We start from the raw sequence: 44,349 nt of genomic DNA, 5'->3' as shown, positions 1-44,349 counted from the left end.
CCAACAAATATTATAGAACCAGATTTAAAAGCAGAGCAGATAAATGTTACCTAAAAAGAAAAACAGCCCGGCACTTACCAGACTGTTTCTAAGGCGATTAACCTTCCATAAGGATTGGCAGGATCATCGGTCTCCGTTTTGTTTTTTCATAAAGATATTGATTCAGGCTGTCTCGCATATCCTGTTTTATACCCGACCAGTCAAATGCTTCTCTGACAAGATTTTGCTCGACCGCTTCTTTTACTATTTTGACTGCTTCTTCAAGCAGCTTCTCTGATTCCCTGACATACACGAACCCTCTTGTAATGATTTCAGGGCCAGCTGAGATTTTTTTCTCACGCTTTTTCAAGGTGACCACAACCAATAAAATTCCATCCTGTGAGAGGAGCTTCCGGTCTCTTAAAACGATATTTCCAACATCCCCTACTCCAATACCATCAATCAAAACATTGCCGGAAGGGATTTTTCCGCCAGTTAAAATTTTGCCGTTTTTGATTTCAGCTACATCCCCTTTATCCGGGATGAAGATTTGTTCATTGGTTAAACCGCACTCCTTAGCAACGCCTGCGTGTGCCTTCAGCATACGGTATTCACCATGTACCGGAATAAAAAATTTCGGACTCATAAGGTTGATCATGAATTTAAGCTCTTCCTGGCTTCCATGGCTGGAGGTATTAAACGTACCCTTTCCTGAAATCACTTCAGCACCGGCTCTGAATAGCATGTCAACTGTTTTAAAAATAAAGACTTCCGTTCCCCTTAACGGAGATGCGGCAAGCAGGACTGTATCCCCCTTTTTAATATTTACCTGTCTGTGGGACTGCTTTGCCATTTTTTGAAGAGCTTCAATCGGTTCCCCCTGAGAACCAGTCGTAAGTACAGCGATTTCATTATCCCGGTATTTTCCGATTTCCGAAACGGGAATAATTACGTCTTCCCCAACCTGCAGATATCCCAATTGAAGGGCTATATCATAAATTTTTTGAAGGCTTTTTCCAACAACCGCCACTTTTCTGCCGGTTTCCAGCGCAGCATCAAAAATATGCTGGATACGGATTAGGTCGGAAGCAAATGAAGCAGCAAATACCCTTCCTTTGGCAGCATAAAAGGCAGCTGTCATTTCTCTGGCAACTTTAGCTTCTGAGTTTGTATATCCTGGCTTTTCTGCTTCAGTGCTGTCGGATAGAAGGCATAGTACCCCCTCTTCGCCCAGACGCGCCATTTTTCCTATTTCAGGCTTATAAAGCGAGGCTGCTGCCTGATCGAACTTAAAATCGCCCGTATATACGATAGCACCCTCTGAAGTATGGATGGCAACTCCCACACTGTCCGGAATACTGTGGCTAGTCCTAAAAAAGGTAACTTCAGCCGAATCGAACTCAAGCTTTGAATCTGAATTTATTTCAATAAATTGGGCTTTACCTTTGTATTCCTGTTCCTTCAATTTTGCCTTTGCAAGGGCAAGCGTCAGCTTTGTTCCATAAACAGGAACATTTACCTTAGCCAATATATAAGAAAGGGCTCCGATATGATCCTCATGCCCATGTGTTAAAAAGATTCCCTGTACCCTTTCTTTATTTTGGACTAGATAAGTAATATCCGGGATTACAATATCAATTCCGAGCATTTCATTTTCAGGGAACATTAATCCCGCGTCGACAACGTAAATGTCTTCGTCTACCTCTGCTAAATACATATTTTTACCCAGTTCTCCGACTCCTCCAAGTGCTGTTAACTTGATGCTTTCATTCTGTCTCTTTTTCAATGTACGTTTCCTCCCATGCATGTTCAGCCGATCAAGATCAGTTATCATCATTATACTTGATGTCCTAAAACCATGACAACCAAATTTATACAAAGGGTAAGCGCTGCCAGGCTTAGAAATACTCAGTATCCTTTGGATATGATTTCACCCCTGATAACGGCAGCTTTTTGGAAGGTGCAGTTTTTATTACTTCACAAAAGCGGTTTATGTACTGGATTCTGTTCTCTGATTGAGATTTATTAGGGTAATAGAGCACTTATAAAGATGATTCTTTTCCATGGATGAAGAATATGGGCTTCATAGAGAGTTTATGAAGACGATCTTTCCATGACCAAGCGAAATTCTGGCGGCATCGAGCCTTTATGAAGACGATCTTTCCATGGGTAAGCGAAATTTGGGCCGCATAGTGCCTTCATGAAGACAATCTTTCCATGACCAAGCAAAATTTGGGCGGCATCGAGGCTTTATACAGACGATCTTTCCATGGGCAAGTGTAATTTGGGCTTCATAGTGGCTTCATGAAGACGATCTTTCCATGGACAGGCGAAATTTGGGCTGCATAGTGCCTTCATGAAGACAATCTTTCCATGACCAAGCGAAATTTGGGCCGCATCGAGGCTTTATACAGACGATCTTTCCATGGGTAAGTGTAATTTGGGCTTCATAGTGGCTTCATAGTGGCTTCATAAAGACGATCTTTCCATGGTAAGCGAAATTTGGGCCGCATAGTGCCTTCATAAAGACGATATTACCTAGCGCAAAAGGGAATGTTCTTCATAGTCCTGCTTTATAGAAGCAGAAAAAGCCAATCAGCTTAATATCTGATTGGCTTAACTCTTAATTTAATTATTTGAATAATGCAGTTATTGCATTTCGCTCTTGCTCAGTTAAAGGAACCATCGGCAGGCGGACAGATCCGACATCAAGTCCTTTGATTTGAAGCGCTGTTTTTACAGGCACTGGGCTTGGAGCATTGAAAAGCCCTTCCATAATCGGAAGAATCTGCTGGTGTATTTTTGCAGCCTTTTCATTATCACCGTTAAGATAGGCATTGACCATTTCCTGCATTTCGTTTCCGATTACATGAGAAGCAACAGATACAATTCCTGTTCCTCCAATTGCCATACATGGAAGAGTAAGGCCATCATCACCGCTATAAAGCAAGAAATCGTCATCAGTATTGGCAATGATTTTTGCCATTGCATTCAGATCACCGCTCGCTTCCTTCACTGCAACGATGTTTGGAATTTTAGAGAGGCGGATAATCGTCTCAGGCAGAATATTTACGGAAGAACGCCCAGGAATGTTATATACCATTAATGGAAGCTTCGTATTTTCTGCGATTGCCTTGAAGTGCTGATACAGCCCTTCCTGATTTGGCTTATTGTAATATGGCGCAACGATCATGATCGCATCTACACCAATTTGTTCTGCTTTTTTTGTTAATTCGATTGATTCATAGGTATTGTTGCTGCCAGTACCGGCAATAACGGGTACACGTTTGTCAGCCACCTTTACTGCGTGCTGGAACAGTGCCAGCTTTTCCTCTTTAGACAATGTTGGCGACTCACCGGTTGTTCCGGCTACAACGATTGAATCTGTACCGTTTTCGATAAGATGATTGATAAGCTGTGTCGTTTTAGGGAAATCAATATGTCCCTTATGATCGAACGGCGTTACCATTGCTGTGGATACTCGACCAAATAAAACCATTTTTACACTCCTTGCGGCTGTTCAAAAAGTACGGGGAAAAGCACCGGCCAAATCAGCTTATCGTGATAGCTGATCCGATGTTTATCATTTGACGAGGCGGCCTCTAACGGGCTGCATCAGCTTTCTTTACTGTACTTTTCACCCATCTTTATGAACTTTTATATTTTTTCAACAGATTAAATATCTGTTCTCTCATATTCTGTCAGATCTTGTTCAAGATGAAAAGCATCATGCAAGGCATTTACAGCTTTTGTAAGATCTGCTTGCTTAACCAAAACCCAGATGGTTGTATGGCTGTCTGCAGATTGCAGAATGCGGATGCCCCGCTCGGATAGGGCCGTAACAATTCTGGAAGCCACGCCAGGAACCCCCTGCATACCTGCTCCCACGACAGATACTTTAGCGCACTCTCTTTCCACCAGCGGATCATGGCCCAGGCTTTTTAGGATGCTAATGGCTTTGTCGGTCATTTCTTCAGTTACCGTATAATTTACACCATTAGGATATATGTTGATAAAGTCTACACTGATCCCCTGGTTTGCCATTGCCTTAAATACCTCTGATTGAAGATCATATTGGTCCTTTTTAGCAAGAACCTTAATCTGGGTTACATTGGAAAGGTGTGCTATTCCGGTAACAGACCGTTCCTTAATATCTGTACCTCGTCTATTTTTATTAAGAGTTGTGACAAGAGTTCCGGGACTGTCCGAATAAGTTGACCGGATCCGGATTGGAATCTTTGCCTGCATTGCAATTTCTACTGCGCGGGGGTGAATAACCTTCGCGCCCTGGTATGCCATGTTACAGACCTCAGTGTAGGTCACGACTGACAGCGGCCGTGCATTTTCTGCAATTCGCGGGTCAGCTGTCATAATGCCTTCTACATCTGTAAAAATATCAATCCACTCTGCATTTAGTGCCGCACCGAGTGCAGCTGCGGAGGTATCGCTGCCTCCCCTGCCGATTGTGGTAACATCACCGTTCTTCGAAGACCCCTGGAAGCCTGCCACGACGATTACATCATGATCTTCTAATTCTTTTAGAAGCCTGTCACATTTCATATCAATAATTTTTGCGTTTGTATGATCATTATTTGTCCTAAACCCTGCCTGCGCACCCGTTAAGGCTGCAGCATTAATGCTGTGCTCTTTGAGCATGTTTGAAAAAACGACACTCGAAATCACTTCACCGCAGGATAAAAGAAGGTCTGTTTCCCGCTTGCTAATCTTGCTGCTTCCTTCTACAAGGGAAAGCAAGGTATCTGTTGCATATGGGTCACCTTTTCTCCCCATTGCTGAAACGACAACTACAACCTTATATCCATCAGCCAGCGCTTTCTGAATATGCTTAAGCGCATGTTCACGGCTATCTGCATCGCGTACTGATGTGCCTCCATATTTTTGAACGATAATATTCATTAAAACACCTCTAACTTCTCTTTACATGAAGAGAAACTCGTTAACTACTTGACTAAACCAAGCTTAATTAAACTTTCGGCAATTTGCACGGAGTTCCATGCTGCCCCTTTTAGAAGATTATCAGAAACAACCCACATATGGAAGCCTTTATCCTCATCCAAGTCTTTGCGGATACGGCCGACGAATACATCATTTTTCCCAACACAATCAGCAGGCATCGGGTAGATCTGGTTTGCCGGATCATCCTGCAGGACAACTCCTGGTGCATTTTCGAGAAGGCTCTTTACTTCGTTCGCCGTAATATCATTTGAATTCACTTCAAAATAAAGTGACTCCGAATGGCCTGTTGCCACCGGAAGGCGCACGCATGTAGCTGCCACTTGCAGTTCCGGCATATGCATAATTTTCTTTGTTTCGTTAATCATTTTCATCTCTTCAAAAGTGTATCCATTATCCTGAAACTTATCAATTTGCGGAATCGCATTGAAAGCAATTTGATAGTGCTTTTTATCGCCTTTGACCGGAAGAATTGCCGGTTCAAACTCTTCATGATTAATAATTGCCTTTGTCTGCTCGTTAAGCTCATCTACAGCTGCTGCTCCTGAACCTGATACAGCCTGGTAAGTAGATACAATTACTTTTTTCAAACCGTACTTTTCCTTAACAGGCTGAAGGGCAACAACCATTTGGATGGTAGAACAGTTTGGATTCGCAATAATGCCATTATGCTTGTTAAGATCCTCTTCGTTAACCTCAGGAACAACAAGCGGCACATTTGGATCCATACGGAAAGCACTTGTATTATCTACCACAATTGCACCGTGTTCAACCGCATGGGGGGCAAGCTCTTGTGAGACGCTGCCTCCAGCACTGAATAATGCGATATCCACACCTTTAAAGCTTTCAGGCTTTGCTTCCTGAACGGTAAACTCCTGGCCTTTAAAAGTAACCTTCGAACCTGCAGAACGTGCTGATGATAAAAGAGTTAATTGTGAGATAGGAAAATCTCTGTTTTCAAGTGTTTGAATCATTTGCTGGCCAACTGCGCCAGTTGCACCTACTACTGCTACATGAAATCCTTTTTTCTGTTCCAATTTCCTTTTCCCCTTCCAGTACCAATATATTTTTCTAGCAAAATTAGTTTTTTAGTGAAAAAGCAATATGCCCAGAATTCAATAGAACGGCGGCCAAATTAAATTGGCAGCCGCCTTCCTGCCTTTAACGTTAGAATGGCAGGTATCCATTTATATTATAAGCATATTGGCCATATCCCCAAGGTGTTAATAAAGCATTTTTAAACATAGCTTGGAGGTTGGATTATCTTAATAACTTTTATTCTAACATATTCGTTCACTAAAGGACTAAATTTTTTTTGCTAGAAAAAATAGGGGCTATTGATCGTCTTTATACCTTTCCACTACGACAGGGTGCAGCTGCTTGCCCTCCATCGCATGCAGAATTGTGTCTGACAATGCAGTCATTCTTGCTACCATCGAATTTGGCTTTTTCACTGGGTCATCCTGTCCGTAAGGGATAAAATAGATATTTTTGGTTGCCATTAGTCTCATTAAGTTTACACCATTCAAACCAAGCGCATCATTTGTCGAGATTCCCAAAACGACCGGCTTTCCATTTCTAAGTGTGGCTTTTGCCGCCATTAATACCGGTGAATCGGTCATGGCATTTGCAAATTTGCTCATGGAGTTTCCAGTCAATGGCGCAATTACCATACAATCAAGCGGAATCTTGGGTCCAAGCGGCTCTGCTTTTACGATTGAATCGATCACCTTATTGCCTGTTAAATCTTCAATTCTTTGTACCCAGTCTTCTCCTTTGCCGAACCTTGTTTCCGTACTTTTAACAGTAAAGGTAACAACAGGAAGCACCTCTGCACCTGCGTTAACCAGCTTTTCTATTTCCGGAAACACAGCATCATACGTACAATGAGATCCCGTTAATCCAAATCCGATTCTTTTCCCTTTTAAACTCATATTGTATTCCCCTTTCTCTTTTGCAAATCTTCCCTAATCAATTGAGAAAGAACGTTCGCCAATATTTGCCCTGCCGTCTTTGGAGCGACAATTCCAGGTAATCCTGGGGCAAGCAGAGCTTTCACTCCGCGCTTTTCCGCATAGCGGAAATCAGTACCTCCAGGCTTTGAAGCAAGGTCAATAATGAGGGTATGTGCCGGCATTTTCGAAATAACAGAAGCTGTTACAACTAAATGAGGTGCTGTATTGATGCAAATATCTGTATCCTTTACCGCATCCTCGATATCTTTTAAGTGAAATGGAGTAAGTCCCATTTCTGTAATCCGGGCAATATGCTCACTCTTTCTTGCCCCGACTTTCACTTTTGCTCCCAAAGCATGGAATGTTCTGGCTACACTCATCCCTACTCTTCCAAGCCCGATAACCGCAATATTGGAACCATGGATGGTAAAATCCGTATGCTGGATAGCCATCATAATCGTTCCTTCAACAGTTGGAATGGAGTTGTATATTGCCACGTCATCTCTCTCGAATAATTGCACGAGGCGGCGGTCTGCCTGCTTTGTAATACCAGTTAAATAAGAATTTGTTATGCCTGAATAAACTGTACAATGCGTAGGGGTTTGCGTGAGAATTTCTTCCTCAAAAACCACCTTTTCATTAGAGAAAATCGTTTCAATCTGGCCCTCCAGACCCGTGCCAGGCACTGGCAAAATAATGGCGTCTATATTGGAAAAGTCCACTTCATCTATTTTTTCTTTTACCGCACCAGAAAACGCATGATCCAGCTGCTCGAAACCAATTAATGAGAGCTTAGCATCAAGCTCTGTTAGTTTCCGGATGATTTCTAGCTGCCTTGCATCACCGCCGATAACTGCAATTTGGGTTCCTGTCAGCATGCAACACTCACCTTCTTTTTTCTTTCTTTCTTGAAGAAAGCATATATTTTTGAAGCCATTTATTCGCCTGGCTTCGGGGAAAAATGTACTCGCACCGGCAACGCCACTGTACAATAGCTGTGGCACGAGACAGCAATTGCATAAGCAGGTTTACCTTTGAATAAAATGTGGCGCATTTCATGGCCGGCAATTTCATTTAAATACCATATAGGAATTGTTATATTGAACTACTTCAACATCTTATGTACGCTAGACGCAATAGGTGAGTTTTCCACCTAAAAGAAAATGGCTTTATAAATGAAAAGATGACAGGTAGTAAATGAAAAATAAAAGGAGAAAGGAAAACGAGGAATTGCATCATACATGCGTTTTAGCAGCATATCCGATTAAGCTAAACCGTATGTAAGCATAAATAAAAGCTGTTTTCACAAAGTTTGTTGCTTACAAACAAGTTTTAATTACTGAATTGATTGGAGTGGAAGTCACTTGATCCTCGAAAATGCATTCGCATTTTCTTACAACGAGGTGCTTATTCGAGGAAGCTTATTCAATGTCCTNNTTATAGTCCAAAAACAACAAACTATAGGAAAAGAGCCTAAATAAAAAAGGACCTTCCCGGCCCTTCTTCTGAAGTATTTTATTCAATTTTTTCTTCATGTTCCGGTATATCGATAATAATCATGTCATTGCCGATTTTTCTGATATGCTGCCAGGAAACCCTGATTTCATCTCCCTGCCGTTTGAATCCGAACCATTTCAGAGAGGGGATAAGCAAAGCCTGAATTTGTCCGTTTTTTTCATTTATCTCAAGATCTGTCTGCCCAAGGACTCCCAACCGTTCTGCCCTTTTTACATCAACGATTTCTTTTCCGCTTAACTCACTTAATCTCATGATCAGCCCTCCTTTTCTTCCTCTATATATCTTTATCGCATATTCCCCGTTTTTAGAAGTCTTGGACAAAAGAAAACAGCCTGGCAGTGGCACAGGCTGTTTTTAAGTATATTTATATCGATTTTAAAGGTTTTTAGGAAGCTCTCCATCCGGGCTGATTAAAGCCACAGAGTATTTATCCGTAAATATGGTATTCGCCATATTGTTCACACCCTGCATGGATACGGCATCAATTTCCTCAACAATTTCATCCATAGAGCGGTGGCGCCCAAGCAGAAGCTCATTTTTGCCGTTTCTGCTCATTCTGCTATTTGTGCTTTCAAGGCTCAGCATTAAGCTTCCTTTAAGCTGTTCTTTGCTGTTGTTCAGCTCCTTGTCAGTAATGCCTTCCTTTTTAAGCGTAGCCAGCGTTTCCTGAATGGTGTCAAACAGGACGTCCAGCTGCTTTGCGCCCGTTCCGCCATAAAGTGTCACAATACCGCTATCCTGGAATGCAGAATGATAGGAAAAGACTGAGTAAGCTAATCCTCGTTGCTCCCTGACATCCTGGAACAGACGGCTGCTCATGCTTCCGCCCAGAATATTATTTAAGACAATAAGGTTGTAAATATCCTTATGACCAACCTGTAATCCTTCAAATCCAAGGCAAAGATGTGCTTGCTCGGTATCCTTTTTGCGGGCAATATGGTTTGAATGGAAATCAGGTTTCTGTTCTGCTCTTTCCCTGCTGCCGCCTTCGTAGGAACCGAAATATTTTTCTACTTCCTTAATAAAGGATTCAGTAATATTTCCGGCAATGGAGATAACGACATTTTCAGGTGTGTATGTTTCATGCATGTATTGTTTCAATGTATCGCCGTTAAACGTTGCAAGTGTTCCTTCAGATCCAAGGATTGGATAACCAAGGGAATGATTTTCGTAGATCGCTTTGCTTAAAAGATCATGGACGATATCATCCGGTGTGTCCTCATACATTTTGATTTCTTCGTAGACGACATTTTTTTCTTTATTCAGTTCTTCATCAACAAAAGTGGAGTTAAAGAACATATCCGAGAGTACTTCAAGGGCAAAATCCGAATGTGTATCCAGAACCTTTGCATAATAGCAGGTATACTCTTTTGATGTAAAGGCGTTAACCTGGCCCCCAATGCTATCAAAACTCTCAGCAATTTCCCGGGCAGATCTTGTTTTCGTTCCCTTGAAGAACATATGCTCAAGGAAATGGGAAATACCGTTATTTTCATTATCTTCGTTTCGTGAGCCTGTTCCGATCCAAACTCCTATCGCCACGGAACGCACGGTTGGAATATTTTCTAGTACGACTCTTACTCCGTTTTGGCAAGTATATTTCTTTATCAAATAAATTCCTCCTGTTCTGAAACCCTAGACATACGCTTCCATTAGTTTATATCATTATTGTTATTTTTTCCAAAACCCTGATTATTATTTTCCCGATTTTGGATTCTATTTTCACTTAATAGTTCAGAAACCGTCCCAATTTGGAGATTCTTCTGCTTTAGACCCATGATTAATTGATCCAGCGATTTTTCAGTCGAATCAGTCGGATGCATTAAAATTAATGCGCCATTATGAACCTTGCTTAAAACCCGATTAATTAGCTGCTCTGGCGATGGCTTTTTCCAATCTACTGTATCAACTGTCCACATAACCGTCCCGAGGTTCTCTTGTGCCGCAATTTTGACAATTTCGTCTCTATAGCTCCCGCTTGGCGGGGCAAACCATGTAATCTGCTTACGCGTATTTTCAGCCATGGTCGCTTCAATCACATCGTTCGTCTTCTGGATTTCTTCCCTTGCTTTTGCAGAAGATATCACTTTCATATCTGGATGAGTATATGAGTGATTGCCAACTTCATGGCCGGCATCCATGATCAGTCTGGCAAGCTCCGGATTATTCTTTACCCATCTTCCTTCGAGAAAAAAACTCGCAGATACATTATGTCTTTTCAATGTGGCAAGCATTCCAGATAAGTATTCGTTTCCCCATGCAACATTAATAATAAAACTCACCATTGGTTTATCAGGATGGCCTTTATATACAGGTGCCGGGGGGAGATCGCTTAACTTTACTTTAGGTTCTACCTGTTTAAAAACAAGCTTTTCTTCGTTAAACTTTTTCCCTGCCTTCATCTTTTTATAGGATGCCTTAACATCTACCTCTATTCCGTTGTAGCCTGGTATGGCTTTCCAGACGGGATCTATTTTTGCATCCTGGGCAGGTATGCTGTATTCGGCTGCTTTAGCCTCTATATCATCATAAAGAGAGTCCTGAGGCTTTGACACCGTCACTGCCCCCGAATTCTCTTTCAATCCTGCAACGTATTGATCTGTAAGCGGGTTATTGACAAACACGAATGCGATAACAAACATAATACCAATATGGATAAACTTTCTCATTCTGCATGCCTCCTTCATTTCATATTATGATTTGAAGGGACAAGGTAGAACGAATGGGTTTCGCAAAGATATGTATTAGATCAATCCTAAAGAATTTAAATATGTAAAAAGCCAGGGTTTCCCCTGGCTTTATTGGAATTTCAGCTGGAAGCAGCTTCTTCCGCTTTTCTCTATTACTGCTGAGCTTTTTCCTTTTGCTCACGCTGTTCACGCAATACCGCTTTGCGGGAAAGGTTTACGCGGCCCTGCTTATCAATTTCAGTTACTTTTACAAGAAGTTCGTCACCAATGGATAACACGTCTTCCACTTTTCCAACGCGCTCTTCAGCTAGTTCGGAAATGTGGACTAATCCGTCTTTTCCAGCGAAGATTTCAACAAATGCACCAAATTTTTCTATTCGTTTTACCTTGCCAAGGTACATTTGTCCAACTTCAACTTCACGTACGAGATCTTCGATGATTTTTTTCGCTTTTTGGTTCATCGCTTCGTCTACTGAAGAAATGAACACAGTTCCATCCTGCTCGATATCGATTTTAACGCCTGTTTCTTCGATGATCTTATTGATTTGCTTGCCGCTTGGTCCAATAACATCACGGATCTTATCAGGATTAATTGACATCATTAAGATCTTAGGAGCATATTCGGAAAGCTCTTTTCTCGGCTGTTCAATCGTGCTCAGCATGGAGTCAAGAATCTGCATTCGGCCTTTTTTCGCCTGTTGCAGTGCTTCCTCAAGGATTTCACGGGACAGGCCTTCAATTTTAATATCCATTTGAAGGGCAGTTACACCCTTGGAAGTACCTGCAACTTTGAAGTCCATGTCGCCAAGGTGGTCTTCCATACCCTGGATATCAGTTAAAATGGAGTAATGCTCTCCTGATTTAATAAGTCCCATTGCAATACCCGCTACTGGGGCTTTAATTGGAACACCTGCATCCATCATCGCCAAAGTACTTGCACAAATACTTGCCTGGGATGTTGAACCGTTTGATTCCAATACTTCCGAAACAAGTCGGATCGTATATGGGAAGTCTTTCTCAGATGGAATAATCGGTTCTAATGCACGCTCACCCAGAGCGCCATGTCCAATTTCACGGCGGCCCGGTCCTCTAATTGGACCTGTCTCACCCACACTGAAGTTAGGGAAATTATAGTGGTGCATAAATCTCTTTTCTTCTTCAATTCCCAAACCATCCAGAATCTGAACGTCTCCAAGTGCACCCAATGTACAAATGCTCAGGGCCTGTGTTTGTCCGCGCGTGAATAATCCCGAGCCATGAGTACGAGGAAGCAAGTCAACTTCAGAAGATAGCGGGCGGATTACATCCAGGCCTCGGCCATCAGGGCGTACTTTATCTTCAGTAATTAAACGGCGCACTTCTGCTTTTACAATTTTATCAAGAATTTGCTTGATTTGCTTAAGCTTGTCGTCATCCGCTTCTTCAGCTTCATATTTAGCTGTAATTTCTTCTTTTACAGCTTTTATGGCTGCTTCACGCGCATGTTTTTCCTGCACTTGGATGGCAGCAATCATATCCTTTTCACAGATGCCGCGCACTTCAGCCTCAAGGTCCTGATCAACCTGATATAAAACTACTTCCATTTTCTCTTTGCCAATCTCAGCTGCAATCTCTTCCTGGAATGCGATCAGACGTTTAATTTCTTCATGGCCAAACATGATGGCTTCAAGCATAATTTCTTCCGGCACTTCTTCCGCACCAGCTTCAACCATGTTGATCGCATCCTTTGTTCCGGCAACAACAAGACTGATGTCGCTCTTTTCTGCCTGGTCCACAGATGGATTGATGATGAATTCGCCATCAATACGGCCGACACTTACTCCGGCAATCGGTCCTCCGAAGGGTATATCAGAAACGCAAAGCGCCAATGACGACCCAAACATTGCAGCCATTTCGGATGAACAGTTTTGGTCTACACTCATGACCATGCTGACTACTTGTACGTCATTTCTGAATCCGTCAGCAAATAATGGTCTGATCGGCCTGTCAATTAAGCGGCTAGCCAAAATCGCTTTCTCGCTTGGACGGCCCTCTCTCTTAATAAAACCGCCTGGGATTTTACCTACCGCATATAAACGTTCCTCATAATTCACTGTCAGTGGAAAGAAATCCAGGTTTTTCGGTTCTTTTGATGCTGTAGCCGTACTAAGAACTACAGTATCTCCATAGCGCACTAAAGCAGCACCGTTAGCCTGCTTAGCCAGCTGGCCAATTTCAACGGTCAATTTGCGCCCAGCCCAGTCCAGGCTGTAGACATGTTTATCTTGTCCCATATTTTTACCCCTCTCTGCAATTCACTTGAAGACCGGCGTCTCATCTGCCTGGCCTATTCAATCATTATTTATCCTGCATTGGCTTCCGGTAATCCTGCAAAAGCACTTGAAGTCCTTCTGCTAATGTTACCCGCCTATGCTAAATAGCCAACTATAATCTGAACTGTACCTGCAGCAGATTTAGTTTTTTATATAGAAAAGCATTAGATGCTCTTAAATCATAAATAAAATATGCATATTATAGTATGCACAGTTTTCCCGTCCGCTAAAATAAGAATAGATTATGTATGTACAAAAAGAAAAGCGTATGACCCCCGCCTATCGGCGGTATGTCCCTTGAGCCGATGGCGCCTACTCCTAAAAGCAAACGCTATTAGCCTTGTGAAGAAAATATGTCAAAGCCTTGCTTGTGAAGCTGGGTAGTACTAGTAAAAAGCACATGATTTGGAACAAAATTCAACTTTTTAAGCTAATAAAAAAGCGGGAAAAAATCCCGCTTCTGTTGATTATCGACGTAAGCCAAGCTTATTGATTAACTCACGGTAACGCGCAACATCTTTGTTACGAAGGTAAGTCAATAGGTTACGACGCTTACCAACCATTTTCAAAAGACCGCGACGTGAATGGTGGTCTTTCTTATGAGTACGTAAATGGTCGTTCAAATTGTTGATTTCTTCAGTAAGGACAGCGATTTGAACTTCTGGAGATCCAGTGTCGCTTTCATGAGTTTTGAACTCATTGATTAGCTCATTTTTACGTTCTTTAGTGATTGCCATCCGGTTCACCTCCTAATTTTTCAATCCCCTGTTACTGAGCAAGCGTCGGTGACTCGACTTGCCAAGCAAAGGTTCATTTGGTACGTTACTAAGAATACAACTTTTTGTGACAAAAAGCAAGGCTAAACCCTGTTTTTCTCAAAATATTGCATTGCCTGCTGTTTATCTTTTCCGATTTGGCCGATCAATTCCTGAACACCCGAAAATTTTTGCTCGCTTCTCAGATGCTTATGCCATTCAACTGTAACTTTTCGGCCATAAATATCTTCCGAGAAATCAAATATATGGACTTCAACAGATGGCTTGTCCTCTTTTTCTTTATTGAAGGTGGGTTTATAGCCAACATTGCATACACCTTCATGCCATTTGCCGTCCGTTAATAGCCTTACGGAGTATACACCGACCGGCGGTAGGATATATTCATCTAAAAGGTCGATATTCGCGGTTGGAAAACCGATTGTCCGCCCTCTTTTATCGCCATGGACGACCACTCCGGAAGTCGCATAATGCCTCCCTAAAAGCTCCGGAAGTTCATCTGTTTTCCCTTCCCGGATGTATTTTCGTATAAGAGTGGAGCTTATTTTTTCATCTCCATTGGAAAGCTTTTCTATAACAGAATATTCGAATTGGCCTCTTGAATGAAACAAAAGTGTTTCCATTGTACCGCGGCCCATGCGGCCATATGAATAATCAAAGCCTGCAACCACATGTTTTGCATTAAGGGCGATCAAATAGTGATCCACGAATTCCTGCGGCAAAAGATTGGCAAATTCTCTTGTAAAACGGACGACAAATAAATAGTCGATGCCCAAATTTGCCATTATGCTGATTTTATCCTGGAGAGGCGTAATATATTCTACATGCTGAACACTTTTTCCCAATACCACTGAAGGATGGGGATCAAATGTCATAGCCGCACTTTTTAAACCTTTTTGTCCAGCAATTGCTTTAGCTTGGAGAATGACTTTTTGGTGACCGCGGTGCACTCCATCAAAATATCCAAGTGCTATTGCCATCTCAGGCATGTTATTCTTTTCTATATTATGGGGATGCTGAATATGAATTACTTCCATGCTTTAATTTCACCTTTTCTCTACAGAGCCTAGACCTTTAAGAACGCCCAAAAAGACCCTCTTTTTACACAAGGACTTTAAATATCATTTCTTAACACTTTTACAGGCTTCATCAAACCCGGTTTCCTAGGGTGATGTTCATATATAGCTAATACAAAGCCGTCAAGCGTTTCAATGGCTATTGGGCCTTTGGTGTCAAGCAAATGATCCGGGATAGTTAATACTGCCCCATTTTTCACTTTCTCTGCTACTTTACCACTTATTTGAAATTTCGGCAAATGAGAAAGCGCGGCTTCCATAGGCCGGAGAACCTCGGTAAAATTTCCTTTTTCCACCCGATCTTCAATCTCTTCAAAAGTTAGGCAATCTTCCAGTGTAAGAGCTGCAGACTTTATTCTCACAAGCTCTGACATATGTGCCGGGTAACCAAGTTCCCTTCCGATCATGACAGCGAGTGTCCGGATATATGTCCCTTTGCTGCAGGCCACACGGAACCGGAAGGTGATGTTCTTACCTGTAAAATTAGCTCTGTCATCCAAAAGCTCAATCGAATAAATATGGACTTGCCTTGAGGGCCTTTCTACTTCAATTCCCTGTCTTGCATATTCATATAGCCTTTTGCCATTTATTTTAACAGCTGAAAACATTGGCGGCGTCTGTGTAATTTCCCCAGTTAGGTTTCTCAATACAGCCAGTATTTGTTCTCGGGTAATTGGTGCATTTACATCTTTCTGCTCCACCACTTCACCTGATGCATCTTCCGTTGTAGTGGAAAAGCCAATCGTTACTTCACCTTCATAAGACTTCCCTGCATCTGTTATGTACTCTGCCACCTTCGTTGCCCTGCCAAGACAAATGGGAAGAACGCCAGTTACATCCGGATCGAGTGTTCCGGTATGACCGATTTTTTTCATCCTTAAAATCTTGCGCAGCCTGAAGACACAATCATGGGATGTCATTCCTTTTGGTTTATACAGCGGTAAAATCCCTTCCATTATGTATCACCTCATTTTAGAAAAAAATGGATAGACTAATGTCTATCCATTAAAGATTATTCTTCGTCTTTGGCGGAATCTTCGTCTTTGGAACGGCCTTCATCCTGTATCTGATGAAGCAATGACTCAATACGGTTACCGTAGTCAATGGATTCATCAAATTCAAATAGGATTTCCGGTGTTTTTCGAAGCCGAATTCTCTGGCCGATTTCTGATCGGATAAAGCCTTTTGCTTTAGCCAGTCCGCGAAGTGTATTTTCTCTCTGCTCCTCATCACCCAAAACAGAGATAAATACTGTTGCCTGCTGGAGGTCACCGGTAACTTGAACATCAGTTACCGTTACAAATCCAACCCGCGGATCCTTTATTTTCCGGCCGATAATTTCGCCCAGTTCTTTCTTCATTTGTTCTCCAACTCGATTTGCTCTAAGGCTCATTTCTATTTCACCTCTTCTTAAAGCCACTCTAAATCAGTAATGGTCCGTTCAATTTCAGGGAACGAATCAATCATTTTCAGCGCATTTTGCAGCTCATGTTCCGTAGAAACCTGGTTGGACGAAACAGCCACAATGGCAATTTTCGTTCTTTGCCATAGATCCTGGTAATCCACCTCGGATACAGAGACATTGTATCTTTGTTTTAAGCGGGTAAGTATCCGCTGCAAAACAGCTCGTTTTTCTTTTAATGAATGTGTGTCATAAATCATACATTCACAGGCTGCAAGGCCAATTACCATTAACGTTCCACTTCCTGCATAATATATGCTTCGATAACGTCGCCTTCTTTTAAGTCATTGTAGTTTTTAATGGTAATACCGCACTCATATCCCTGTGCAACTTCTTTAGCGTCATCTTTGAATCGCTTAAGTGCATCTACTTCCCCTTCGAAAATAACTACACCATCGCGAATTAGACGGACACCGCTGTCACGCGTAATCTTTCCATCTGTGACATACGAACCGGCAATTGTACCGATTTTGGAAACTTTGAAAGTCTGGCGGACTTCAGCTTGCCCAATGATTTTCTCTTCGAACTCAGGGTCAAGCATACCCTGCATCGCCAGTTCAATCTCCTCAATAACTTTGTAAATAATGCGGTGCAAGCGGATATCGACGTCTTCTGCTTCTGCTGCACGTTTCGCATTATTGTCAGGACGGACGTTAAATCCAATTACAATGGCATTGAAGGCTGCAGCCAATGTGATATCGGACTCATTAATGGCACCCACACCAGTGTGAAGGATACGTACATTTACACCTTCAACATCGATTTTATTTAGGGCAGCTGTTAAAGCTTCAGCAGAACCTTGAACATCGGCTTTTACGACGATGTTTAAGTCTTTCATTTCCCCTTGTTTCATGTGTTCAAACAAGTTATCAAGACTTACGCGGGTTTTTTCGTTGCGCTGTGCCTGTAATGCTTGTGACGCACGAGCTTCACCAACCTGGCGGGCTGTCTTTTCATCATCAAGGACAACAAATCGGTCACCTGCCTGCGGTACATCATTTAGCCCTGTGATTTCTACAGGTGTAGAAGGTCCGGCAGTTTTAACCCGGCGGCCAAGATCATTCACCATTGCACGAACACGGCCAAATGTGTTTCCGACAACAATCGGGTCCCCAACCTTCAATGTACCGTTCTGTACAAGGAGTGTAGCTACTGAACCGCGGCCTTTGTCAAGCTGTGCTTCGATAACAGTTCCAACTGCATTGCGGTCTGGGTTAGCTTTGTACTCCTCTACTTCACCTACAAGCAAGATCATTTCAAGAAGCTCATCAATTCCCTCGCCCTTAATAGCTGAAATCGGAACAAAGATAGTGTCTCCGCCCCATGCTTCAGGTACAAGTCCGTGCTCAGTCAATTCCTGCATAACGCGGTCTGGATTTGCTCCTTCTTTATCCATTTTGTTTACTGCGACGATAATTGGCACTTCAGCTGCTTTGGCATGGTTGATCGCTTCAACTGTCTGAGGCATTACACCGTCATCCGCAGCAACAACAAGAATCGTAATATCAGTGATTTTTGCACCGCGGGCACGCATTGTTGTAAATGCAGCATGTCCTGGTGTATCTAGGAATGTAATCTTTTTGCCATTTTCTTCAACCTGGTAAGCACCAATATGCTGGGTGATACCTCCGGCTTCACCCGCAGTTACCTTTGTATTGCGAATGGAGTCAAGCAAAGTTGTTTTACCATGGTCAACGTGGCCCATAATTGTAACAACAGATGGACGTTCAATTAACTCCGCATCCTCATCTTCTGTGAAGTATACTTCAAGATCAGTTGTATCAACTAATACTTCTTCTTCTACTTCAACCCCATATTCACCAGCAATCAATTCGATAGCATCTTTGTCAAGTTCCTGGTTAATGGTTGCCATAACGCCAAGCATGAATAGCTTTTTAATAATTTCCGAAGGTTCGCGGTGCAGCTTCTTTGCCAGTTCCGCTACAGTCAGTGATTCGCTGAAAGTAATTTTTGAAGGAAGCTCCTTCACTTTCTTAGGAGCAGGGGCTGCCTGAGTCTGCTGTTGTTTGCCTTTGTTATTTTTGTTCTTATTGTTGTTTCTGTTATTATTTCTGTTGTTATTATTGTTTCTATTATTGTTGTTATTGCCTCGGTTGTTGCCGGAGAAGTTTTTATTGGACTGGCTGCCCTGTCCCTGGCTTTTTCCTTCACCTGATTTAGTTTGAGGCTTTCCTTTTTGGCCCGATGTATTTTTATCATCAGTCTTATTTGAAGCCGGTTTTGGACTCCCTTGCTGTTTTTGCTGGTTTTGAGGCTGCTGGCCATCTTTTTTGCTGAAGATGCCGTCAAGCTTTTGTACAGCAGCCGGCTCAATTGTTGTCATATGGTTTGAAACCTCAATATTCATGTCTTTTAATTTAGTAATAACATCCTTGCTTGAAATGTTATGTTTTTTTGCATATTCATAAACGCGCATTTTACTCATACTTACACCCCCGCTAGTATTAATCGAGCAACGTTAACAGCTTTTTTGCAAATCCGGCATCTAATACTGCCACAACAACGCGGGCTTCTTTCCCTATAGCTTGGCCGAGCATATCCCGGTTTTCAATCAGCTTATATGGAACCCCGTATGATTTACATTTATCTGTAACCTTTTTTGCCGTATTTGCGGATGCATCTGCAGACAGCAAAACAAGCTTTGCTTTGCCGTTTTTGATATCTTTAACAGCAAGCTCTTCTCCCGAAGAAATTTTCCGTGCCCGATTGGCTAAGCCAAGCAATGACATCCATTTAGTTGAGTTCATTTGGATTGCCGTTTCTCCTTCTCTATTAACTCCAAGAGTTCTTCATAAATAGATTCATCTATGGAAACTTCTAATTGATTGGCTAAGATATTCTTCTTTTTGGCTAGTAACACTGCTTCCTTTTCTTTTGAAAGATAAGCGCCGCGCCCTGATTTTTTCCCGGTAGGGTCTACAGAAACTTCTCCTTCTTTGGAGCGAACGATGCGAACGAGTTCTTTTTTCGGTCTCATTTCACCGGTAGCGACACATTTTCGCAAAGGAACTTTTTTACGGCTGTTCACGATCATTCACCTCTTTCCCTATTCTTTATCCTCTAAAAGGTCTTCCTGAAAAGCGAAGTCTGCATTACGATCATACTCTTCGTTTTCATAGTCATCATTGTCAAAATTCAACAATGTTTCTTCACGCGGATAAATCCCCGATTCGCGAGCCTCTGTTTCTGATTTGATGTCAATCTTCCAGCCTGTAAGTTTAGCTGCCAGCCTTGCATTTTGGCCCCGCTTGCCGATCGCCAATGAAAGCTGGTAATCAGGTACGACAACAGTTGTCGCTTTGTCATCTTCATTCACAATAACATCAAGCACTTTTGAAGGGCTTAACGCATTGGCAACAAATACGACAGGATCTGAGGACCATTTAACAATATCAATTTTTTCGCCCTTTAGCTCGTTTACTACCGCCTGGACACGCGTTCCTTTAGGCCCTACACAAGAACCTACCGGATCCACTTCTTCATTGTCAGAATGAACAGAGATCTTGGAACGGTCACCAGCTTCACGGGCAACAGACTTGATTTCTACCGTTCCATCATAGATTTCAGGAACTTCAATTTCAAATAATCTTTTTAGCAATCCAGGATGTGTTCTGCTTACAAAGATTTGCGGTCCCTTTGTTGTTTTTTCTACTTTTGTGATAAAGACTTTAATGCGGTCATGGGGCTTGTAGTGCTCATTTGGCATTTGTTCATTAGCAGGAAGGATCGCTTCAATCTTGCCAAGACTCACATAGATGAACTTAGGATCTGTACGCTGGACAATTCCCGTCATGATATCTTCTTCACGGTCAATAAATTCAGAATAAATGATGCCTCTTTCCGCTTCACGGACACGCTGTGTAACGACCTGCTTGGCAGTCTGGGCAGCAATGCGCCCAAAATCCTTAGGTGTTACCTCCATTTCTACAACATCTTCCACCTGGTAGTTAGGATTGATTTTTTGAGCGTCTTCCACAGAGATTTCAAGACGTGGATCAAACACTTCGTCTACTACTTCTTTGCGGGCAAATACTCTCATTGTTCCATTTCCAAGGTTTAAATCGATACGCACATTTTGCGCCTGGTTAAAGTTTCTGCGGTAGGCTGACACCAATGCCGCTTCAATTGCTTCGATAATCACATCGCGAGAAATGCCTTTTTCTTTCTCAAGCAATGTCAGAGCATCCAAAAGTTCACTGCTCATGAGATTTATATCCCCCTTTATTTCTCTTTTAAAAATGGTCGGAAAAAGCGAAGTCCCAAGGTGCCGTATAGCTAATCAGCTTAATTAACGGCTCTGTTAAGCTTGGCTGTGATTTCCGCTCCAATCAACCTGGTGCCAAAATCATCAAAGCTCTTTAACACCGCTTATTAATAAGCAAGCCCGCAATAGGCCGTCTTAAAAGACAACGGCTAAACGGGCATTGGCTACCTTCTCATAAGGAATTTCCACACTTTTCTTTCGGGTTTTAATTTTAACTTCAACGGTTACGGTCTCACCGTCAAATTGTGTTAAAACACCTTCGAACGTCTTTTCTCCATCAATCGGTTCGTATGTTTTAATGAAAACATTTTTGCCGATTGCTTTCACAAAATCCTGTTCTTTCTTTAGAGGGCGTTCAGCTCCCGGCGATGAAACTTCCAAGAAATAGTTGTAAGGAATCGGATCTGCAGCATCCAGCTTTTCACTTAGCCTTTCGCTTACTACTCCACATTCCTCAATATCAACACCAGTTTCTTTATCAATAAATACGCGAAGGAACCAGTCTTTCCCTTCTTTTACATATTCAATGTCGACTAATTCTAAATGAAGCTCATCCACTATAGGGGTGACTAATTCTTCTACCGTTTCAGTCACTTTGCTCATTCATTTCCCTCCTTTAACTTGGATTCTTAGCTCTTGTTTTTTCAAAATTTTAATTAGATATTCAGGAAAAAACCGTACACAACACGAAAGAGTGGGTTGCCCCACTCTTCCTTTTGCGAGAGTTATTCTTAGTATTTCCAATAAAACTATACCATAACCAAATTTTTTATGCAAATGGAATAGCTGTCAGCACAAGGGTTTAGACCATGCCAATCCCATTTTCTGCTGTTCTTTAAACTAGAAAAGAGACAGCTGGTTTTGATCAGGAAGTGATTCCAGGCAACCGTGATTATCTAAATACTCAATAATGGTCTTAGATACTTTACCGCGCTGCTGCAAATCTTCTTTGGAAAGGAACTCTCCTTCCTCTCTTGCTTTAACAATATTGAAGGCCGCATTCGTTCCCAGGCCTGGAATTGAGTTAAAAGGCGGGATTAAGGAGTTTCCATCGATAATAAACTCATTGGCGCTTGACCTGTATAAGTCTACCTTCTGGAAGTTAAATCCTCTTTCATTCATTTCCAGGGCCAGTTCCATTACTGTTAAAAGGTTCTTTTCTTTTGTTGAGGCATCAAGCCCCTTTGCATTGATTTCATCAATGAGAGCCCGGATTGCCTGTGAACCCTTAACCATGGCATCTACATCAAAATCTTCTGCGCGGACAGTGAAGTATGCAGCGTAGTACATAAGGGGATGGTGGACCTTAAAATATGCGATCCTTACCGCCATCAATACATAGGCTGCGGCATGGGCTTTAGGGAACATGTATTTTATCTTTTTACAGGAATCAATATACCATTCCGGCACTTCATTCTTTCTCATTTCTGCTTCCATTTCATCGCTCAGGCCTTTACCCTTACGAACTGATTCCATTATTTTAAAAGCAAATGCAGGCTCGAGTCCCTGATAGATTAAATAAACCATTATATCATCACGACAGCCGATAACTTCACTCAGATTACAGATGTTGTTATGAATCAATTCCTGGGCATTGCCAAGCCATACATCAGTACCATGAGACAGGCCAGAAATCTGAACAAGTTCTGAGAAAGTGTTCGGTTTTGTATCTTCAAGCATTTGGCGGACAAACCGTGTACCAAACTCTGGTATTCCTAAGGTTCCCGTTTTGCACATAATTTGCTCTTCCGTAACCCCGAGGGATTCTGGCCCGCTAAAAATCTTCATCACTTCAGGATCGTCAGTAGGAATTGTTTTTGGATCAATGCCGCTAAGATCCTGCAGCATCCTGATGACCGTCGGATCATCGTGTCCAAGTATATCCAGTTTCAGAAGATTATCGTGAATGGAGTGGAAGTCAAAGTGAGTTGTTTTCCATTCGGATGTCCGATCATCTGCAGGGAACTGGATTGGCGAGAAATCGTAGATATCCATGTAATCTGGAACAACGATAATACCGCCTGGATGCTGTCCCGTAGTCCGTTTTACTCCGGTACAGCCTGAAGCCAGCCTATCAATTTCCGCTCCCCTTATTTGCAGGTTGTTATCCTGCTGATAAGCTTTTACATATCCGTAAGCTGTCTTATCTGCAACAGTTCCTATTGTTCCTGCACGATAGACATAATCTTCCCCGAACAGCACTTTTGTATAGTTATGGGCTCTCGGCTGATACTCGCCCGAGAAGTTCAAGTCAATATCAGGAACTTTGTCCCCTTTAAACCCAAGGAAGGTTTCAAATGGGATATCATGTCCATCTTTTTTATATGTTGCACCGCAATTCGGACAATCCTTATCAGGCAAGTCAAAGCCTGATCCTACTGAACCGTCGTTGAAAAACTCGGATGTTTTGCATTCCGGGCAGACGTAATGCGGAGGCAGGGGGTTCACTTCAGTAATTTCCGTCATGGTTGCGACAAACGATGATCCGACAGATCCACGAGAACCAACGAGATATCCATCATCCAGTGATTTTTTTACAAGCTTGTGTGAAATCAGATAAATAACGGCAAAGCCATGGCCGATAATACTCTTCAGCTCTTTTTCCAGGCGGGCTTCCACAATTTCCGGAAGCTGATCTCCATAAATTTTTCTGGCCATTCCATAACTCATGCTGCGCATTTCTTCATCTGCGCCTTCGATTTTAGGTGTATACAGATCATCCTTGATCGGTTTTATCTCATCAATCATATCGGCAATTTTATTGGTATTTTCTACTACTATTTCCTTCGCTTTTTCTTTTCCGAGGAAAGAGAAGGCGTCGAGCATTTCATTTGTTGACCTGAAGTGAACATCAGGCAACTTATGGCGGTTCAGCGGATTAGCTCCTCCCTGGGAATTAACGAGAATCTTTCGGTAGATTTTATCATTAGGGTTAAGATAATGTACATTTCCTGTAGCCACTACCGGAAGTCCCAGCTTGTCCCCAAGCTTCACAATATTGCCGATGATCTCCTCCAGCGCTTTTTCATCTCTTACCAGTTCAAGCTCCAGAAGATGGGCATATACTTCTTTCGGATGGACTTCAAGATAATCATAGAATTGTGCCGTATCTTCCACTTCATCTGGCGATTTCTGCATCATGCCTTCAAAAACTTCACCTTTGTCACAGGCGGATCCAACCAGAATTCCTTCACGATGCTTTTGCAGTACAGATCTTGGTATACGGGGAACTCTGTAAAAGTACTCCATATGAGCAATCGATACAAGCTTGAAAAGATTTTTCAGGCCTGTTTCTGTTTGAGCAAGCAAAGTGCAATGGTATGGTCTTGCCCGCTGATAAGCATTTCCCTGGCCCATATTATCATTAAATTGATCATGGAATTTGATCCCTTTTTCATCTGCATGCTTCAGCATTTTTAGAAGCAGATAACCTGTAGCTTCGGCATCGTAGATAGCGCGGTGGTGCTGGGTAAGTTCAACGTCAAACTTTTTCGCCAGTGTATTCAGACGATGATTTTTCATGTCCGGATATAAAAAACGGGCAAGCTCCAGCGTATCAATAACAGGATTAGGCGCCTTCCCTATGCCAATCTTTTTATAGCCGACATTCAGGAATCCCATATCGAATGAGGCGTTATGGGCTACCAAAACTGCATCCCCTGCCCACTCATGGAATTTTTGCAGAACCTCTTCAACTTCCGGTGCATTTTCAACCAGATCATCTGTTATTCCTGTCAAATTAATGGTTGTGGCGGACAGCGGATGATGAGGATTTGCAAAAGACTCAAACCGGTCAATGATTTCACCATCATGTATCTTTACAGCCGCAAGCTCGATAATGGTATCGTAAACGGCTGATAAACCTGTTGTTTCAACGTCAAAAACCACATAGGTATCTTCAGTTAGTTTGCGATGTGCGTCATTATAAGCAATCGGCACACCATCATCAACAAGGTTCGCTTCGATTCCATATAGAATTTTGATGTCATTCTTTTTCCCTGCACCGTATGCTTCAGGGAATGATTGGGCTACTGCGTGGTCTGTAATGGCTACTGCTTTATGCCCCCATTTTTTTGCTTGAGAAACCAATGCGCTCACGGATGACACGGCATCCATCTGGCTCATTGGGGTATGAAGGTGCAGTTCCACCCTTTTTTCATCTGCAGGAGCAGTATCCTGCCTTTGAATTGGCTTAATTTCATTGATATCATTGCCAATCATGACCAGGTCACGGACAAAGGTATCATTCTGTATGCTGCCGCGCACCTTAACCCACATGCCTTTTTGAACATGCTGGAAAAGGGCTGCATCCTCTTTGTCACGTGAGAACATCTTTACGAGAATAGAACTGGTGTAGTCAGTAACTTTAAAAGTTAATAGTGTTCTGCCGCTCCGGAGCTCTCTTGTTTCGGCGGCAAAAATGTATCCTTCAATCGCTACGCGCCGCTCTTCGTCTACTATATCGATCAATTTGCGGTAATCCGCATCATCTTTAATCGTAAGACCGATCGTTAGAGGGCCCTTAGGAGCTGAATGATCAGCTGATTCTGCTTCAGCTTCTTTCTTTTGCATTTCAATTGCTGCCTGTAGTCCCCGCTCCTGGTCCTCTTTCCGTTTTGCCTCCATGAACTTTTCATATTCTTCATTAGAGCCATCTGCTGAAACCTCTGTATCAATAACCAATGCCGGAAACCCAAATAGCTGAAGTACATCTGAAATAGTGCCAGCATATTTCTTTTTAATTGAAAGTCCTTCCAACTCATTTCGCACCTTGATGATAATCTTATTGCCCTGTACAGAAGGAACTTGTTCATTCAAGAGCTTGATTAGCGGTGGTGCCATGCCATCCATCTCCTGAATGCAGCTGTGCCAGTATTCAAGGACAAGCTTTTCAGTAAAATCCTGATTTTTCACAGAAATGCTATAAGAGATTTCTGCAATATGGGAAAATGACTTTTCCAGCTGATCTGTAAAACGGCTATAGACACTGCAAGGCAAAATGCAAGGAAAGACAAAATAAAAATGCCATTTCCGCGACTGCCTTTCCACTACGACCCTTTCAATCTGGGCATCATGAAAGTGTTGGACAAAGGCATCTTCGGTAAGCTGCATCTGCTGGAGCAAGAGCTGGAATCTAGACGGTTCGCTCATCTTTCTCTCTCCCATCCATTTAATAATCTAGTTCTCTATTTTTAATTGTTATATCAGTTAAGTTTTAATGTCACATACGCTATTACCATAGCAAAAATGACAGACGAACATAATTATAACATATAGACTCTGCTAAAAAACTTCATTTATTTTCTAGTGATTGAAAAAACGGATTCCGTTTTGGAACCCGTTTATCAGGATTAGCAATTGAATGCTATTGTATAAAGGGCAGCTGGCTTAAGCCCTGATTACATAAGCAGTCCAGTTTATAATGCTGACATTATTTCAGCAATTTTTTCTGCAAGCTGATCTTTATGGATTTCCTGCATGTCGCCTGTTTTCCTCACCTTTACTTCAACAATGCCTTCTGAAGCCTTTTTGCCAACAGTAATACGGATTGGCAAACCGATAAGATCAGAATCTGCAAATTTGACCCCTGGACGTTCCTGGCGATCATCCATCAAAACCTCATAGCGATTTTGCTTTAGCGTAGAATATAATTCCCCTGCTAGGGCAGCCTGAGCTTCATCCTTCATATTAATAGGAATCAGGTGAAGATCATATGGTGCAAGCGCATTCGGCCAAACGAATCCATTTTCATCATTGAATTGTTCAGCAACCGCAGCCATTGTCCGCGATACGCCTATACCATAGCATCCCATAATCATCGGCTGGCTTCTGCCGTTTTCATCTAAGTAAGCCGCTTCCATCGCTTCACTGTATCGTGTACCCAGCTTAAAAATATGGCCAACTTCAATACCCTTGGCAAATTGGATTGTTCCTTGTCCATCTGGAGAAGGATCCCCCTCTTGTATGAACCGAAGGTCTGCATACTGGCTGACTTTGAAGTCACGTTCTGGATTAACATTTATGTTATGGGCACCCTCTTCATTGGCGCCGCAAACTCCATTGACAATTGCTTCTACTGCTTGATCGGCAACGACATCAATATCTTTTACACCGATTGGCCCTAATGACCCTACCGCACATCCTAGCACTTGCTTTGTTTCTTCAGCACCTGCAAGATCTACCGCGGAAGCATCAAGCAGATTTTTAAGCTTGATGTCATTTACTTCATGGTCTCCGCGCACAAGAACAAGAACATATTTTTCATCCACTTTAAAAAGAAGTGACTTAATGCATTGCTCTTTTGAAACGTTTAAAAAAGACGATACCTCGTCAATCGTTTTCTGGTTTTCTGTTGCGACCTTCTCAAGTTCTTTAGCTCTCTCATCACTCTTCTTATATTCAGCAATGACTGGTGCCATTTCAATATTGGCAGCATAATCCGATGTATCAGAATACGCAATCGTGTCTTCCCCTACATCTGATAGGACCATAAATTCATGTGTGTCTTTACCGCCCATTGCACCTGAGTCGGCAATAACCGCTCTGAAATTCAATCCGCAGCGTCTAAATACATTGGAGTAAGCTGTAAATAGCTTGTCATACATTTCATCAAGGCTTTCCGCTGAAGAATGGAAGGAGTATGCATCCTTCATGATAAATTCACGGCCGCGAAGAAGTCCGAATCGAGGGCGTTTTTCATCACGGAATTTGGTCTGAATCTGGTAAAGCGCCAATGGCAATTTCTTATATGACTTTACCGCATCACGAACAAGGCTAGTTATCACTTCTTCGTGAGTAGCACCCAGTGCGAATTCACGCTCATGGCGGTCCCTCATCCTCATAAGTTCAGGTCCGTATGTGTACCAGCGCCCCGATTCCTGCCATAATTCAGCCTGCTGAAGAGCTGGCATTAGAAGCTCAGAAGCTCCCGCATTATCCATTTCTTCCCTGATAATCGCTTCAACCTTTTGCAGGACTTTCTTAGCCAATGGCATATAGCTGTATATTCCGCTTGCATTTTGGCGGATAAAGCCCGCTCTAAGCAATAATTGATGGCTGCGTATTTCTGCATCTGCTGGTACTTCTTTAAGAGTAGGAATAAGCGTCATGCTCTGTTTCATTTAATAGCACCTCTATTTTTATTATCAAATATGTAAACCAGCTCAGCTGGCATCAAACGTAATCTATTTTGAATAAAAGAAGGGCAATCCCTGCCCAACCGTAAAACGGCATTGGATGCTTCCCGGTTGGCCGAAGACTTTACCCTTCTTTTTCATGCAACTTTAGTGAAATTTACAGGAAAAATCTTTGGATATCATTCCAAGTGACCACAAGCATTAACAGCATCAAAAGGGCAAAGCCAATAAAGTGAACCATTCCCTCTTTATGACGGTCAATCGGTTTACCTCTTACAGCTTCAACAGCAAAGAACATCAATCTTCCGCCGTCAAGCGCAGGGATTGGAAGCAAGTTCATAATCCCAAGGTTGATGCTCAGAATACCCGCCCATTTCATCAGGTAATAGATACCTGATTTAGCTACTGTATCTGTAGAAACATAGATGCCTACAGGACCTGATAAAGCATCAATTGAGAACTGTCCTGTTACCAGTTTTCCAAGCATGATAAAGATTTCTTTTGTCCAGAAATACGTTTCTTTTGCTCCGTAGGTAATGGCCTTTAACGGGGATTTTTCCATAGGGCTGTAAACACCGATAATCCCAATTTTTTCTCCTTCAACATCCTGAACCTTTGGTGTAACCGGAATGGTTAGCTCTTCGCCATTTCTGCCGACCGAGAATTCAAGCTCTTCATTCGGATTTTGACGGATAATTTCAACAACATCAGACCAGCTTGAAATTTCAGCTCCATCAACGCTGTGGACAATATCCCCTTCCTTCAGGCCAGCCTCATAGGCTGCCCCATCAGGAGTCAGTTTGCCAAGTGCAGGCTCATTTGTTGGTATTCCTTGCAATAATGCAATTAACACAAATACGAAAAATGCAAGCACAAAGTTCATCATAGGGCCGGCGAATATCGCCATCGTTCTTTGCCCCAATGTCTTTGAAGCAAATTGGCGGTCATATGGAGCAATCAGTGTCTCTGCCCCATCTTCAATTAAGACGGCGGAAGGTTTGATCTTAAACACTTTGAGTATTTCTTCCTCTTCGCCCTCCATATACCCTTTAATCACAAGGTCATGCTCAATATCAGCTTGTTCAACCTCAATGATTCTTGCTTCTGGATACTTATCTTTATTATTCAAGATAATCTTACTTACTTCTTCGTTAACATCCAGGATTAAACCTATGCGGTATCCGGGCTTGATTTCTACCATTTCGGGGTCTTCTCCGGCCATGCGAACAAATCCTCCGATTGGAAGAAGGCGTATGGTATATACTGTTTCATCTTTCTTAAACGAAAACACTTTCGGTCCAAAGCCTATAGCAAATTCCCGGCAAAGGATTCCTGCTCTTTTAGCAAAAATTAAATGTCCTAGTTCATGGAAAAAGACCAACGCCCCAAATATAACGATAAAGGCTATTACTGTACTCAAGTTTTAACCACCTTTGTTTAGAGGTTGTTCAAATCTCGCTGAAAACGATCCATGGCAGCCATTTCAGCCGCTCATTCCGCTTCAAAATTTACCTGAAGCAGCTTCAGCGTTTGAACTCAAGCTTATAGAAGCGAGTTTACATATTTTCTCGTTTCCAAATCTGTCTCCTGAATCTGGGCAAGACTTGGATTGGAGATATTCTCATGGTTGCTCAATGCTCTTTCGATGAAGTCTTCTATTTGCAAGAATGTTATCTTTCCATCTAAGAAGGCAGCAACAGCAGCTTCATTTGCTGCATTAAGTACGGATGGCATGGTACCGCCGGCTTTGCCAGCTTCATAAGCAAACTGCAGACAGCGGAAACGCCCGAAATCCATTTCTGCAAAATGGAGTTTTCCAATTTCAGCAAGGTTCAGCCTATTAGCTGAAGGAAGAGGCAGCCTATCAGGATAGGTTAGTGCATATTGTATGGGGACTCTCATATCCGGGGTACCCAGCTGTGCAATAACGCTGCTGTCATGGAACTCTACCATAGAATGAATAATGCTTTCCTTGTGGAGCAAAACATCTATTTTGCTGTAATCCATGGAAAAGAGCCAATGGGCCTCAATTACTTCAAGCCCTTTATTCATCATTGTGGCAGAATCAATGGTAATTTTCGCTCCCATTGACCAATTTGGATGATTAAGCGCTTCTTCAACCGTAACATTTTCTAGTTCCTTGCGGGTACGGTCTCTGAAACTTCCGCCAGAAGCTGTCAAAATGAGCCTTTCAATATTCTTCTCCTTCTCTCCCTGCAAGGATTGGAATATAGCAGAGTGTTCGCTGTCTACTGGAAGAAGCTGAACACCATTCCGTTTTGCTGCTTCCATGACAAGGTGACCGGCTGTTACAAGTGTTTCTTTGTTTGCAATCGCAATTGTTTTCTTTTCCTCAATTGCCTGCAAAGTCGGATCAAGTCCCACACTTCCCAATACTGCATTAACCAGAATATCTGATTTCGGGTAAACTGCCACCTCTATCAAACCATTATGTCCATATGTAAATGTTATGCCAGGGAACTCAGCTTTAAGAGTATCTGCGAATTTTTTTTCTGAAACTGAAACAAGCTCCGGCTTAAAAGCCTGGATAATCTTCCTGGCCAAATCTATATTTCTGCCGGCAGACATCGCCGCAAGCTTAAAATCTTCAGGGTGCTCCCTTATTATATCAAGGGTTTGTATTCCAATTGAACCTGTTGCACCCATTAAACTAATATATTTCATAGTCTCCTCCTGTGAAAACAAGCAAATCTTATCTCCATCTTTCAATTGCTGAAAGATGCTTTCATTTTAATTTAGCTGTTTTCGCAAACTTTGTTGCTTTTTAAACAAGTAGTGAGGCTAGGTTGATTTCCGCTCCAGGATGCTCAGCGAACCGCGGGGCGGGCGGTGAGCATCCTCGGCGCTCAGCGCCTGTGGGGTCTCACCTGTCCCACTCCTCCCGCTGGAGTCTTCCACCTTACGCTCCAATCAACCAACCTTATTTGTCAGCTTTTCACATAATGTATTTAAAACAACAACCATTTAGAAAACAGCCTTTATTTATTACAGCAAGTGAAAAAAATGGAGTAATGGCAATACAAACAATAAGCTGTCAAAGCGGTCCAGGATGCCGCCGTGTCCAGGCAGGATATTTCCAGAGTCTTTTACATCATAATGCCGCTTTAATGCAGATTCAACCAGGTCGCCTATCTGCCCAAATACAGATAGGATTGCAGTAATAATTAAAAGCCCGAGCAGGGACTCTTCTATATTTGAGAAAATAATAAACAATACGGCAACTGCAAGCGCACAAATGACGCCTCCCAGCGAACCTTCCACTGTTTTATTGGGGCTAATTTCAGGCCATAGCTTGCGCTTGCCCATAGCCTTGCCGATAAAATAGGCACCTGAATCTGTTGCCCAAATAAGGAAAAGAGCAAAAAAGATATAAGTCAAGCCTTCGTCTGCAAAGCGGGTTTCCATAAAATAATAAAATCCTATCCCTACATACAAAGTAGACATGATCGAAAATGCTACATCATCAAACGTAAACTTATTTTTCGTTGCAACAGTATAAGTTAAAAATAGCAGCACCCCAAAAAGGGCTACCTCAATTTTAGTATAATTTAAATCATCGAGGATCGGCTGGAATTCTCTTGGCAAAAGAAAAACCCATAATAATAATAAAGAAATAATTCCCGGAATAGAGAACAAACTTAATTTCCTCATACTTAATAATTCATACAGCGCAATTGACGCCAGCAAATATGCCAGTATGATCATCGGCATGCCGCCATAAATAATAACCGGGATCAAAACCGCCCCAAAAATGATCGCTGTGATTACTCGTTGCTTCATTAAATTTTCAACACCTTTATTGTACTCCCCCAAAACGCCGCTGGCGGTTTTGGAATACCTCAATTGCTTCCAGCATTTGCTCTTCATCAAAATCCGGCCACAAAACATCTGTAAACCAAAATTCAGTGTATGCGAGCTGCCAGAGCATAAAGTTACTAAGCCTGATTTCACCGCTTGTTCGAATTAACAAATCGGGATCTTTAAGCCCGCTTGTCATAAGATACGATGAAAACTTCTCTTCATTTAAGTCATTTTCATCCATTATACCACTTTTGGTATCTTTTAAGACATGCTTGACAGCTTCAAGTATTTCCGCTCTACTGCCATAATTAAGCGCAAAATTTAATACCAGCCCAGTATTGTTTTTTGTCTCTTCCATCGCTTTAGTGACTGCATTGCGGGTATGGGCAGGCAAGTGATCCATATAGCCAATCATTCTCACCTGCACATTTTCCTCGACCAGCTCCGGAAGGAAAGTCCCCAAAAATTCCTCAGGCAATTTCATAAGAAAGTCAACTTCCATTTTGGGCCTCTTCCAATTTTCCGTTGAGAAGGCATATAACGTTAAGGTCTTTACACCGATTTCATTGGCAAACTTTGTAATTTTCCGTACAACCTTCATGCCTTCATGATGCCCCGCAATTCTTGGAAGGGCTCTTTTTTTGGCCCATCTGCCATTCCCGTCCATGATAATGGCTACATGTTCAGGAATTTTCAGCTCCTTCATTTTTTCTACTCTCTCTCGGAGATCGGAAGAACTGTTTTGGGACTTCCATAACTTCATTTTATCAAACATATGACTGCTCCTTTAAAATAGGTTAATCCTCCGATAAAAGATAAATCAGAAAAGCGCAATGCGCCTAAGCCGGACATCTGTCCTGCTTAATTTATAATAATTGTATCTTTTAGAGATTATTTTCAACTGGTAAAATTATGATATTCCCTCTTTCCGCATGCTAATATCATACCAAAAATAAAAAAATATATCTCTATAAAAGAGTATGTATTCAAAACAAAATTAAGAATTTGCCGGTAAACCTCTTATGGGAGGTTCCTATTCTGCAGCATAAAGAGCCGCGCTTCAATAAGTATAGTTATTTCCTAAGGCTGTTTTCGCAAACTTTGTTGCTTTTTAAACAAGTAGTGAGAAGTAGTTGATTTCCGCTCCAGGATGCTCAGCGAACCAACCTTATTTATCATTCATTTTATTTACAAACTCTATTTAAAAGCATTTCCCAAAGTGTAAAAAAACCCCCTATTGATAGAGGGTTCGTCATATATGGCTAATTAAACTTCAAGGATTTCTTTTTCTTTATCCTTTGTGAGAGCATCGATCTTGCTGATGTGTTCATCAGTAAGCTTTTGAATATCCTCAGAGAATCCGCGAAGATCATCTTCTGTGATTTCCCCACTTTTTTCAAGCTTTTTAAGATCATCATTGGCATCGCGGCGTACGTTGCGGATCGCCACTTTTGCCTCTTCAGATTCCTTTTTCACAACCTTTACAAGCTCTTTGCGGCGCTCTTCAGTCAGCTGAGGAATAGCCAGCCTGATTACACTGCCGTCATTGGAAGGATTCAAGCCAATATCAGACTTTAGGATTGCCTTCTCAATTTCGCCAAGAATTGTTTTATCATATGGCGTAATAACTAAAAGACGTGCTTCAGGAGTAGATACTCCTGCAAGCTGGTTAACAGGTGTTGGAGCACCATAGTAATCTACCGTGATTCGATCAAGCAAAGAAGCATTTGCCTTACCGGCACGAATACTTGCAAGCTCACGTGTATAAGATGCAATTGCTTTTGTCATTCTTTCTTTTGTATCTGCAATAACTTGTTTTGGCATTATTTTTTCCCCCTAACGATTGTTCCAATTGTTTCACCCAATACGGCGCGGTTAATATTGCCTGCTTCCATGATTGAAAATACAATTAACGGAATATTGTTATCCATGCATAAAGAGGATGCTGTTGAATCCATGACAGCCAAACCTTCCTTCAATACATCAAGGTAGGAAAGCTCGTCATATTTCTTGGCATTTTTGTCAATGCGAGGGTCTGCTGAGTACACTCCATCCACATTGTTTTTAGCCATCAAAATTACTTCTGCTTCAATTTCTGCAGCTCTTAACGCAGCTGTTGTATCAGTCGAGAAGTAAGGGTTACCGGTTCCCGCAGCAAAGATCACAACCCGCTTTTTCTCAAGATGGCGGATCGCTCTTCTGCGGATATATGGTTCAGCAACCTGTCTCATTTCAATAGACGTTTGAACCCTTGTTTCTACGCCGAGATTTTCCAGGCTATCCTGTAATGCAAGTGAGTTCATGACAGTAGCAAGCATGCCCATATAGTCGGCATTCGCTCTGTCCATCCCCATTTCTTCTCCGATTTTGCCGCGCCAGATGTTTCCGCCGCCAACAACTACAGCTACCTCAACACCTAAGTCAGCCAGATCCTTGACCTGAACAGCAATCGATTTAATTACAGAAGGATTTATTCCGAAACCTTGCTCTCCTGCTAAAGCTTCACCACTTAATTTTAAGACCACGCGTTTGTATTTAGGGCTGCTCATAAGAACCTCCATATGTAGAATTAGAAACCTAAAGCGCCTTTGAAAGGCACAAGACTAGATCAATTTTAATCTTTTCTTGAAAAACAGGGAACACAAAGTGTTCCCTGAATCATAGCAGTTATCGCTGTTTTAATTACTATTATTTTTTAACCTGGTTCATTACTTCTTCAGCGAAGTTGTCTTCACGCTTTTCGATGCCTTCTCCAACCTCATAGCGAATGAACTCACGGATTTTTCCGCCTTTTGATTCAACAAATTTTCCAACTTTTTGATCAGGGTTTTTAACAAAAGCCTGGTCGTTTACGCAAACATCTTCGAAATATTTGCCTAAGCGGCCTTCAACCATCTTAGCCACGATATTTTCTGGCTTGCCTTCGTTAAGAGCCTGCTGAGTTAATACTTGGCGCTCGCGCTCAACTTCTTCCTGTGATACTTCATCACGGGAAACATATTTAGGGTTTAGGGCAGCAATGTGCATTGAAACATCTTTCGCTGCTTCTTCATCAGTTGTACCTTCAAGAACAGTTAACACACCAATGCGTCCGCCCATGTGCAGGTAAGCACCGAAAGCATCGTTGTCAGTTTTTGTTTTGATTTCAAAACGGCGAAGAGAAAGCTTTTCACCAATTTTAGCGATTGCAGTATTGATGTGAGACTCTAAAGTAGAACCGTTAGCCATTGTTTGGCCAGCTGCTTCTTCAACAGAAGATGGCTTATTTGCAAGCAAATGCTCAGCTAATTCTTTTACAAGAGTTTGGAACCCTTCGTTCTTAGCAACGAAGTCTGTTTCAGAGTTTACTTCAAGGATAACTGCTTCATTTCCGTCCACTTTAACTGTAGTAAGACCTTCAGCAGCAATGCGGTCACCTTTTTTAGCAGCTTTAGCGATTCCTTTTTCACGAAGGAAGTCGATTGCTTTTTCCATATCGCCTTCAGTTTCCTGAAGAGCCTTTTTGCAGTCCATCATGCCTGCGCCTGTTTTTTCACGAAGTTCTTTAACCATTTGAGCAGTAATTGCCATTATAAGATCCTCCTTAAAATGAGTTATGTAATTATATCTTTACCATATATAGCTGTATGGAAAACAAAACTTTTCCCATTCTTTAAAAAAAGGTGATAAAGGGTGCTCCCTATTATCACCTTCTTTAAGAAAGAAAAAGCGCTCTGGAGCTGTCCAGCTCCAGCGCCACAAAGGCGCTTCCGCTTTTCTATTAAGCAGTTGTAACTTCTTCACCTTGTTTAGCTTCAAGGATAGCATCAGCCATTTTGCCTGTTAATAGTTTAACAGCGCGGATAGCATCATCGTTTGCAGGGATTACAACATCAATTTCATCCGGATCACAGTTAGTGTCAACGATACCAACGATAGGAATGTTTAATTTATGTGCTTCTGCAACAGCAATGCGCTCTTTGCGAGGATCAATAATGAATAGAGCATCTGGAAGGCTCTTCATGTCTTTGATTCCGCCTAAGAACTTCTCTAAGCGCTCTTGCTCTTTCTTCAATTGAACAACTTCTTTTTTAGGAAGAACTTCGAAAGTTCCGTCTTCAGACATTCTTTCGATATCCTTTAAACGTGCAATACGCTTTTGGATTGTTTCAAAGTTAGTTAAAGTTCCGCCCAACCAGCGCTGGTTTACGTAGAACATACCAGAACGGATCGCTTCTTCTTTAACTGAATCTTGAGCTTGTTTCTTAGTACCTACGAAAAGGATTGTACCGCCGTTTCCAGCAAGCTCCTTAACGAAGTTGTAAGCTTCTTCTACCTTCTTAACAGTCTTTTGAAGGTCGATGATGTAGATGCCGTTACGCTCAGTGAAGATGTACTTCTTCATCTTAGGGTTCCAGCGGCGAGTTTGGTGTCCGAAATGCACACCAGCTTCAAGCAATTGCTTCATTGAAATTACTGACATTTTGTGTTTCCTCCTAATGGTTTTTTTTCCTCCGCTCATATCATTTTTAGCCGGCAACTGCATATGTACAGCACCATCCGGCTAAATCCATAAGCGTGTGTATTAACACCATTTGTTAATATAGCACAAGTGTTTTTGACAATCAAGCTATTCTTGCTGATTTTGACGAAATTTAAGCATTAATGCAATTTCCGTTCTGCCTTTACCTAATATCTTGGCAATTTCGTCTTCCGCCAGGCCCTGCTTTTTTAATATCAAAACGTTATCAAGCAGTGATGAAGCGTGATGCTGCTGTGCTTCAGAATCGCTCTGTTTTTCCACTTTCGCTGCTGATGCTTTACTATCAAAACCAGAAACAGATTCACCTTTTAATTCTATTTGTTTATCTGCTTGATCACTATTTTTTTTATAAGCTTTCACTGCCTGGAGGGCTGATGCCCTTGCAAGGCGGTTAGGCTTATCATTTGTTTCTATCATTTTTTGAGCCTTTACATTTTTCTCTTTCGATTCAGCTTTTTCCGTCAATGCATTTATCTTAAGCTGAGAAACCCTATTAATAAATTCATCGTTTTCTTCCTTCATCTGCACGAGGTAAGTGGAAATGACCTCTTCCATTTCATTAACTATTTTCTCCTGTTTTTTCTCCGTTTCCATAAGCTTGTTTTGCCGGAGAAACAACAGGATAATTGCCAAAAGTGCCATGATATTCAATAACAGGCTTAACGCTAACAGAAAACCAGTCATACGATCCCTCTATCCGCTATAATCAATAAGCTGCCCTTTAAATGGGTGGCTCTGTTCCTTACTGCTGTCTTTTTTTTGTTTTTCTTTTTGATCTGGTTCGTCCCGGCCTTTGCGATTGTTTTTATCTTCTTTGCTAAGATTCACATTTTGTTTTTGTTCCTGTTTTATTACAGTGCTGCGGTGTTTTTCTTCATCCCTGCGCGTTTTTTCAGCCGCAATCCCGCCCATTGTCTGGCCTCTTTGCTGGAGCTGCTCCTGAAGCTTTCCGGCTTCAATGGTTCTCGGAATCGCAACCTGCAGCTCGATTGATTTCAGAGTCATGCCCGCCCACATCCTTTATCAAGGTCAGATTTCCCTTTGACAAGCGGCTCAAATCGAATCTCACCCATTGTGAAATAGTATTTTACACATCTGTTTTTTTGCTGAATCACCTTTGAGTATTTCCCGAAATGTAAAGCTGTATTGGGAAAGACTCTTTCATGAATTAATACTGCTGCACCCAATTTTTCTTCTTTCTCCCTTTCCAGGTCTATAAGCTTTTGAGCCAATTTTTTTCGTTCACTTTGTATATGGGCCTTAGTTGTTCGCTGTTTGAGGATAATCGATTTTTGGTCATCTGTCAGTCTTCCTATCAATCGGGCTATTTCCAAAAGCTTTTTCTCAATGCTATCGAGTTTTTTATGGTTATCGCGCAGCATGAGAGTTTCATCCATAAGCGCTTTTTCCTTTTCTGCCAAAGCAGCATCCATTCCGGCATAAAGCTCAGTCTTAGTGAATAAATGATTCCCGGATTCTTTAATTTCAATGTCAGACCCGGACACCAGCTTTCCTCCAATCACCATTGCTTGGCTGCAGCGGATTGCTCCTCCGGCATGCAATTGGCTATGGAGTACTGACTTTCTTATTACTATATCATGTTCAGCTTTGATATTTGCCTGGTTAAGGTAAGCTGCCTGAATATTCCCGCGGGATGTAACTGATCCTTTATGGCTGCCGGTAATTCCTCCTGAAACAATTATATTGCCGTCTGCCTGGAGCACGGAACCTTCTACGAGGCCGTAGACAATAATATCTCCTCCGGCTTTAATCTCATAGCCCGGCGGGACATTTCCTCTAATCAAAACATTCCCTACAAAGTCTATATTCCCAGTTTTTAAGTCAAGGTCCCCGTTCACTTCAAAAATTGGATTCACAGAGATGAAATTGGAGGTGAAGCTTACCTGGCCATCCATTAAAGAATAAAATTTTTCTCCATTTAAAATTACATTCTTGCCTGGCTTAACTCTTAATGGCTTGCCATTCTTTGCGGGGATAGAATGACCGAAAATATCCTTTCCGGCTGTGCCTGGTGTTGGGGAGATAATGGACGCTAAAATCTGTCCTCTTTGTACAGAAGGAATATGAAGGACATCTCTGAAGTTGAACTTTTCTCTTTTTGTTTTTTCCGCATAGCGGATTTCATTCTGCAAATACGCATCATTGCCGTTTTCTGCAGGAACCCCTTCGGCGATGATGATAGGATATTGCACGGAAAGGGGGTCCTGGCAAATCCTTTTTATCGCCTCTTCATTTATCCCAAAGGTAATTTTCTCCCTGGCAAGAAGGTTCTTTATTATTTCTGATGAGATCCCTTTTATTTCATTGCTGTCTATGGGCTGCAGCATGGCAGATAAACGATTTCTATCAACTAAAATCTGAAACTGAATTTCCATACTGATTCCTTCTTTCTGCAGATAGGAGCCGGGCAAGTTTTATAAAACTTTTCCCAGCGACTGTCTGAGCTTAAATATAGCTTTGGAATGAATCTGGGATATTCGCGATGTTGACAAACCCATCACTTCGCCTATTTCTGTTAAAGTTAATTCTTCCTTGTAAAATAAACTGATAACCAGCTGTTCTTTTTCATTCAATTGCAGGATTCTTTCGGCCATTTCTTCCAGTATCTCGTTTTTCAATACCTTTTCTTCCGGTATAACTGCTTTGTCATCCTTAATGGCAAATGAACCGCCTTCTTTATCATCAGAATCGCCAGGCTGTTCATCGATTGATAAAACGTTTGCATAAAAGTGTTCGTTCATTACTGTATAAACTTCTTCTTCCCCCATTTGAACCTCGTCGGCAATTTCCCCTACCGTAGCATTTCGCATCAGCCGCTGCTCCAGGTTTTCCATAGCCGCTTCAATTTTCTTGGCTTTCTCCCTTGTACTCCGGGGAAGCCAATCTTCTTTTCTTAATCCGTCTAAAATCGCACCCCGGATTCGAAAGGAAGCGTATGTATCAAACTTTAAATCTCTCTTAGGATCAAATTTTTCCAAAGCATCGTATAATCCCATCATACCAAGGCTTCGTATATCGTCTCTTGAAACACTTTTAGGAAGGTTCACAGATATTCGCTGCACATGATAGCTTACGAGAGGCATATATCTCTTCGCAAGAAAGTTCCCCGCTTGAGCATCACGAGAGTCGACCCATTTAGCCCAGTATGTATTTTCTTCAATCGTTAGCTCTGCCATGGCCATCCTCCTCAAACGTTCCCATTTCTATTAATTATCGCTATTATATCAAAATATTTCCTCTAACAATATTAAAACTCAGACTCTATCCAGCTGATAATCCAAGGCTTTTTCTGCAAGGTATATAAGTGATCGGGAAAGCAGTTACCAGCCGGGAGCTGGATTAGATCTATTAAATTCGCCTGTTGATTTCCGCTCCAAGAGCTAGCGAACTGCGGGCGGTCCGATGCTCCTCGGCGCACTCGCGCATACAGGGTATCCCTTTGACAAGCTCCAATCAATAGGATGCCAAAATCAACAATGGGCTTTGACACAGCCTTTGGATAAAAAACTGATTTATTTTGGCCATCTAAGGCAGGCATTCATCTATCCATTATTTAGCAGCCCTTAAATCATGAATTCACCTTTATTGACAGTCCGGATATTTAATTTGCCTGTTGCCGGGTCGAATTCGATGGTTCTTCCGCTGTTTCCGCCTACATCTTCTGCGAGAATGTCAATCTTTAATAATGTCAGCTCCTTTTTCACAGCTTCCACGTTTCTGGGACCGATTCTCATTAAATCACTGCCGGAAGAAAACTGAAACATTTGGGCTCCTCCAGCAATCTTTGCTTTTAAACAGGAAGACCTCGCGCCGCTCTTTGATATGAGGCTGACGAGTTCCCTGATTGCCGTATCGGCATATTTAGCTGAATTAAAGGCTGCTCCTTTTGCAAGAGATGAGTCGGGGAGCATCACATGGGCGAGGCCTGCAATCCCGAAGCCAAGATCAAATACCACTACCCCTACACAGGATCCTAATCCTGATGTCCTGATTAAATTCGGCGTTTTAACAATATTCATATCTGCTATACCAACTTTTACTGTTTCAAGCAGCTTATTCATGATCCGGGACTCCCAATGCTTTAAAAATGATTTTAAAGGACTCAGGGTCCGGAAGCAGGAAGAAATGGCCTTTAACGGAATCCCCGTCAGATTGACTTTCTTCGTTCAAGGCCGTATCGATCACGATGGCATAATCGCTTACTTGGGAAATTTCAAGCAAACCAGTGCCGATAATGGCTCCGACCATATCAATGCTAAGCATGGGCACAGATGGAAATAGGGACAGGTTCGTAAAATCAGATAAGGAAGATAAATAAGAACCTGAAAGGATATTCCCTAGTTCTTGCAGGGCAGATAAAGCAAGTTCATTGTAAGGCGTTTCTTCTGCATTGAAAACAATGCTGCCAGGCAATGCTTGAATAAATATCTCTGCCTGTTTCAGCGGCAGAACAAAGAACATGCTGCCTGGCGCATCTCCTTCAATCCTCAGAAATACCCCGGCCACTATATTATCTGAACCCCCGGCCATGTCCATCATTTCCTCAAAAGAAACAACCCTTACATCCGGAACTGTCATATCTATTTTTTTATCGAGCAGAGTAGAAAGAGCCGTCGCAGCATGGCCTGCACCAATATTGCCGATTTCTTTTAAAATATCCAAATGCATCGAGCTGATATTTTTTTTTATAGAATTCATCTTACATTCCTTCTGCTTCGCTCTGGATTGCCAGTTCATCAGGATTAAGAACTTTTTCCAAATCTATTAATATCATTAATCTTTTATCAATTTTTGTAACACCTTTTATAAAATCTGCCTCTTCGGCACCGACAACCTCAGGAGGAGGCTCAACTGATTCTGCGGATACATCGATTACATCATTGGCAGAATCAACGATCAGGCCTACCTCCACACCATCCAAAACGGTAATTATAACTCGGGTATGGTCGGTATACTCGGCCTCCTCAAGGTTAAACCTGCTTCTTAGGCTGATGATTGGTGTAACAACCCCCCGCAGATTTATAACCCCTTTCACAAAGCCGGCTGTTCGCGGAACTCTTGTTATGTACTGCACCTTTTCGATCGAACGTACCTGGTTAACTGGAATAGCATATTCCTTATCTTTCAATTGAAACACGATTAATTTAAAATCTGCCACTGCCGCCTCAGTCATTCTGGTCACTCCTTTGCTGGATAGCTCTGTTAAACTTGCCTGTTGGTTACAGTAAACAGAGCATAATAACTAAATAAACTCTTAAATAGTAAATATGGGATCACATAAACTATGACATTATTTAATCAAAGCATTGCAGTCTACAATTAAAGCAACCTGGCCATCTCCAAGAATGGTCGCTCCGGAAATGGCAAATACATTGGTTAGATAATTTCCAAGCGATTTTAAAACGATCTCTTGCTGGCCGATAAAGGAATCTACTATCAGCCCAGCCATCTTTTCGCCTTTCCTGACTATGACAACAGATAAAAATTCGCCATCCTGGTTCTCCGAAGGAACATTAAAGATATCTTTCAATGAAAGAAGCGGGACAACCTTTCCTCTGAAGTCAATCACTTTCTGGTTGTGCGCACTCAGGATATCACCTTTTTTTATTATGGCTGTTTCAATGATGGAGGAAAGGGGTATGGCAAATTTTTCTTCTTCTATCTCCACCAGCATGACAGAAATGATTGATAAGGTTAGCGGAAGCTGAATAGAGAAAATGGAGCCCTGGCCAACTTTTGAATCAATGGAAACTGAGCCGCCCAATGATTCGATTGTATTTTTCACAACATCCAGGCCAACTCCTCGCCCGGAGACATCTGATATTTTTTCGGCAGTAGAGAAACCGGAAGCAAATATTAATTCATAAGCCTGCTTGTCTGTTAAAGCTGCAGCGGCTTGTTCAGTAATAATGCCGTTCTTAAGCGCTTTACTGATCACCTTTTCTTTGCTGATGCCGGAACCATCATCCTCAATTTCAATAAATACATGATTGCCGCTGTGATAAGCTTTTAGAATGACACTTCCTTCTTCACTTTTCCCATTTGCTTTACGAATTTCAGGTGTCTCGACCCCATGATCGAGCGCATTGCGGATTAAATGAACAAGCGGATCACCGATTTCATCAATGACAGTCCGATCAAGTTCAGTCTCTGCACCGACAATTTCGAGGTTGATTTTTTTATTTAAATCCCTCGCCAGCTGTCTTACCATTCTTGGGAAGCGATTAAATACTGTTTCGATTGGAACCATTCTCATGTTAAGGATAATATTTTGCAAATCACCCGATATCCTTGACATGTGTTCTACAGTCTCATGCAGCTCCTGATTGTTTACTTCCCGGGATATTTGCTCAAGCCGTCCCCTGTCAATAACAAGTTCTTCAAACAAATTCATCAGGATATCAAGTCTTTCAATATTTACCCTGATCGTTTTATTGCTTGCCTGCTTGGCTGCAGGGGCTTTCTTTTCTTCCCTTGGCAGGCTTTCATCCACTTTGAAATCTGCAGATGAGGATCGGGGCCGAGCTTCTTCCTCTTTTTCAGGCTCTTGATGGCGCAGGTCATCAAGAGATAGCGGCATAACGTTTGCTTTCTCAACTTCAGACACTTTCAATAGTTTTTGCTGGATATCCTCCCGGGATTCCTGAGACACAATTGTGATAGAGAAATCCTGGTCAAATTGCTCTTCTTCGAGCTCCTCTACAGGTGGTGTTGCTTTAATTACTTCCCCCATTTTCTCCAGCACTTCAAAAACCATATAAACTCTTGCTGCCTTCAGTAAACAATCCTCCCGCAATGCAATCGATATTTCATATGTTTCAAACCCTTGCTCCCTTGATTGTTGAATGACTGTCAATTCAAATTCATCATAGGTGCTTTTAACAGCTGCTGAAGGCTCTGCGAGTGCCACAGCAGTTTCTGCTTTTGCTTCAGCCTGTGCATGGCTTTGTCCCATTTCAATCAGTTTTAATTTAGCAACTGCTTTTGAAACGTCTCTTTTGCCGTCCCCTCCTTCAGCAATGGAATGAACCATTGCTTCGAGGTCATCGACAGCCAAAAAAATAACATCCAGAATTCCTGCATTCACTTTAATTTTCTTGTTTCTGATGGCATCAAGGACATTCTCCATTTGGTGGGTAAGGCTTGCGAGATCCTCATATCCCATTGTTGCCGACATGCCTTTTAATGTATGTGCCGACCGAAAAATCTCGTTAACAATTTTAATATCTCCGGGTTTTTTCTCTAATTTAAGAAGCTGTTCATTACATGCCTGCAAATGCTCCTTACTTTCTTCAATAAACACCTCTAAATATTGGTTCATCTCCATGCGCCTGCACCCCTCGGCTTTAAACATATTTCAATATGGATTCTGCAATTCGATCAACATTTTGGACATCATCTATTAAGCCAGCCTCAATTGCTGCTCTTGGCATCCCAAAAACAATTGAGGTTTCCTTTGATTCAGCAATCGCTATTACATCCCCGCTTTTTTTTATAGCAGCTAGGCCTTCTCTGCCATCTGCTCCCATTCCAGTCATAATAACTGCTATCTTCCGAAAACCCATCAATTCACTCACAGATTGAAACATAATATCCACTGAGGGACGATGTCCGTTTTTAGGAGGAGATTGATCCAGCTGAAGCACCAGATCTCGCCCTGAACTTCCCACTTTCAGATGGAATCCACCAGGAGCAATATATGCTGTGCCTTTCTCAAGGATATCCCCTTTTTCAGCTTCCTTTACAGTCAATTCGGACAAGCCATTCAACCTGCTGGCCAGTGATTTGGTAAATCCTGCGGGCATATGCTGGACAATTAAGACT

39 protein-coding genes (1 of these 39 cut by a window edge) are annotated in these 44,349 nt (G+C 42.0%); all 39 read right to left on the bottom strand.

From position 1 onward, the window contains the following. Positions 1-97 precede the first annotated feature (97 nt). Positions 98-1,765, bottom strand: a complete 1,668-nt coding sequence (locus J7I93_RS10510) for a ribonuclease J (RefSeq protein WP_214725816.1) — start codon at positions 1,763-1,765, stop codon at positions 98-100. A gap of 846 nt (positions 1,766-2,611) precedes the next feature. Beyond that, entirely contained in the window at positions 2,612-3,478 is an 867-nt protein-coding gene (gene dapA / locus J7I93_RS10505) for a 4-hydroxy-tetrahydrodipicolinate synthase (protein WP_214725815.1), read from the bottom strand. Positions 3,479-3,654: 176 nt separating this feature from the next. Beyond that, positions 3,655-4,896 (bottom strand): aspartate kinase, encoded by a 1,242-nt coding sequence (gene dapG, locus J7I93_RS10500; RefSeq protein WP_214725814.1) that lies wholly within the window; start codon positions 4,894-4,896, stop codon positions 3,655-3,657. Between the two features lie 44 nt (positions 4,897-4,940). Next, on the bottom strand, positions 4,941-5,990 hold the full coding sequence (gene asd / locus J7I93_RS10495) for an aspartate-semialdehyde dehydrogenase (protein WP_214725813.1): 1,050 nt from the start codon (positions 5,988-5,990) through the stop codon (positions 4,941-4,943). A gap of 297 nt (positions 5,991-6,287) precedes the next feature. Then, a complete protein-coding gene (dpaB, locus tag J7I93_RS10490) occupies positions 6,288-6,887 on the bottom strand; it encodes a dipicolinate synthase subunit B (RefSeq protein WP_214725812.1) in 600 nt (199 codons plus the stop codon). Further along, positions 6,884-7,786: a dipicolinic acid synthetase subunit A gene (gene dpaA / locus J7I93_RS10485; protein ID WP_214725811.1), complete on the bottom strand. Its 903-nt coding sequence runs from the start codon at positions 7,784-7,786 to the stop codon at positions 6,884-6,886. The genes dpaB and dpaA overlap by 4 nt, the downstream gene beginning before the upstream one ends. 637 nt (positions 7,787-8,423) lie before the next feature. Beyond that, the gene (locus J7I93_RS10480) at positions 8,424-8,678 is read right to left on the bottom strand and encodes a YlmC/YmxH family sporulation protein (protein WP_214725810.1); all 255 of its coding nucleotides are present in this window, start codon (positions 8,676-8,678) and stop codon (positions 8,424-8,426) included. Positions 8,679-8,801: 123 nt separating this feature from the next. After that, positions 8,802-10,037, bottom strand: coding sequence for a M16 family metallopeptidase (locus tag J7I93_RS10475; RefSeq protein WP_214725809.1), 1,236 nt, complete (start codon positions 10,035-10,037; stop codon positions 8,802-8,804). A gap of 41 nt (positions 10,038-10,078) precedes the next feature. Beyond that, positions 10,079-11,095 carry a polysaccharide deacetylase family protein gene (locus J7I93_RS10470; protein ID WP_214725808.1) on the bottom strand — a complete coding sequence of 339 codons (1,017 nt, stop codon included), beginning with the start codon at positions 11,093-11,095 and terminating at the stop codon, positions 10,079-10,081. 173 nt (positions 11,096-11,268) lie between these two features. After that, entirely contained in the window at positions 11,269-13,389 is a 2,121-nt protein-coding gene (pnp, locus tag J7I93_RS10465; protein ID WP_214725807.1) for a polyribonucleotide nucleotidyltransferase, read from the bottom strand. Between the two features lie 506 nt (positions 13,390-13,895). Continuing rightward, the gene (gene rpsO, locus J7I93_RS10460) at positions 13,896-14,165 is read right to left on the bottom strand and encodes a 30S ribosomal protein S15 (protein WP_009330698.1); all 270 of its coding nucleotides are present in this window, start codon (positions 14,163-14,165) and stop codon (positions 13,896-13,898) included. 122 nt (positions 14,166-14,287) lie between these two features. Further along, positions 14,288-15,238: a bifunctional riboflavin kinase/FAD synthetase gene (ribF, locus tag J7I93_RS10455; RefSeq protein WP_214725806.1), complete on the bottom strand. Its 951-nt coding sequence runs from the start codon at positions 15,236-15,238 to the stop codon at positions 14,288-14,290. A 77-nt stretch (positions 15,239-15,315) separates the two neighbouring features. Next, positions 15,316-16,233 carry a tRNA pseudouridine(55) synthase TruB gene (gene truB, locus J7I93_RS10450; protein ID WP_214725805.1) on the bottom strand — a complete coding sequence of 306 codons (918 nt, stop codon included), beginning with the start codon at positions 16,231-16,233 and terminating at the stop codon, positions 15,316-15,318. A 56-nt stretch (positions 16,234-16,289) separates the two neighbouring features. After that, positions 16,290-16,670 carry a 30S ribosome-binding factor RbfA gene (rbfA, locus tag J7I93_RS10445; protein ID WP_110065649.1) on the bottom strand — a complete coding sequence of 127 codons (381 nt, stop codon included), beginning with the start codon at positions 16,668-16,670 and terminating at the stop codon, positions 16,290-16,292. A 17-nt stretch (positions 16,671-16,687) separates the two neighbouring features. After that, the gene (locus J7I93_RS10440) at positions 16,688-16,969 is read right to left on the bottom strand and encodes a DUF503 domain-containing protein (RefSeq protein ID WP_214725804.1); all 282 of its coding nucleotides are present in this window, start codon (positions 16,967-16,969) and stop codon (positions 16,688-16,690) included. Beyond that, on the bottom strand, positions 16,969-19,185 hold the full coding sequence (gene infB, locus J7I93_RS10435; RefSeq protein WP_214725803.1) for a translation initiation factor IF-2: 2,217 nt from the start codon (positions 19,183-19,185) through the stop codon (positions 16,969-16,971). The genes J7I93_RS10440 and infB overlap by 1 nt, the downstream gene beginning before the upstream one ends. Positions 19,186-19,204: 19 nt before the next feature. After that, positions 19,205-19,507: a YlxQ family RNA-binding protein gene (locus J7I93_RS10430; RefSeq protein WP_214725802.1), complete on the bottom strand. Its 303-nt coding sequence runs from the start codon at positions 19,505-19,507 to the stop codon at positions 19,205-19,207. Further along, complete coding sequence (rnpM, locus tag J7I93_RS10425) at positions 19,504-19,788, bottom strand: RNase P modulator RnpM (RefSeq protein WP_110065653.1); 285 nt, start codon at positions 19,786-19,788, stop codon at positions 19,504-19,506. Before rnpM ends, J7I93_RS10430 begins: the two co-directional genes overlap by 4 nt. A gap of 18 nt (positions 19,789-19,806) precedes the next feature. Beyond that, positions 19,807-20,964 (bottom strand): transcription termination factor NusA, encoded by a 1,158-nt coding sequence (gene nusA / locus J7I93_RS10420; RefSeq protein WP_214725801.1) that lies wholly within the window; start codon positions 20,962-20,964, stop codon positions 19,807-19,809. 195 nt (positions 20,965-21,159) lie between these two features. Then, positions 21,160-21,627 carry a ribosome maturation factor RimP gene (rimP, locus tag J7I93_RS10415; RefSeq protein ID WP_214725800.1) on the bottom strand — a complete coding sequence of 156 codons (468 nt, stop codon included), beginning with the start codon at positions 21,625-21,627 and terminating at the stop codon, positions 21,160-21,162. A 237-nt stretch (positions 21,628-21,864) separates the two neighbouring features. Then, positions 21,865-26,175, bottom strand: a complete 4,311-nt coding sequence (locus J7I93_RS10410) for a PolC-type DNA polymerase III (RefSeq protein ID WP_214725799.1) — start codon at positions 26,173-26,175, stop codon at positions 21,865-21,867. Positions 26,176-26,441: 266 nt separating this feature from the next. Continuing rightward, a complete protein-coding gene (locus J7I93_RS10405; protein WP_214725798.1) occupies positions 26,442-28,145 on the bottom strand; it encodes a proline--tRNA ligase in 1,704 nt (567 codons plus the stop codon). 172 nt (positions 28,146-28,317) lie between these two features. Beyond that, complete coding sequence (rseP, locus tag J7I93_RS10400; protein WP_214725797.1) at positions 28,318-29,580, bottom strand: RIP metalloprotease RseP; 1,263 nt, start codon at positions 29,578-29,580, stop codon at positions 28,318-28,320. 122 nt (positions 29,581-29,702) lie between these two features. Next, complete coding sequence (locus tag J7I93_RS10395; protein WP_214725796.1) at positions 29,703-30,845, bottom strand: 1-deoxy-D-xylulose-5-phosphate reductoisomerase; 1,143 nt, start codon at positions 30,843-30,845, stop codon at positions 29,703-29,705. A gap of 321 nt (positions 30,846-31,166) precedes the next feature. After that, positions 31,167-31,961, bottom strand: a complete 795-nt coding sequence (locus J7I93_RS10390; protein ID WP_214725795.1) for a phosphatidate cytidylyltransferase — start codon at positions 31,959-31,961, stop codon at positions 31,167-31,169. 16 nt (positions 31,962-31,977) lie between these two features. Then, complete coding sequence (locus J7I93_RS10385) at positions 31,978-32,757, bottom strand: undecaprenyl pyrophosphate synthase (RefSeq protein ID WP_214725794.1); 780 nt, start codon at positions 32,755-32,757, stop codon at positions 31,978-31,980. A 491-nt stretch (positions 32,758-33,248) separates the two neighbouring features. Then, complete coding sequence (frr, locus tag J7I93_RS10380) at positions 33,249-33,806, bottom strand: ribosome recycling factor (RefSeq protein WP_214725793.1); 558 nt, start codon at positions 33,804-33,806, stop codon at positions 33,249-33,251. Further along, on the bottom strand, positions 33,806-34,531 hold the full coding sequence (pyrH, locus tag J7I93_RS10375; protein WP_214725792.1) for a UMP kinase: 726 nt from the start codon (positions 34,529-34,531) through the stop codon (positions 33,806-33,808). Before pyrH ends, frr begins: the two co-directional genes overlap by 1 nt. Positions 34,532-34,670: 139 nt before the next feature. Further along, a complete protein-coding gene (tsf, locus tag J7I93_RS10370; RefSeq protein ID WP_214725791.1) occupies positions 34,671-35,552 on the bottom strand; it encodes a translation elongation factor Ts in 882 nt (293 codons plus the stop codon). A gap of 190 nt (positions 35,553-35,742) precedes the next feature. Next, positions 35,743-36,444: a 30S ribosomal protein S2 gene (rpsB, locus tag J7I93_RS10365; RefSeq protein ID WP_009330721.1), complete on the bottom strand. Its 702-nt coding sequence runs from the start codon at positions 36,442-36,444 to the stop codon at positions 35,743-35,745. Positions 36,445-36,591: 147 nt separating this feature from the next. After that, on the bottom strand, positions 36,592-37,188 hold the full coding sequence (locus tag J7I93_RS10360) for a hypothetical protein (protein ID WP_214725790.1): 597 nt from the start codon (positions 37,186-37,188) through the stop codon (positions 36,592-36,594). 9 nt (positions 37,189-37,197) lie between these two features. Beyond that, complete coding sequence (locus tag J7I93_RS10355; RefSeq protein ID WP_214725789.1) at positions 37,198-37,509, bottom strand: hypothetical protein; 312 nt, start codon at positions 37,507-37,509, stop codon at positions 37,198-37,200. Next, positions 37,506-38,900 carry a flagellar assembly protein A gene (locus tag J7I93_RS10350; RefSeq protein WP_214725788.1) on the bottom strand — a complete coding sequence of 465 codons (1,395 nt, stop codon included), beginning with the start codon at positions 38,898-38,900 and terminating at the stop codon, positions 37,506-37,508. Before J7I93_RS10350 ends, J7I93_RS10355 begins: the two co-directional genes overlap by 4 nt. Before the next feature lie 39 nt (positions 38,901-38,939). Further along, the gene (locus tag J7I93_RS10345; protein WP_214725787.1) at positions 38,940-39,701 is read right to left on the bottom strand and encodes a FliA/WhiG family RNA polymerase sigma factor; all 762 of its coding nucleotides are present in this window, start codon (positions 39,699-39,701) and stop codon (positions 38,940-38,942) included. Positions 39,702-40,088: 387 nt separating this feature from the next. After that, positions 40,089-40,586: a chemotaxis protein CheD gene (locus J7I93_RS10340; RefSeq protein WP_214725786.1), complete on the bottom strand. Its 498-nt coding sequence runs from the start codon at positions 40,584-40,586 to the stop codon at positions 40,089-40,091. Further along, complete coding sequence (locus J7I93_RS10335) at positions 40,579-41,223, bottom strand: chemotaxis protein CheC (protein ID WP_214725785.1); 645 nt, start codon at positions 41,221-41,223, stop codon at positions 40,579-40,581. The genes J7I93_RS10340 and J7I93_RS10335 overlap by 8 nt, the downstream gene beginning before the upstream one ends. Before the next feature lies 1 nt (position 41,224). Continuing rightward, on the bottom strand, positions 41,225-41,698 hold the full coding sequence (locus tag J7I93_RS10330) for a chemotaxis protein CheW (protein WP_214725784.1): 474 nt from the start codon (positions 41,696-41,698) through the stop codon (positions 41,225-41,227). Between the two features lie 117 nt (positions 41,699-41,815). Then, positions 41,816-43,852 (bottom strand): chemotaxis protein CheA, encoded by a 2,037-nt coding sequence (locus tag J7I93_RS10325; RefSeq protein WP_214725783.1) that lies wholly within the window; start codon positions 43,850-43,852, stop codon positions 41,816-41,818. Positions 43,853-43,871: 19 nt separating this feature from the next. Next, positions 43,872-44,349: the 3' portion of a protein-glutamate methylesterase/protein-glutamine glutaminase gene (locus J7I93_RS10320; RefSeq protein WP_214725782.1), read on the bottom strand. The gene runs 623 nt beyond the window's last position; the window shows 478 of its 1,101 coding nt (coding positions 624-1,101); its start codon lies beyond the right edge, outside the window — the gene reads right to left on this strand; its stop codon occupies positions 43,872-43,874.

The organism is Bacillus sp. ISL-47 (assembly GCF_018613175.1).
Taxonomy (GTDB): Bacteria; Bacillota; Bacilli; order Bacillales; family Cytobacillaceae; genus Cytobacillus.
The sequence above is the reverse complement of the archived record's forward strand: the minus strand, read 5'-3'. Positions and strand labels throughout refer to the sequence as shown.

Excerpts from the sequence above, each read along its gene's own strand:
- dapA (WP_214725815.1), bottom strand. The coding sequence starts at position 3,478 with ATGGTTTTATTTGGTCGAGTATCCACAGCAATGGTAACGCCGTTCGAT.
- dapG (WP_214725814.1), bottom strand. The coding sequence starts at position 4,896 with ATGAATATTATCGTTCAAAAATATGGAGGCACATCAGTACGCGATGCA.
- dpaB (WP_214725812.1), bottom strand. The coding sequence starts at position 6,887 with ATGAGTTTAAAAGGGAAAAGAATCGGATTTGGATTAACGGGATCTCAT.
- dpaA (WP_214725811.1), bottom strand. The coding sequence starts at position 7,786 with ATGCTGACAGGAACCCAAATTGCAGTTATCGGCGGTGATGCAAGGCAG.
- J7I93_RS10480 (WP_214725810.1), bottom strand. The coding sequence starts at position 8,678 with ATGAGATTAAGTGAGTTAAGCGGAAAAGAAATCGTTGATGTAAAAAGG.
- J7I93_RS10470 (WP_214725808.1), bottom strand. The coding sequence starts at position 11,095 with ATGAGAAAGTTTATCCATATTGGTATTATGTTTGTTATCGCATTCGTG.
- pnp (WP_214725807.1), bottom strand. The coding sequence starts at position 13,389 with ATGGGACAAGATAAACATGTCTACAGCCTGGACTGGGCTGGGCGCAAA.
- rpsO (WP_009330698.1), bottom strand. The coding sequence starts at position 14,165 with ATGGCAATCACTAAAGAACGTAAAAATGAGCTAATCAATGAGTTCAAA.
- ribF (WP_214725806.1), bottom strand. The coding sequence starts at position 15,238 with ATGGAAGTAATTCATATTCAGCATCCCCATAATATAGAAAAGAATAAC.
- truB (WP_214725805.1), bottom strand. The coding sequence starts at position 16,233 with ATGGAAGGGATTTTACCGCTGTATAAACCAAAAGGAATGACATCCCAT.
- rbfA (WP_110065649.1), bottom strand. The coding sequence starts at position 16,670 with ATGAGCCTTAGAGCAAATCGAGTTGGAGAACAAATGAAGAAAGAACTG.
- J7I93_RS10440 (WP_214725804.1), bottom strand. The coding sequence starts at position 16,969 with ATGGTAATTGGCCTTGCAGCCTGTGAATGTATGATTTATGACACACAT.
- infB (WP_214725803.1), bottom strand. The coding sequence starts at position 19,185 with ATGAGTAAAATGCGCGTTTATGAATATGCAAAAAAACATAACATTTCA.
- J7I93_RS10430 (WP_214725802.1), bottom strand. The coding sequence starts at position 19,507 with ATGAACTCAACTAAATGGATGTCATTGCTTGGCTTAGCCAATCGGGCA.
- nusA (WP_214725801.1), bottom strand. The coding sequence starts at position 20,964 with ATGAGCAGTGAACTTTTGGATGCTCTGACATTGCTTGAGAAAGAAAAA.
- rimP (WP_214725800.1), bottom strand. The coding sequence starts at position 21,627 with ATGAGCAAAGTGACTGAAACGGTAGAAGAATTAGTCACCCCTATAGTG.
- J7I93_RS10410 (WP_214725799.1), bottom strand. The coding sequence starts at position 26,175 with ATGAGCGAACCGTCTAGATTCCAGCTCTTGCTCCAGCAGATGCAGCTT.
- J7I93_RS10405 (WP_214725798.1), bottom strand. The coding sequence starts at position 28,145 with ATGAAACAGAGCATGACGCTTATTCCTACTCTTAAAGAAGTACCAGCA.
- J7I93_RS10395 (WP_214725796.1), bottom strand. The coding sequence starts at position 30,845 with ATGAAATATATTAGTTTAATGGGTGCAACAGGTTCAATTGGAATACAA.
- J7I93_RS10390 (WP_214725795.1), bottom strand. The coding sequence starts at position 31,961 with ATGAAGCAACGAGTAATCACAGCGATCATTTTTGGGGCGGTTTTGATC.
- J7I93_RS10385 (WP_214725794.1), bottom strand. The coding sequence starts at position 32,757 with ATGTTTGATAAAATGAAGTTATGGAAGTCCCAAAACAGTTCTTCCGAT.
- frr (WP_214725793.1), bottom strand. The coding sequence starts at position 33,806 with ATGCCAAAACAAGTTATTGCAGATACAAAAGAAAGAATGACAAAAGCA.
- pyrH (WP_214725792.1), bottom strand. The coding sequence starts at position 34,531 with ATGAGCAGCCCTAAATACAAACGCGTGGTCTTAAAATTAAGTGGTGAA.
- tsf (WP_214725791.1), bottom strand. The coding sequence starts at position 35,552 with ATGGCAATTACTGCTCAAATGGTTAAAGAACTTCGTGAAAAAACAGGC.
- rpsB (WP_009330721.1), bottom strand. The coding sequence starts at position 36,444 with ATGTCAGTAATTTCAATGAAGCAATTGCTTGAAGCTGGTGTGCATTTC.
- J7I93_RS10360 (WP_214725790.1), bottom strand. The coding sequence starts at position 37,188 with ATGACTGGTTTTCTGTTAGCGTTAAGCCTGTTATTGAATATCATGGCA.
- J7I93_RS10355 (WP_214725789.1), bottom strand. The coding sequence starts at position 37,509 with ATGACTCTGAAATCAATCGAGCTGCAGGTTGCGATTCCGAGAACCATT.
- J7I93_RS10350 (WP_214725788.1), bottom strand. The coding sequence starts at position 38,900 with ATGGAAATTCAGTTTCAGATTTTAGTTGATAGAAATCGTTTATCTGCC.
- J7I93_RS10345 (WP_214725787.1), bottom strand. The coding sequence starts at position 39,701 with ATGGCAGAGCTAACGATTGAAGAAAATACATACTGGGCTAAATGGGTC.
- J7I93_RS10340 (WP_214725786.1), bottom strand. The coding sequence starts at position 40,586 with ATGAATAAGCTGCTTGAAACAGTAAAAGTTGGTATAGCAGATATGAAT.
- J7I93_RS10335 (WP_214725785.1), bottom strand. The coding sequence starts at position 41,223 with ATGAATTCTATAAAAAAAAATATCAGCTCGATGCATTTGGATATTTTA.
- J7I93_RS10330 (WP_214725784.1), bottom strand. The coding sequence starts at position 41,698 with ATGACTGAGGCGGCAGTGGCAGATTTTAAATTAATCGTGTTTCAATTG.
- J7I93_RS10325 (WP_214725783.1), bottom strand. The coding sequence starts at position 43,852 with ATGGAGATGAACCAATATTTAGAGGTGTTTATTGAAGAAAGTAAGGAG.